Origin of the sequence: Bacillus sp. BF2-3, assembly GCF_008368795.1 — a bacterium.
GTDB classification, from domain to species: Bacteria; Bacillota; Bacilli; order Bacillales; family Bacillaceae_G; genus Bacillus_A; species Bacillus_A cereus.
This window is the reverse complement of sequence record NZ_QOSA01000027.1, coordinates 1-57084: the sequence shown is the minus strand read 5'-3', so window position 1 is coordinate 57084 and position 57084 is coordinate 1. Positions and strand designations below refer to the sequence as shown.

Genomic DNA, 57084 nt, shown 5'->3' with positions numbered 1-57084 from the left:
TCAAACAAATTTCATTTTCTTAAAACTCGGTATACCAGGTAATGAAGCTTTCGAACGATTAATGAAAAAAGGATATATCGTTCGTTCTGGTGCTGCATTTGGTATCGATGATGGTATTCGTATTACTGTCGGTTTGAAGGAAGAAAATGATGAAATTATAGAGTTACTGAAAGAGCTTGTAAATGAGCAAGTACAGAAAGAAGAAACATATTCTTAAGAGATTGTGGAGGCTCCTATTATAGGAGCCTTTTTATCGCATTCAAAATAAAGGTTGAAGACTGCTAATTAAGTTATTCTGTAAACCACGGTTTGTATGGCTTGATAATTAGTGAGAGAAGTTATTTGCACGGTCATAAAAGAAAGCGGTACAATAGAAGATGATGATAAGGTATCGGTGTCATATCCGAACCTTTTGAACAATTAACTACTCTGTAGGAAGAAGTATAAGAAGAAGCATGCTCATTCTAAAGGTTGCGTTCTAACAGTGAGTTGCTTATGATAAATGAACAGAAGAGAATATTTTTTAGAATTAAAGGAGACGTTTATGCAAAAGTTTGAACAAGCTGTTTCATATATTGAAAATGGTGAAGCAGAAAAAGGATTACAATTATTAAAAGAACAATTAAAAATTGCGAATGATGAAGAGAAGTATGATATCGCTCGTTACTATCATACACTTGGATTTACAGATGAGGCATTAGCAATTACTGAAGACTTACGTTTACTGTATCCAGAAGAAAGTGAATTCACTGTATTTTTAGCAGAATTATATATTGATCTAGATAAAGAAGATGAAGCGATTGAAGTGCTTCATGATATTCCAGAAAATGACGATTTATATGTTCAATCGTTATTACTTGTTGCAGATTTATTCCAAATGCAAGGTTTTGATGATGTAGCAGAGCAAAAACTATTAAAGGCGAAAGAAATGATGCCTGATGAACCTGTTATTACGTTTGGGTTAGCAGAATTATATAGTAGTAAAGGTAAAGAACAAAAGGCAATTACTTATTATGAATCGCTATTACCGGAACATAAAGTAATGGGTGGTGTTGTGATCGCACTTCGCCTCGCAGAAACGTTAAGCGCGATCGGAAACTGGGAAGAAGCGATTTCTTATTATGAAGCAGGCCTAGAGGAACAAAAAGATATTCACTCATTATTTGGATATGCCTTCACATTATACCAAGGTGAAGAATATCAGAGAGCAATTGGTGCTTGGCAAGAACTAAAAGAATTAGACCCTGAGTACGCATCACTGTACATGTATTTAGCGAAAAGCTATGAAAAAGAAGGAATGCTTCAAGAAAGCTATGAAACGCTTCATGAAGGAATTAAAGTAGATGAGCTTTCAGTTCCATTTTATGTAGAGTTAGCGAACATTGCGGCGAAATTAGGAAAAATAGTAGAAGCAGAGGAAGTTCTTCAAAAAGCGCTTGAGTTAGATCCAGGGCATTTAGGTGCAACATTAAAATATGCATATATCTTAAAAGAACAAGAAAAGTACGAAGAGTTAATTGCAATTGTAGAGCGTGCTATTGATAGTGGAGAACCAGATACACAACTACTTTGGGATCTTGCGTATGCAAAAAAACAATTAGAAATGTATTCGGATGCATTAAAACACTATGAAAGTGCATATACTTCTTTTAAGAATCATCCAGACTTCTTAGAAGAGTACGGTTATTTCTTATTGGAAGAAGGAAAACGAAAAGAGGCGAAAGAAGTATTTACCCAGTTATTACAACTAGACCCGACACAAATTCATATTGAAGAGTTGTTATATAATTTAGAGGATTTTTCATAAGTTGGAAGGAAACTGAATGCCGCTTCTTGAATCTAAAAAGAAAAGAGAAAGACAGAGGAGGGACTTAATTGCTATGAATACCCCTGTTTCTGTAAACGAGAAGAAGGATTTTGTAAAATGGTTTTTGAATAATTACCAACTGAAACAGCGTGAATGTGTATGGATTCTGAATTATTTAATGAGTCACGACCAATTGATGCATAAAGTCCACTTCGTAGAGCATGCAAAATATTGTCCGCGTGGCTTAGTGATGTCAGCAAATTGTGTGAAAGACACACCGTTTCACTTTTTTAAACAAAATGTTATGACAACAGATGCTGAAAAATCGTTTCATGATATTCGTTTAAATCGAGATGAGGATATTTATATTCAACTCAACTTTAAATCATCGTTTCAAAATGCGAATTATGTAGCTGTATTAGAAGAAAACCCATATCTACCAAAGCATATTGAAGTAAATGAAAAAGATCGTTTACTTGCAGAAAGGTTTTTGGAAGAAAGTGTATTTTCGTTTAGGAGAGAACGCCTTTTGAAACAAATTGATGAAGCGTTAGATAAGCAAGATAAGGAAGCGTTTCATAGATTAACGGCAGAGTTAAAAACTTTATAGAATTTATTTGGATTAATAAATTTTTACAAATTTCAGACTTTCATCAAGAAAAACTACCTATATTGGGTAGTTTTTCTTTTTTTACCTCTTTTAGTATGGTTTAATATATATAAAGTGAAAGTTCTGTCATTTGTAAGTGAAGGAGGGAAGGAATTTGAAGTGGATTGTAAAAGATGTGGAACAGTTTGAGCAAGCAAGAGAGTATGTTGATACAGGAGTAATACCGCTGTTATCAATTTCGGCAGCAAAAGAAATGAAAATGGTTGTAGAACAAGGTGAATTTATCGAATTGTTGAGCACGGAATTGGAAAGAGAGTATAAGGGAAGAGTGCTTTTACTGCCTGCGTTTACGTATTTGGTAGAAAGTCAAAAGAATGAAAAAGGTCGTTTGCAAGAATGGACAAATCATTTACGAAGTGAAGGTTTTAAGCATATTGCTTATGTTACAAGTGATTTTTCATGGAAAGAGGATATGCAAGAGTTACAGGGAGATTTGTTTTGGTTTCCTTCATTAGCATTAGAACAATTTAGTGATCAAGCAAAAAGAGAAGTTATTCATGCACATATAAAAAATATAATGGTGATGTTGGAAGAGAAATGGGGAAACTCACAATAAACAGAAAGTTCTTATTATTATGAGTAGTATGATATTGACCTGTGCATGAGCGTATTATATCATGATAGTGTCCTAGTTTTTATTTTTTATATAATTTATCACGAGGGGACAATTTCTGATAGAGGGGGGAAATTTTCGTGAGCGAGAAAGAACATCGCGTGTCAAGAAGACAATTTTTAAATTACACACTCACAGGGGTAGGAGGCTTTATGGCTGCCGGTATTTTAATGCCGATGACGCGATTTGCGCTTGATCCGGTGTTAAGAAAAGAAGCGGGAACGGATATGGTTGCTGTTGCGCAAGTAAAGGATATTACAACAGAGCCGAAGCGTTTCGATTTTAAAGTGAAGCAGGTTGATGGTTGGTACAAGTCTGAAGAACCAAAATCAGCTTGGGTTCATAAAGATGAAAGCGGAGACATTGTTGCGTTCTCTCCAGTATGTAAACATTTAGGATGTACAGTTAACTGGAATTCGGACAAAGCACATCCGAATCAATTCTTTTGCCCATGTCACGGGGGTCGTTATACAAAAGATGGGATTAACATTAAAGGTACGCCACCCCTTGCTCCGCTTGATGTGTACGAGTCTAAAGTGAAAGATGGAACGCTGTATCTAGGAAAAGCGAAGCCAAGAGGGGGTGCAAAGTAGATGTTAAATAAAATTTATGATTGGGTGGATGAAAGATTAGATATTACACCAATATGGCGTGATATCGCTGATCATGAAGTACCTGAACATGTAAACCCGGCACATCACTTTTCTGCATTCGTCTATTGCTTTGGAGGACTTACCTTTTTCGTTACTGTAATTCAAATTTTATCTGGAATGTTTTTGACGATGTATTATGTGCCTGATATTAAAAATGCTTGGGAATCAGTTTACTATTTACAAAATGAAGTTGCTTATGGGCAAATTGTTCGTGGTATGCACCACTGGGGTGCTAGTCTCGTAATTGTAATGATGTTTTTACATACACTCAGAGTTTTCTTCCAAGGTGCGTATAAAAAGCCCCGTGAGTTAAACTGGATTGTTGGTGTTCTTATTTTCTTTGTTATGTTAGGTCTTGGTTTTACCGGATATTTATTACCGTGGGATATGAAAGCTTTATTTGCTACAAAAGTAGGGATTCAAATTGCAGAGCAAACACCGCTCATTGGTCCTTATATTAAAACATTACTCGCTGGTCATTCCGAAATTGTTGGCGCTCAAACATTAACTCGCTTCTTTGCTATTCACGTCTTCTTCTTACCAGCAGCACTTCTAGGTTTAATGGCCTTCCACTTCATCATGATTCGCAAACAAGGTATTTCCGGTCCACTATAAGAGATTGCTAAATTAAAGGGGAAAGAACTAAAGGAGGGAGATTATGCATCGCGGCAAAGGGATGAAGTTTGTAGGAGATTCTCGGGTACCAGTAGCTCGGAAACCAAATATTCCAAAAGACTATTCTGAATACCCAGGGAAAACAGAAGCATTTTGGCCGAACTTCTTGTTAAAAGAATGGATGGTTGGTGCAGTTTTTTTAATCGGTTATTTATGTTTAACAGTGGCGCATCCGTCGCCGCTTGAGAGAATGGCGGACCCAACAGATGCTGGATATATACCACTTCCAGATTGGTATTTCTTATTCTTGTATCAGTTATTAAAGTATTCGTATGCTTCCGGTTCATTTACTGTAATTGGAGCATTTATTATGCCAGGAATTGCGTTTGGAGCATTACTGTTAGCTCCATTTCTTGATCGAGGTCCAGAAAGACGTCCATTGAAGCGTCCTGTGGCAACTGGATTTATGCTTTTAGCAATTGCATCGATTATCTTTTTAACTTGGGAATCTGTAGCACACCACGACTGGGAAGCTGCAAAAAAACAAGGAGCAATTGTAAAAACAGCGCCAGTTGATAAAAATGATGATGGCTATAAATTAATGCAAAAAAATACTTGTTTAACATGTCATGGTGACAATTTACAAGGCGGGGCAGCAGCACCGGCACTGCAAAACTTAACTTTAAAGCCAGAAGAAATTGCTAAAATTGCGAAAGAGGGAAAAGGTTCAATGCCTAAAGGTGTATTTAAAGGTACGGATGAGGAACTGAAGAAGCTTTCGGAATTCGTTGCAAAGTATAATAAAAAATAATAAAAAAGCTGACTACAAAATTTGTAGTCAGCTTTTCTATTTAGTTGGATGAAGTTTGTTATAATAGAGTAGGATTTAGTGAATGAATTACTTTGCTTGAAAGGTGTTGGACATACGGATTGGTGTACTTGTATGTAATGTTAAGACAACGCTCGGTATTATTATTTTTATTAATTGTTAACTTATTAGGTACAATTTATGGATTTATATGGTACGGAAATCAATTGAAAGAAACGTCACCTATATTTTGGCCGTTTGTACCAGATAGTCCTATGGCGACTCTCTTTTTTGTCTTTGTTTTAATTGCTTTTTTGGCAAAGAGAAACTGGGGATTAATAGAAGCGTTAGCGATTGTAACTTTAATAAAATATGGTATTTGGGCTGTTGTTGTAAACGCGATTATGATTTACGTAAAAGGGCCTATAGGCCTTATGGGCTACATGTTAATGCTTTCGCACTTCGCGATGGCAATACAAGGATTTTTATATGCTCCATTCTATCGTATAAAAAAATGGCATTTTATAGTAGCAGCTGTGTGGACGTTGCATAACGATGCAATTGATTATTTATTTTGGCAAATGCCGCGATATGGAATTATGCATTTGTTTGTAGAGGAAATTGGTTATTTTACGTTTTGGTTAAGTATTGCTGTACTATGTATTACATATTATTGTTGCTTACGTGAGCAAAGAAAACAATTTTCTTTATGATGGTTAGAACATTTAGGGGGAGAACATGGAGAAAAATAAGAGTGGTACAAAAATATTGGATCGATTAATTACTTTAGTTGTTTCATATAGCATAGCATTTTCTATTTTTGCACTCGCAACAACGGCAGTTGTATATGGAAAATGGTTGTATTATTTTGAAATTGATTTTTTAAATATTCCTGATTTAGCGGATATGACGAAGGATGAAATTAAAAGAAATTACGATGTGCTTATTACATATTTATCCCCGTTTTATGACGGAGCATTACATTTGCCCACATTAGATATGTCCACAAATGGCCGTATTCATTTTGTAGATGTTAAAAATATTTTAGTAAAGATTCAATATGTGATGTATGCGACAATTATGATTGCAGTGATAGGCGGAATTTATTTATTAAAAAAGAAAAATGAAAAGTTTTTACTGCACGGATCGATTTTAACAATCATTTTTCCGATAGCGCTTATGTTACCAATTGCTATTAATTTTGAAAAGAGTTTTGTATTATTCCATAAACTTTTATTTAGTAATGATTATTGGGTTTTTGATCCTGAAAAGGATCCAATTATATTAATGTTACCAGAAGAGTTCTTTATGCATGCTGCGTGTGCTATTTTATTATTCATTTTAGGTGGGAGTATACTTTGTTACAGCTTATATAGATATCTCGTAAAAAAGAAAAGGATGTCACAGAAAAAATTCTCTGCTTAAAGAGAATTTTTTTCTTTGTAAAACGATAATATATTTTTCGGTCTAGTTCTGTTCTATTCTTGTCCAAATTAACATATTTTGTACTAGTAGTTAAGGGGGGACCGGGATGAAGAGAACATTAATTGGATTGATAGCATTTCTAATTATAATGTTTCCGTTACGTATATATGCTGAAGAGTGGAATGAGCTAACAGGGTTGTTAGACGACTCGTTACAGTTAGTGAAGCGTAATGAAGATGAAAAAGCGGTACAAGTATTACAACATTTCTCGGAGCAGTTTTTAATAAAGGGGAATGAAAAGAAGCAGGAAGTAACACCAGATCAAGTTAGAGTTATTTCTTTAGCTTACGATAAGGCGCAACAATCGCTCTCTGAAGAAGGTTTAGGTAAGCAAGCTAAAATTGATAATGTGCTGGCATTACAACTTGCTGTTGATGCACAAGTATCGAAATATCAACCACTTTGGATGGAAAGAGAAAGGAAAGTAATGGATGCCTTTTCTCAAATGGAAAAAGCGATGGAAAAAGAAGATGCTGGGCAGTTTCAACAAACGTTAAATACGTTTTTAAATGAATTCAATATTATTTATCCAAGCTTAATGATTGCTTTGCCAGAAAACGAGGTCCAGCGTGTAAATGTTCATTTATCTTATTTAGATGAATTTCGTAACGTTATGTTAAAAACGAAAGGCGGCCAAATGCAATTAGGGATTATTAAAGGGGATTTGCAAAAGATATTTCACACAGTAAAAAAAGATGAAATTGCACCCTCTCTCATTTGGTTTATGACAATTACTGGGGGACTTATTTTATTCACATTAACTTATGTTGGATGGAGAAAGTATAAAGGAGAGAGAGAAAAAAGAAAAAGTAATGTACATTCTAAAAATAGATAATGCAATAAATAAAGATATGGATTGTAAGGTTTATTCATTGACAATAGTGGCAGAAGAAAATAGAATGAGAAGTACTATAATTAAAACTTCAATGGAGGTTCATGATGTTTTATTTAATTTACTTCGCGATCATAATGATCATACCGTTGTATGCACAGTCAAGAGTACGTAGTGCCTATAGCAAGTATTCACAAGTTTATTCAACATCAGGTATGACAGGAGCGGAAGTGGCTCGAAAAATTTTAGATGAAAATGGATTATACAACGTAGCTGTCGAAGAAACACCAGGTCATTTATCAGACCATTATGATCCAACCGCTAAGACGGTTCGATTATCAACAGATAACTATTATGGACATTCAGTTGCTGGTACAGCAGTTGCAGCACACGAAGTAGGACACGCAATTCAAGATGCACAAGATTATAACTTTATGCGTATTCGTCATTCGTTAGTTCCTGTGGCTAATTTTGGATCGAATATATCATGGGTATTTATTATGATTGGTATATTTGCGACAATGTCAAAACTATTGTTATTAGGTATCATTTTAATGGCAGCAGGTGTTGTGTTCCAGCTCGTTACATTGCCAGTTGAGTTTGATGCGTCAAAGCGCGCAATGCAACAAATTGAAGCGTTAGGTATTGTATCAACAGATGAATATGGGCAAGCTCGTAAAGTATTAAATGCGGCAGCATTAACATATGTAGCAGCTGCAGCTGTAGCGGTATTTGAATTATTACGTCTCGTATTAATGTATACTGGTATGCAGCGTAGCGACGACTAAAGACTATCAATTTTGATAGTCTTTTTTTGTTGTGTGGATTGAATTATATAATGTATTGCAAATAGAAATAATAGAAGTAATGCGGAAAGGTGGTGGGGGAAATGAAATATCCAGACCATTTAGTAAAACAAGTACAAGAGCGTAGTGCTCCTTATCAACTAGAAGGTTTTTTAAGTGGACAAGGTCCTGAAAATCCCAAATTTATGTTGTTAGGAGAAGCACCTGGTGAAACAGAAATTCATAATGGGATTCCGTTTAGCGGGAGGGCGGGAAAACAATTAATGGTTTTTTTAGAGCGTATCCACGTTACAAGGGAAGAAGTATATATTACGAGCGCTGTTCGGAGTAGACCTTATAAATGGCGAGAGAAAAAAGAACGAAATGGTGAAATCATACAAAAAAAGTATAATAGAACGCCAAATCAGGGAGAAATAGTTGCCCATGCGCCTTTGTTAGATTATGAATTAGAGAAAATACATCCGAAGCTTATCGTCACGCTTGGAAATATCGGTCTTCAACGTTTAACAGGAAAAAATAAAAAAATCACAGATGTACACGGGCAATTATTAAAACAGCCCATTCAAAAATTAAAGGATATGCAAAGTGCAGAGTTTACATGGTCAGAGAAAGAATATCATGTTTTTCCGACTTTTCATCCAGCTTCCATTTTTTATAATCGGAGTTTATTGGAGCTTATTCATGAGGATTTTGAGAAGCTTAAAAGACTTGTAATAAAAAACTAGAAAAGCTAAGGCGCTTTTCTAGTTATATTTAATTATGTAAAGGGTTTTTATTTTCATCTAACGTAAACCCTTCACCAACTACATCATGTACATCACTTACAGCGACAAAAGCATGAGGATCTACAGAAGTAATGATATTCTTTAATTTCACGATTTCATTTTTAGCAACAACGCAATACAATACATTACGTTCCACTTTTGTATACGATCCAACAGCTTTTAAAAAGGTTGCTCCGCGCTCCATTTCAGATAAAATTTTGGCAGCAATTTCATCGTTTTTCTCTGAGATAATAGTCGCTCCTTTGGCAGCATAAGCTCCTTCTTGCATAAAATCAATGACTTTAGCACCGATAAAAACAGCAACTAGCGTATACATGCCCTCACGGTATGATAAATAGGTAAGAATAGAGACGACGATAACGACAGCATCAAACATAAACATTGTTTTCCCCATACTCCAGCCAACATATTTGTGCGCTAGTCGTGCGATAATATCTACACCGCCAGTAGTCCCGCCATATTTAAATATTATTCCAAGGCCGATACCGATAAATGCCCCGGCGAATAAAGCTGCGAGTGTCATATCATTTTGCAAGTTTAAATGTAAGTTGAGTACTTCGTAACGCTGGAAAATCCATAGAAATAAAGATACGCTAAAGGTTCCAATTAATGTATATAAAAATGTCGTTCTGCCAAGTAACCTCCAGCCAATAAAAAATATAGGGATATTTAAAATTAAGTTTGAGTAGGAAGGATCAAACTTAAATAAAAAATACAATAATAGTGTAATACCAGTAAACCCACCCTCTGCAAGGTGGTTTTCAATATTGATATTGACAATACCGAAAGAAAATATAGCGGAACCAATTAAAATAAAAATAATATTTCGCATCTTCAATTTTGATGTCATATAGAAATCCCCCTAATTATGTAATGATTGCATTGCTCCGCTGAAACGGTAAAACATAATAATAAGTAATTTCTAGTTGCTAGTGAAAATAGTAAGAACCTGATTGATGTGGGCTGATTTTTTGTGAAAAGTGCAAAAGAAAGTTTCACTTTATCCCGCTCTAAAGGCTGATAGGAGATGAAGCAAAGAAGAGGGGCAAACCAGCCGTAGGAACCTGATTGATGTGGGCTGATTTTTTGTGAAAAGTGCAAAAGAAAGTTTCACTTTATCCCGCTCTAAAGGCTGATAGGAGATGAAGCAAAGAAGAGGGGCAAACCAGCCGTAGGAACCCGATTGGTGTGGGCTGATCTTTTGTAAAAATCGCAAAAGAAGTTTCACTTTACCCCGTACCAACGGCTGGTAGGAGATAAACCTCTGAAGAAAGGCAAACCAGCCGTAGGAACCCGATTAGTTCAACTAATCTTTTGCAAAAAAATCACAAAAGAAGTTTCACTTTATTATAGTCTATCCAAAAATGGGTCGCAAATAGGTGTTTGGCGGGGAATAATATTTGTCAAATCGCGATGAATTGGCTAACATGAAAGAGGAAGGATTAGAGGTGAATAGTATGGAAGCAAAAACGATGAAAGATATGCAGAAAGAAGTAGATGCATATATTGGTCAGTTTAAAGAAGGTTATTTCAGTCCGCTTGCAATGATGGCTCGTTTAACGGAAGAAATGGGAGAGCTTGCAAGAGAGGTAAATCATTATTATGGTGAGAAACCGAAGAAAACAACTGAAAAAGAAAGAAGTATTGAAGAAGAGCTTGGAGATGTATTATTTGTTATGATTTGTATGGCAAATAGTTTAAATATTGATTTAGAGACAGCACATAACATTGTAATGAATAAATTTAATACACGTGATAAAGATCGCTGGACACGTATTGATGAGGGAGAGAAAGAATAATGAAAGAAATTAAAGTAATTATCGCCGGACCAAGAGGACGTATGGGACATGAAGCAGTCCTTCTTATGGAAAGAACGGAACATTTTAATTTAGTAGCAGCAGTGGATTATAAGCATGGTGGTGAGAAGATTTCTGATTTACCTGGCATGCCAGCATTACATGCGCCGATTTACGCTGATTTACATACTTGTTTAGATGAAGTAGAAGCAGATGTGTTGTTAGATTTAACAACACCAGAAGTGGGGAAACAACACGTTACACTTGCAGTTGAGCGTGGACTTCGTTCGGTTATTGGTACAACTGGATTTACAGAAGAAGAATTGACACGTTTAACAGAGAATGCAAAAGAAAAAGCAGTAGGAACAATTATTGCTCCAAACTTTGCAATTGGTGCAGTTCTTATGATGAAATTCTCACAAATGGCAGCGAAATATTTCCAAGATGTTGAGGTAATTGAATTACATCATGATCAAAAATTAGACGCACCATCTGGTACAGCTGTAAAAACGGTAGAGTTAATTCGCCAAAATCGTGAATCAAAGCAGCAAGGTCATCCAAATGAAGTAGAGCAACTAGCAGGTGCACGAGGTGCAAATGTAGACGGTATTCACATTCATAGTGTACGTTTGCCAGGGCTTATTGCACACCAAGAAGTAATGTTTGGTGGAGATGGACAAATGTTAACAGTTCGTCATGATTCATTCAATCGTGCATCATTTATGTCAGGTGTAAAACTATCAATTGAGACAGTAATGAACCTTGATCATCTTGTGTACGGTTTAGAAAATATTATCGACTAAAGGGGAGACAACGGATGAAAATTGCCTTAATCGCACATGACAAAAAGAAAAATGATATGGTTTCGTTTGCATACGCATATAAACCAATTTTTGAACAACATGAATTATTTGCAACAGGAACGACAGGGCTTCGCATTATGGAAGCGACTGGATTAGTTGTAACAAGATATCAATCTGGCCCTCTTGGTGGAGATCAAGAAATTGGTGCAATGATTGCAAAGAACGATTTAGATATGGTGATTTTCTTCCGCGATCCATTAACAGCACAGCCGCATGAACCGGATGTGAATGCATTACTTCGTTTATGTGATGTATATGCGATTCCACTTGCAACGAATATGGCAAGTGCTGAAATGTTAATGCACGCATTAGAGCGAGGAGATTTAGATTATCGTAAGTTAAGAAAATGAGGGGAACAATTATGAGTGGATTACATATATTAGCGTTTGGTGCTCATGCCGATGATGTTGAAATCGGCATGGCTGGTACCATCGCTAAATATACAAAGCAAGGGTATGAAGTAGGTATTTGTGATTTAACAGAAGCTGATCTTTCTTCAAATGGAACGATAGAGTTGAGAAAAGAAGAAGCGAAGGTCGCAGCTCGTATAATGGGAGTAAAAACGAGGCTGAATTTAGCGATGCCAGACCGTGGTTTGTATATGAAAGAAGAGTATATACGTGAAATTGTCAAGGTGATCCGTACATATAAACCAAAACTAGTTTTTGCGCCGTACTATGAAGATCGCCATCCAGATCATGCAAATTGTGCAAAGCTTGTGGAAGAGGCTATTTTTTCAGCAGGAATCCGTAAATATATGCCGGAACTTTCACCACATCGTGTGGAGTCTTTTTATAATTATATGATTAATGGTTTTCATAAACCGAATTTTTGTATAGATATAAGTGAGTACCTCTCTATAAAGGTGGAAGCATTAGAAGCGTATGAAAGTCAGTTTTCAACAGGGAGTGATGGTGTTAAGACACCGTTAACAGAAGGTTACGTTGAAACTGTGATTGCTCGTGAGAAGATGTTTGGAAAAGAAGTTGGAGTCTTGTATGCCGAAGGATTTATGAGTAAGAAACCGGTTTTATTACATGCTGATTTATTAGGGGGATGTAAATGAAATTAAAAATAGGTATTACATGTTATCCTTCTGTAGGTGGTTCTGGAGTTGTTGGAACAGAATTAGGAAAGCAATTGGCGGAACGTGGGCATGAAATTCACTTTATTACATCGGGTTTACCATTCCGGTTAAATAAAGTATATCCAAACATTTATTTTCATGAAGTGACGGTAAATCAATACTCTGTATTTCAATATCCACCATACGATTTAGCGTTAGCAAGTAAAATGGCCGAGGTTGCACAAAGAGAAAACTTAGACATTTTACATGTGCATTACGCAATACCACATGCAATTTGTGCATATTTAGCAAAACAAATGATCGGAGAGCGTATTAAAATTGTTACAACCTTACATGGAACAGATATTACTGTGTTAGGTTCCGACCCTTCGTTAAATAATTTAATTCGTTTTGGTATTGAGCAATCGGATGTTGTTACTGCTGTCTCGCATTCATTAATTAACGAAACACATGAGCTTGTAAAACCAAGTAAAGAAATTCAAACGGTATATAACTTTATAGACGAACGTGTATATTTCAAGCGTAATATGTCTCAATTAAAGAAAGAATATGGTATAAGTGAGAGTGAAAAAGTACTTATTCATATTTCGAATTTCCGTAAAGTGAAACGTGTGCAGGATGTTGTTCAGGCATTTGCTAAAATTGTTAAAGAAGTAGATGCGAAGTTGCTTCTTGTTGGAGACGGACCAGAATTCTGTACGATTTTACAGATAGTGAAGAATTTACATATTGAAGATCGCGTTTTATTCCTAGGGAAGCAAGATAATGTTGCAGAACTACTTGCGATGAGTGATTTAATGTTGCTTCTATCAGAGAAGGAAAGTTTTGGTCTTGTTTTATTAGAAGCAATGGCGTGTGGTGTACCTTGTATCGGAACACGGGTTGGAGGTATTCCAGAGGTTATTCAACACGGGGAAACAGGATATTTATGTGAAGTTGGCGATACAACAGGAGTGGCAAATCAAGCTATTCAGCTATTAAAGGACGAGGAACTTCACCGTAATATGGGAGAACGAGCAAGAGAAAGTGTTTATGAGCAATTTCGCTCAGAAAAAATTGTTTCACAATATGAAACGATTTACTATGACGTACTAAGGGATGACAAAAATGGAAAGATTTAAAAAAGCTAGTTCTATTATTGAGACATTAAAGCAACAAGGACATGAGGCTTACTTTGTTGGTGGGAGCGTACGAGATCTTATTATCGATAGGCCGATTGGAGATATTGATATTGCGACATCTGCTCTACCAGAAGAAGTGATGGCTATATTCCCAAGAAATGTTCCTGTTGGTCTTGAGCATGGAACTGTAATTGTTGTAGAAAATGGTGAGCCCTATGAGGTAACTACTTTTCGAACAGAAAGCGAATATGAAGATTTTCGAAGACCTAGTAGTGTTCAATTTGTTCGTTCATTAGAAGAGGATTTAAAACGTCGTGATTTCACGATGAATGCAATTGCTATGACAGAAGAAGGCAAAATGGTCGATTTATTTGCTGGACAGGAAGCCATTCAACAGAGAGAAATTGTGACAGTTGGAAATGCTGCGGATCGTTTTCAAGAAGATGCCCTGCGAATGATGCGTGGTATTCGGTTTGTAAGCACGTTAGGTTTTTCATTAGAAATGAAAACGAAGCAAGCGATTGAAACGTATGGGCATTTGCTAGAACATATAGCAATTGAGCGTATTACAGTAGAGTTTGAGAAACTGTTAACTGGTACATATTGTGTGAAAGGTCTCAAAGAATTAGTAGAGACGAAGCTATTTTCTCATTTGCCATATTTACAAATGTCAGAAGAGAGACTGTTAAAAGCTACGCAGTATAAATGGGATTCTTTCGAAACGGATATTGAGGCGTGGGCATTTTTCTTATATTGTATCGGAGAAGAACATCCATCTGTCTTTTTACGTCAATGGAAGTTTTCGAATAAAAAAATAAAAGATATTGTTGCAGTTTTATTGACAATCCGTACTAGAAAGGAGAAGGATTGGGATACAGTCCTTCTTTATAAAACGGGAATTCATATCGCTGAAATGGCAGAGAGAGTATATGAAGCGATGATTGAACGCTATGACCCTACATCTGTTGAACGAGTACAATCAATGTTTCATGCATTGCCAATCCAGGAGCGTCAAGAAATGAATGTGACTGGTAATGATTTATTAAACTGGGCAAACAAAAAGCCTGGTCCGTGGGTTGCTGAGATGCTTCAGAAAATCGAAGAAGCAATCGTACAAGGAAACGTAGTTAATGAGAAAGAGCGTATAAGGGAGTGGCTACAAGGATGCAATCTACTATAAGAAAGCAGTTATTGCAAGTTTTTTCTGAAGCGGATGGCGAGTTTGTATCCGGCCAAACAATTAGTGATAAACTTGGTTGTTCAAGAACTGCTGTGTGGAAACATATGGAGGATCTGCGGAGTGAGGGATATGAACTTGAAGCTGTGCGTCGATTAGGTTACCGAATTGCAAGTAAGCCAGACAAAGTGACCGCTAATGAAATTCAGTTAGGGCTACAAACGAAGCGGATTGGTAGAACAGTGTATTTTGAAGAAACCGTTGAATCAACGCAGCACATTGCAGCAAAACTTGCTTATGAAGGTGCAGAAGAAGGAACAGTCGTTGTAGCAGAAGAACAAACAGCGGGAAGAGGTCGTTTAAGCAGAAAATGGCATTCACCAAAAGGAACAGGGATTTGGATGAGTATTATTTTACGCCCATCAATCCCAGTTCATCATGCACCGCAACTTACTTTGTTAGCGGCCGTTAGTGTTGCACAGGCAATTGAAAAATGCACGGGTGTAAACGTAGGAATAAAATGGCCAAATGATATTTTAATTCAAGGTAAAAAGGCTGTAGGTATATTAACAGAAATGCAAGCGGATCCTGATAAAATTAATGCTGTCATTATGGGCATCGGTATTAATGCGAATCAAAAGCAAGAACATTTTGATGAAGAAATTCAGCACATTGCTACTTCATTAGCGATTGAATCAGGTAAGCCGATTGTTCGTGCAGAACTTATGCAACAAATCTATTTACAACTAGAAAAATTATATGAAGAGTATTTACAAAATGGTTTCTCTGTCATTAAAATTCTTTGGGAAAGTTACGCTGTGAGCATCGGGAAAGAAATTACCGCTCGAACGATGAGAGAGACAATTACGGGGTTAGCAAAAGGAATCACAGAGGATGGTGTATTACTTCTGGAGGATCATGAGGGGAAAGTACATCATATTCATTCTGCAGATATTGAAATTAAGTAAAAGAAGTTCCTCTTTTGGAACTTCTTTTTATTTCAATAGTTTTGAGTTGAATTTGTAACATGATAATAAATTTTTTTTCATATTTAAAGTTCATTTCAAAATATCTTCCGCCTAGTTGGCAGGGCATGTTATTTGACGATTACTTTGCCTGCCATTCCTTTAAGAAGATGGTATCGACATATTAATTCATATGTACCAGTATTTTTAGGTTTCACGGTAATATGCTTTTCTTTTCCTGACTCGATTACGACGTCAATGCCGAGTTTTTTCACTGTAAAGGTGTGCTCGTTTTTACCTTTATTTTTCAATAGTAATGTTGTTGATCCTTCAAGCGGAATCGTGATAACATTTGGATTAAAGTAATCATCATTTAGTTCAACCTCAATCACTTTCGTTAAATCGGTGGGGGGTGTTACGACAGTAACTGAGGCAAATACATGGGAGGATCCTAAAGACATCCACCATACAATCATTACAAGCAAACTGCTGAATCGAAATAACCACCTGTTCATAGACATCTGCAATTCTCCTTTGTTAAGTACTTTCCTCAATTAACCTGCATCATTAGTTTAAGAGTTATACTATACAGTTAAATGGATTACAGAAAAAATTAACTTGGACTTTTTTAGCATGCGTTGAAAAAACATGTATCTTTTCAGGATTGAATTCTCCATAAAAACTGTATAGCATATATACTCTCGTGTTAAATTTCATATACCGTAATAAGAATAAAAAATTATTTTTTCAAAAAAATGTAGTAATTCCTTTTTGTAGTTTGCTATAATTAGTTCGAATGTGGGCAGTATCAGAGCGAACTGCACCATGATTCGAAGTCATACGAAAAATAATAACTTGGATTCTGCCTTGATCCAATAACGGACTGGGACAGAGGGATGAATAATGCCGACTAACACACAACCCTTCTGCCCTTTTATGGTCAGAGGGGTTTTTCATATGATTTCGGCCATCTCCTCTCTCCTGCATAAAGGAGGAGTAGTTTTTGAAAACAAAAACAGATTTTTTGAAGATGAAAGAGCAAGGTGAGCCGATTACAATGCTAACGGCGTATGATTATCCATCTGCTAAATTAGCAGAAGAAGCTGAAGTTGATATGATTCTAGTTGGAGATTCTCTTGGAATGGTTGTACTCGGATACGATTCAACAGTACCTGTAACAGTAGAGGATATGATTCATCATACGAAAGCTGTACGCCGTGGAGCGAAAGAGACGTTTATTGTAACTGATATGCCATTTATGTCGTATCACGTATCATTACAAGAAACGATGGTGAATGCACGTCGCATCGTTCAAGAGAGCGGGGCACACGCACTGAAGGTAGAAGGTGCTGGAGAAGTTATATCGACGATTCAATATTTGACGAACGCAGGAATTCCTGTTGTAGCGCATTTAGGTTTAACCCCTCAATCTGTAGGAGTGTTGGGTGGATATAAAGTGCAAGGAAAAGATGCGGAGAGTGCAAAAAAATTAATAGAAGATGCAAAGAAATGTGAAGAAGCTGGTGCAATAGCGCTTGTGTTAGAATGTGTACCAATGCAGTTAGCAGAACTTATTTCAGAGCAACTAACAATACCAACAATTGGGATTGGTGCAGGACAAAAAGTAGATGGGCAAGTGCTTGTTTATCATGATCTTATCTCATACGGCGTAAATCGTGTTCCGAAATTTGTGAAGCAATATACGTCTGTTCAAGAGGAGATTGTGCGTGGGATTTCACAATATGTTACTGAAGTAAAGACAAGGCAATTTCCTGAAGAAAAACATTCGTTCACAATGAAAGAGGAAGAATGCTTAGCGTTATACGGAGGAAAACAATAATGAAAATCGTAACTACAGTGCAAGAGATGCAGCAAATTACAAGCGAACTTCGTGCAAGTGGAAAGAGTATTGGTTTTGTTCCAACAATGGGTTATTTACATGAAGGCCATGCTACTTTATTACGTAAGGCAAGAGAAGAAAATGAAATTGTAGTTTTAAGTGTATTTGTAAACCCGCTACAATTCGGCCCAAATGAAGATTTAGATCGATATCCTCGTGATATTGATAGAGATGAAAATGTAGCAAAAGAAAACGGTGTAGATTATTTATTTTATCCGAGTGTAGAAGAAATGTATCCAGCAGAACAAACAACAACAGTAGAAGTTGTGAAGCGCACGGACATATTATGCGGTCAACAAAGACCTGGTCATTTCGCTGGTGTTGCAACTGTACTGATGAAACTATTTAATATTACGGTGCCAACGCGTGCTTATTTCGGTATGAAAGATGCTCAACAAGTTGCAGTAATTGAAGGATTTGTAACTGATTTCAATATTCCAGTTACAATCGTACCAGTTGATATTGTAAGGGAAGAAGATGGTTTAGCGAAAAGTTCTCGTAACGTGTACCTATCACAAGATGAACGTGAAGAAGCTCTTCATTTATACCGCAGCCTATGTATAGCGAAAGAAAGAATTGAGGCAGGTGAACGTAATCCGGAAATCATTACAAATCTTGTGAAAGATTATATTGAGACGCATACGAAAGGCACTGTAGATTATGCGGATTTATATGCATATCCGTCATTAACAATGGTAGAGAAAGTCGAAGGAAGAATCATTTTAGCTATTGCAGTTAAGTTTGAAAATGTAAGATTAATTGACAATATAACATTAACGGTTAAATAAGGGGGAGCATCTATGTTTCGCACAATGATGAGAGCAAAGTTACATCGTGCAACTGTAACGGAGGCAAATTTAAATTATGTAGGTAGTATTACAATTGATGAAGACTTAATGGATGCAGTAAATATTGTAGAAAACGAAAAAGTCCAAATTGTAAATAATAATAATGGTGCTCGCTTAGAGACATACGTTATTAAAGGGGAACGCGGTAGTGGTGTTGTTTGTTTAAACGGTGCGGCGGCAAGACTTGTACAACCAGGGGACAAAGTAATTATTATTTGTTATGGGCTAGTTACGGAAGAAGAGATTCATACACAAGAACCAAAAATTGCAGTACTAGACGATAATAATCAAATTATTGAAATGTTAGGTGCTGAAAAAGCGGGTACGATATTATAAGTAGAAAGGCTATCTCCATTGCGGAGATAGCTTTTTTGTGCATCTTTTCATTAAGATGAGATAAAACGTGGTATAGTAACATTATATAAATTATTGTTGTTTGAAAGGTAAGAAATTGAGGTGTTACATATATGAGTAAGCGTTATGTCGTTGTTGATTTAGAGACGACAGGGAACTCCTGGAAAGATGGGAAGGATAAAATTACCCAAATTGCAGCTGTTGTAGTAGAAGATGGAGAGATATTGGAGATTTTTTCGTCTTTTGTTAATCCAAAGAGAGAGATCCCACCATTTATTACAGAATTAACAGGGATTGATGAAAGTCTTGTAAAACAAGCCCCGTTATTTCAAGATGTAGCCCCGATGATTGTTGAGCTATTACAAGGTGCGGCTTTCGTTGCGCATAATGTTCACTTTGATTGGAATTTTTTAAATGAAGAATTAAGGCAAGCTGGATATACAGAAATACATTGTCCGAAAATCGACACGGTTGAATTGGCTCAAATTCTTTTGCCGACAGCCGATAGTTATAAATTACGTGATTTAGCTAAAAAGCATGAACTAGAGCACGATCAACCACATCGTGCGGATAGTGATGCTCTTGCAACAGCGGAATTATTTTTACAATTTTTAAATGAAATTGAAAAGTTACCACTTGTCACGTTGCAATCGCTTTATGAATTAAGTGATGTGTTCCAAAGCGATATAGCTGATGTGCTTTCTGAAAATATTTTAAAGAAAGTAATGCACGGTAAAGAAGATATAGCGGAGTATGAAATACATCGAAATATTGCGCTGAAAAAGCGGAACTATTCCTTAAACCTTGGAGAAACGTGTTCATCAAAGTTTGATGCTTTCTTGAATAAAACGATGGATAAATTGGAATCACATATGCCAAAGTTTGAAAGAAGAGAAAGTCAACAACTGATGATGAAAGAGATATATACGGCGTTAAGAGATTCTCGTTTTTCACTAATTGAAGCCGGTACAGGAACAGGAAAGACTCTCGCTTATTTGCTTCCTAGTCTTTATTTTGCAAAGAGAAAAGAAGAACCTGTCATTATAAGTACACAAACGGTACAACTCCAACAACAAATATTAGAAAAAGAAATTCCGTTATTACAAAAAATAATGCCATTTTCATTTGAGGTAGCTCTTCTAAAAGGAAGAAAGCATTATTTATGCTTACATAAATTTGAGTATGCTTTGCAAGAGGAAGAAAAAAATTATGATATGGCACTTACAAAGGCGAAGATTTTAGTTTGGCTATTGCAAACTGAAACAGGTGATCGAGACGAATTAAATATTCCTGAGGGCGGAAAGTTACTTTGGAATCGTATTTGTAGCGATGCGTATAGTCCAGGCGGTATGCAAAGTAATTGGTTTAGTCGTTGTTTTTACCAGCGAGCGAAGAATAAAGCTTTATTTGCAGATATCGTTATTACAAATCATGCGTTATTATTTCAAGATTTTTCAAGTGAAGAACCGTTGTTTGCTTCATGCGAACATATTATTTTTGATGAAGCTCACCATATTGAAGAAGCCGCGAGTAGAACATTGGGTGAACAGTTCTCTTGTATGTATTTTCAATTGGTTATATCTCGTCTTGGGACACTAGAAACAGAAGATGTACTCTCCAAAGTATATAAAATGATGAAAAAATCAGAGCAAGCATCTCGTTCAACTTTCCGTATGATAAGTTATAGTTTGAAGGAACTTAAGTTTGATGCGGATGAACTCTTCCAAATGTTACGTACTTTTATATTTAAACAAACAAAGCAAGAGCAAGGAACGAATAATATGCCGCTCATCTATAGGTATAACGCAGAACTAGAAAAAGGTAAGTTGTGGGATAGTATCGTCGAATTAACAAATCGTTTTATATATGAATTAAGAAGGGTAGTAACTGCTCTTGAGAAGCAAGTGGATATATTGCAAAGTAAGTTAGAATGGGAGATGCATGTTGTAACAGGTGAATTTATGCATTTAATTGAGTTGCTGAGAAAGATGGCAGAATCATTACAGTTACTCGTATTAGAAAAGAATTCGTATGTAACTTGGATGGAGACTGAAACGAAAGGGACGATTCATTCAACAGTTCTATATGCACAGCCTGTTCATATTGGTGAAAGATTTGCTGATGAATTTTTAACAGGAAAAAAGAGTGTTATTTTTACATCCGCAACACTAACAGTTAACGATACGTTTGATTATATAAAAGAGGAACTTGGTTTACATGATTTCGCTCCAAATACTTTAAAGGTTCCGTCGCCATTTCGTTATGATGAACAGATGAAATTAATGGTGTCAACGGATGTACCTTTTATTAAGCAAGTAAGTAATGAGCGATATATTGAATCTGTATCGGAACATATTGCAAAGATAGCGAAAGCCACAAAAGGCAGAATGCTCGTTTTATTCACTTCGTATGAAATGTTAAAAGAAGCGTATGCGAATTTAAAAAATAATGATGAATTAGAGGGGTATTTATTACTGACCCAAAGTGTGAATAATAGAAGTCGAAGCCGCTTAATTCGAAAGTTTCAAGAATTCGACAAATCAATTTTATTAGGGACGAGCAGTTTCTGGGAAGGAATAGATATTCCAGGAGATGCCTTAAGTTGTCTTGTTATAGTCCGTCTACCATTTACACCTCCTCATCAGCCGATGATGGAAGCGAAAGGTGAGTGGCTAAAAAATCAAGGTGAAGATGTATTTGCTAAATTAGCGCTTCCACAAGCAATATTACGTTTCAAACAAGGATTCGGCCGCTTAATTCGAACGAATACAGATACAGGAACGGTAGTAGTGTTAGATCGTCGTTTGACGAGTTCTTCCTATGGAAAACGATTTCTACAATCGATTCCTAACGTACCTCTTTATGAAGGGCCATTAGAAGAATTGTTAGTACAATTAGAAGAAACACCAAATGAATAAAAATGGAAGAAAAATACGCCTGAAGTACTTATAAACTTCAGGCGTAAAAAATGTGGGTAGGAGGAATTTTATTTTTCTTACTTCTTGTATACAAAATGTGTTGGTTTTCGACTTGAAACCTTTTTTTGCTGTACATGTCCTGCTATAATAGATGGGTGATGAAGCAGGGGTTGTAAAGAATGTACTCTTATTGTAACCGCATTGCGTTCTTCTATAATTAGAAATTTTTGTGTAACGGAGGAGTTTTTTCATGGAGAAGAAAATCGAAGTACTATCAACGACGCGTATTAAATATTCGTCGGATTTGTATAAAATTGTTGATAGTTTAAATCGTACGTTAAAAGAGCAGGACCTCATGTTCGGACTAGCATTAGACGAAAAAGATAAAGAAACAGCTGTATTTACGATTTACAGAACGTAGTGATACAATGAAAAAGTGGATCTTTGCAATCATTATTGTTATCGTTGCTAGCGGAATATATGGGGCGTATGTTTATAATAAAGCGATGGGAAAGAAAATTCCAAAAGAGTCGAAATTTGTAGAAATTGCTAAAGAAAAAGCAAAGCTTACAAAGGTGAAATCTGTTGATTATTACAACGGAAAATCTGCATATATAGTCGTGCAAGGTACAGATGAAAAGGGAGAACAACTTATCGTTTGGGTGCCTGAGAAAAAAGGGGATACTGTAGTAAGGAAAAAGAGCGAAGGTATTTCTGAAAAAGAGGCTATACAAAGAACAATAGAGCAAGTCGGCAATGAAAGTAAGGAATCAAAAAGTAAGCCGAAAGAGATTATGAAAGTGAAATTAGGCTTTGAAAATGATGTACCACTATGGGAAGTTACATATATTGATGATGACAATCGTTATAGTTATTACTATCTTGAATTTAAAGATGGAAAATTTTTAAGACGATATAGCATTGAAAAATAGATGTAGGGGGAACTACAAATGAAATTAGCAAAGCGAGTAGCTGCTTTAACACCGTCTTCAACTTTAGAAATTACAGCAAAGGCACAAGCATTAAAAGCAGAGGGTCATGATGTAATTGCATTAGGGGCAGGGGAACCTGACTTTAATACACCAGAGCATATTATGGATGCTGCACATAAAGCGATGTTAGAAGGGCATACGAAGTATACACCAACAGGTGGATTACAATCGTTAAAACAAGAAATTGTGAAGAAATTTACTCGCGATCAAGGTATTGCGTATGATCCATCTGAAATTATTGTATGTAATGGTGCAAAGCATGCATTGTATACATTATTCCAAGTATTACTTGATGAGGGAGATGAAGTTATCATCCCAACTCCTTACTGGGTAAGCTATCCAGAGCAAGTAAAGCTTGCTGGCGGTAAGCCGGTTTATGTAGAAGGTTTAGAAGACAATGAGTACAAAATTACAGCAAAGCAGCTGCGTGAGGCAATTACAGAGAAAACGAAAGCAGTTATTATTAATTCACCGAGCAATCCAACAGGAATGATTTATAGCAAAGAAGAATTACAACAGCTTGGAGAAGTATGTTTAGAACATGATATTTTAATCGTTTCTGATGAAATTTATGAAAAATTAATTTATGGTGGCGTAGAATATACTTCAATTGCCCAGCTTTCTAATGCATTAAAAGAACAAACACTTATTATTAATGGTGTATCTAAATCTCATTCTATGACAGGATGGCGTATTGGATATGCTGCAGGAAATAAGCAGCTTATTAAAGCGATGACGAACTTAGCGAGTCATAGTACGTCAAACCCTACTTCAATCGCTCAATACGGCGCAATTGCGGCATATGCAGGCTCACAAGAACCTGTGGAAACAATGCGTCAAGCCTTTGAAGAGAGATTAAACATCATTTATGATAAATTAATTCAAATCCCTGGCTTTACTTGCATTAAACCGCAAGGTGCATTTTACTTATTCCCTAACGTAAAAGAAGCTGTAGCTTTATCAGGATATGCAACAGTTGATGATTGGGCAAAAGCTCTATTAGAAGAGGAAAAAGTGGCTCTTGTACCAGGTACAGGATTTGGTGCTCCAAATAATGTTCGCTTATCATATGCGACATCTCTTGAACAAGTAGAGAAAGCATTAGAGCGTATCCATACATTTATGAAAAGTAAAGTGCAAGCTTAATTTTATATTTCATTCATGTAATATAAAAAACCTCCCCATTAATAGGGAGGTTTTTTTGACGAATTGTGGCAAAAAGAAATAGCTAAAGGTGTGTTATACTAGAGAGCGAGGTGTTTGGTGATGAAAAAGAAAATGATGTTACAGTGGTTTGAGCAGGGAAGCATTGCAATTCCAAAATTACTTATGATGCATTATAAAAAATTAGGTTTAAATGAGACGGAATTTATGGTCGTACTTCATGTACACACATTTTTAGAATCAGGTAATTCGTTTCCGACTCCATCAGAGATTTCTGAACGGATGACGATAACGGAAATGAAATGTATGGAAGTAATTCAAGCATTGATTCAAAAAGGGTTTTTATCACTAGAAGGTGGACAAAGATCAGAAGCGATGATGTGCGAAAGTTATTCTTTACAACCGTTATGGGAAAAAATATTACATTTCTTAATGGATGAATCAATAGAGGAAGAGCAAAAAGAAAAAAAACAGCTGCAAGTAAATTTATATACAGTATTTGAAAAAGAATTTGGAAGACCACTTTCGCCGTTCGAATGTGAAACGTTAGGAATGTGGGAGGACCAAGATCAACATCATCCAAATTTAATTCAAGCGGCTCTTAGAGAAGCTGTAATGAGTGGAAAACTAAATTTCCGATATATTGATCGTATTTTATTTGAGTGGAAAAAGAATGGAATTAAAACGGTAGATCAGGCTCAAAATCAAGGTCAAAAATTTAGAGCGAATCAACAAAGAGCACAACAAATGACAAAACAAGAGACGAAATTTACTGGAAAAGTGCCTTTTTATAATTGGTTGGAGCAGTAATATAGGAGGAAGTATATGTTAAATAAAACGCAAATTCGCTATTGTTTAGACACAATGGCGGATATGTATCCAGAAGCACATTGTGAATTAATTCATGAGAATCCTTTTGAATTAGTAATCGCGGTGGCACTATCTGCACAATGTACAGATGCACTTGTAAATAAAGTGACGAAAAATTTATTTCAAAAATATAAAACACCAGAAGATTATTTAAGTGTATCTTTGGAAGAGTTACAACAAGATATACGTTCTATTGGGTTGTATAGAAATAAAGCAAAAAACATTCAAAAATTGTGTCAGATGTTGCTGGATGATTACAATGGAAAAGTTCCAGAAGACCGTGACGAGTTGACGAAATTACCAGGAGTAGGGAGAAAAACAGCAAATGTAGTTGTTTCGGTAGCGTATGGCATCCCGGCAATTGCTGTTGATACGCATGTAGAAAGAGTGAGTAAACGGTTAGCGATTTGTAGATGGAAAGATTCGGTGTTAGAAGTAGAAAAAACATTAATGAAGAAAGTACCGATGGATGAGTGGGGAGTTACACATCATCGTATGATTTTCTTTGGACGTTATCACTGTAAAGCACAACGACCGCAATGTGAGGAGTGCAGACTGTTAGAAGTATGTCGTGAAGGAAAGAAGCGAATGAAGGTGAAATAAAGGATGGAGCGAGTTATAGAAATACCGAAAGAATTTCACTGTTTACCATTTTTTAAAGAAAGTGTAAATTTAATTAAGTATCATACAGACAATTCTTTTGAAGAGATAATACAAAATACTTACTTTATATTTGATATTGAAAGACAGTATGAGCCGTGGAAGGAAATTGAAAACAGCATTCCAGCGATGTTGAATGTATGGAAAAATAAGCATGAAGACATTGCTATACTGTTTCGAAATAGAAATAAGCAAGAGGCTGAGGGACCAATGATTCTTTTTGCAGCTCACTTGTTATCGGTTGTCTATTGGCTAAATGAACAACCTGTTCATAGTTTGAATGAAATGCAAATAAATACGAATAAATTAAAAGTGCAACCTGTTAATTTTATGGAAAGATATTCATTCATTATAAAGAAACCGAGTAATTATCATTCTTATATTCAATTAGCGCAGTTGTATATCGAAATAGAAAAGCTGTATGTAAAGAAAATGATAACAAAAAAGAAGTCCGCTTCTCGTTAAGAGAAACGGACTTCTTTTTTTTGTATATTAGGACTCTGTTGTAACAACAGCACCGTCTGCGTGAGGTGTATCTCCTCCGGTATTTTGGTGTTGCTGTTCTTGTTGTTTCTTAGCCTCTTCTTCAGCTTTTTTCTTGGCCTCTTCTTCAGCTTTCTTCTTAGCTTCTTCATCAGCTTTTTTCTTAGCTTCTTCTTCAGCTTTTCTTCTAGCTTCCTCATCAGCTTTCTTTTGAGCTTCTTCTTGCTGTTTACGTTGTTGTTCTTGCTGTTGTTCTTGTTGTTTCTTAGCCTCTTCTTCAGCCTTTTTCTTAGCTTCGTCTTGTTTTACTTTATCTTCATTAGCCTTTTTCTGGGCTTCTTCATCAGCTTTTTTCTTAGCTTCTTCATCGGCCTTTTTCTTAGCCTCTTCTTCAGCTTTTTTCGCATCTGGAGTTCCGCCAGGCGCAGTGAAGGATGCACCAACTGCTGGGCTTGTTCCAGTGCCTTTTTTCGCTACTACAGAGAAGCTGTAAGTAACACCTGGTTTAATACCACCAAGAGTAGCTGTCGTACCACTTATTGATAGGCTACCACTTGAACCATCAGTTGCTTTATAGCTGGCTGCATATGCATCGACTTCTGCTGGTCCAGACCAGTTTAGTGTAACTGTGCTAGCGCCATCAAAAGTGACATTCAGACCACTAGGGGCATCTACTTTAATTTGTTTAATTGCATCTTTTTTCGCACCTTTTACGTATAATTCTCCGTTTATTTCTTGTACAGAAGAAGGACGTTCAAAGCGAGATTTATCTGTAGCGAATTTGCTCATCATTACTTGGAACATTTGCTGTGCAATTTTAGTATAACGATCACTAATGTAGTTTTCTGGACCATTCTTTACGTAACCAGTCCATACAGCCATCGTATATTGTGGTGTATATCCAGCGAACCAGCTATCCCTGTTTGCATCAGCTGGAATGCCGTATTTCTTTAAATCTTTTGCATCAAAGTTTTGCGTTCCAGTTTTACCCGCTACGTCAACACCTGAAACATATGCTGTTGGTCCTGTACCACCAGAACCAGGTTTTACTACGTCACGAAGAACGTCAGTTACCATGTAAGCTGTATAGTCTTGCATAGCGCGTTGTTCTTTCGGTTTAAAGCTTTTCTTTTTCCCGTCCGGGAAGGTTACTTCTTTTACGAAGTGTGGTTTATTATAGTTACCACTATTACCGAAGGTTGCATATGCACCTGCTACTGCTAATGGAGAACTATCGTTACTACCAATTGCAGTAGATTCATGTACTCCATTTTCAAATGTCATGCCTAAACCTTCAGCAAACTCTTTTGATTTATTAAGTCCAACTGTTTGAGCTGTCTTTAAAGCCGGGATGTTTAATGACTTCTTCAATGCTTCACGAAGTGAAACGTCACCTTTAAAACTCCCTGTAGCATTTTTAATCTTTGTGCCATCCGAATAAGTATATTCAGAGTCATTTAATTGATGGTAAGTAGACCATTGAAGATTCTCAATCGCTGGACCGTAGTCGAAAATTGGTTTCATTGTTGAACCAACTTGGCGTTTTAAATCAGTTGCCATATTATGACCTTTGAAAGTGGACTTATTTTCTTTACGTCCAGCACCAATTGCTCGAACTTCTCCAGATTGTGTATCCATAAATACGAATGATCCTTGGAATTGATCGTTTGGATACTTAATAAGATTACCATCCATAATTTTTTCAGCGTAATCTTGAGCATCTTGATCAAGTGTTGTATGAATCGTTAAACCATCTGAACCGATATTTACATCAGGATATTCTTTTTCAACTTCTTTTACAACCGCATCTAAAAATGCTTGATACTTCATCTCAGTTACTTCTGAAGACGGTTGAAGGCCCTCAGTTACTGGGATCTTAACGGCGTTATTCATTTCTTCTTTTGTTATATAACCATGTCGATTCATTAATGATAATACGACATTACGACGATTTGTTGCTCGTTCAACATTTTCCTTTTTTGTTGGATCATAAATGTTTGGACCTTGGGGTAAACCAGCGAGCATAGCAGCTTCATGTAATTGCAAGTCTTTTAAATCTTTACCATAATATTTTTGCGCTGCTGTCGCAATACCGTATGAACGGTTACCTAAATTAATCTTATTTAAGTACATTTCTAAAATCTCATGTTTAGAGTATTGTTGCTCTAATTTGTAAGATAAGTACCATTCTTGTACTTTTCTTTTAGCAGTTTTGTCCATCGTTAGAAAGTAGTTTTTAACGACTTGCTGTGTAATCGTACTACCACCTTGGGAACCGAAACCACCAGTGACATTTTCCATAACTGCTTTTGTAGTTCGTTTAAAATCAATTCCATTATGATCATAGAAACGCGAATCCTCAGTTGCAAGGAATGCATTTTCAACTACTTTTGGAATTTGATCATAAGTAACGTGTGTTCGTTTTTCAGCACCGTATTCATAGAAGAAATTCCCGTTTTTATCAAGAAACTTTGTTGATAAAGGATTAACAAGTTTGGCTTTGTCTAATTTTGGAGCATCCTTTACCATAACAAAGAAAGCGGAAACGCCGGCTACAAGTCCAACGATACCAAGAAGTAGACAACCTATAAGAAATTTCTTGAAAAAGGAGCCTTTTTTCTTTGGTTTTTCTTCTTTATGTGTTTTTTTCTCTTGATTTTTCACATGATTTCGTTCTGTACGAGAACGATAATTATCTGACATTATACTTTCTCCTACCTTTCATTCTCTCCCCCAAAAGTCGAAAAAAGAGCCTTAGTGATGACTCTATCACGAAAAATAAACCATGTCTAGTACACGGATATAGTCAATCCGAGGGTGATAACCGCATGATAATAAGGATCCATGCTCTTCTATTTCTTCTTTCGTAATCGACTTGCGTCCACCAGTATTTTGACGATTCCAAAATGCAATAATATGTTTTGCATCTAGTAAATAAAATTCATCAAAAAGTGTAAATTTAATAATAACAAATGCAATTCCATTATGAGCAACCACTTGCTTCATATGTTCAATTTGATGAAGGTGGAAGTTTTGAAGTGGGAAACTAGTTTTATTTTTTGTTTCCTTTGCTTCAAAATCGATGTATTTCCCTTTGTATACACCGTTGTAATCTGTTGTAGAAGGTTGTTTAAAATACGCTTCTTTTACCACTGCAGCACTTCGAGCGGGGTAATCTACTTTTACAATTTGAAGAGGTGTAGGCTTTTTATGTACACATGCAATATTATGGGTTAAGTAATATTGATTTGTTTCATTCAATTCCTCTTCAAGGGACATACCTCTATTACTATAAGTATGTGTTTTTATAGGTGTTTTTTGAGGTTGTGAAGCTTGATTATACCTTTTTCCATTTGGGTAACGAATGGTCATAGTGTGTCCACCCCCAACTTGCTAAGAATTACTTACAAAGGTGATTATATCAAAAAATGAAAAAAGATGTGACCTTTTTGATGAAAGGTATGATGACTTATTTATGTTTACATGGAATGATTATATGAAAATGAAACAAAATCGAGAAAAAAATTTTTGTACAGAGGAAGAAAAAGCAATCATTCACAATATTAAAAAGAAAACAGAAATAGCTAATGTGGACAATATTTCTCGGACACAATCTTATCAAGAATATTATTTAAGAAATAGTGAAATCAGGTGGGCCTTTTTAGCGAGTATGGTTTCGAGAAATGCGGGCTGGAATATGACTGATTTAGAAGGGAGATATTATGCTACTGTTTTACCTAGAACGGTAAAAAAACATTTATTTATTCTGTACGAACAGGCTAATTGGATTATTTTTTTAGATGCATTTCCTCAGCTATTATTGTATGAGGAAAGTAAGAAGAGACGTGCACCTCTCTTTCATTTGTTGCAATATTTCAACGTATCAATTTTTATGGAAAAAGAATGGTTACTTTTCTGGGAAAGAAGAGATATGAATAGGCTTATGACAGCGCTTATTATAAATGAACAAAATAAAATTCAAAAACCAGTCATTGAGAACACATATTTTAAAAAACATGTATTCCATACTGCACTTTTTAAAGTACAAGAAAGACTTCATATTAGTGCAGTTATCTTCCCAACAATTGAAGGGAGAATGTATGGATTTTCGGTTTATCAATTTGAAACGTTACAACAGCGTATAGAACTAGGAAAAAAATTAGCATGGTTATTGTTTCATCCAATTTATAATGGTTCGTTTTATAAGTTTGCATTGCAAACTACACATACTGGGTCTAGAGAAGATTATGAAGTTTACGCAAAGGAAACTCGAAAGTCTTATACGCCAACACTTAGAGATATTTATCCTGTTATTTTACATGAAGAAATAAAAATGAGAGATTGGTTTTGTGCAAATATGAAAATGAATGTGCTATTTGTACCTGAAGAACCTAAAGGGGAAGTTAATATAACAGAATGGTATAGAAGAAAGAGAGAACAAATCTATAGGCTATCTATGGCAAATCGTTTTGCTAAAAGGATGGATGAGTTCATGATATAATAAAAAAGAAGTCCCGTCTTCCATTTTGAAGACGGGACTTCTTAATTTGAAACAATCCTGCTATGTGTGCTACAACTTTAATCTCAAAACGTAATGCTAGTAGGAGATTAAGGGTGACTTGAAATTTAACTGTTCGTAATAAAGTCTCGCTTTATGTAGCAGGGAAGTTTGGACCATCTAGCTTTGGATTGCCAGTCTCGGGTTTATTTTGTTGTTTGTTTTGGTTTTTCTTTTTTTCATTTTTGTTCTTTGCCATTGTAATACACCTCCTTTTTGTATTGTTACCATTTCTATAAATGACATACGAAATGATTTCTTTGACGAATAACAACTAGTTTTGTCATGTGGGCAGGAGTGGTGAATCATTCGGCGAAATTACATGACAAAGGAAAAGCAAAGAAGGAGGCGTTTTGTATATGGCGATGGTTCAGAAGGAAGATGTAATGAAAAAAATGGATCAAATGTTAAGTTCTCTCGATTTGCTGGAAATGAATATAGGGATTAGAATGAATCATGCATTAAAGGATGCGAGTGAAAAAATATGCAATAAGATAGAAATAACAGAAATGCATATTGAACATATGGAAAATAAATTAGTGCATCACGAAGAGAAAGGGAATTGGGTAAAGACATTTCAAAACGTCGTAGTGAGTGCATAATAAGGTGGGAAAGAAATGAAGAATGAAGCATTAATACAGTCTTCAGAAAAACTCATGCAGTATAATAATGAAGCGAATGTAAAAAAGAGAGAACTAACCGAATACGACTTTTATAAGGATATGAAACCGTTTGTAGATATGGTAGATGAGGAATTAAAGAAGTGGAAAGAATTAGCTTATAAGTGGATTAAAGAAGAAAAGCCAAAATATATACATGTACAGCAAATTGATCAAGTATATGATAATTTACAAACGAATGTGTTGCAATGCTTTGTAAATAAAGGTAAAGGTAAACGATTCTTTGAAACACACCAAGCCATTTCGTATACTTTGCAAAATATAGTTGAGCAATGTAAATAACAAGAGGGAGAGCCCTCTTGTTATTTTTATGCTTCTGTCATTGTTGTAGGTTTTGTTGCGCCGTTTATTTCTAATTCTTTTATTAATGTTCGATAATCTGATATGCATATTTTTCCTTCGAGATACCAATGTCTCGCAAAGTCTAATAATTCATTTGCATTCTCTGTGCAATACCCCTTTTTTTGAGAAAACGCTTGTTTTAAATCCCCTAATACCATGTTGATTCCTCCCCCATGAGAATCTTCTTCTTCATTATCATAGCATGGAAGGGTTTTCTTTTTTAATTTTTTAAAAATTTAAACTTCCGACAAAAATAGACAGATACTCCATCACACATATTATTTTATAGGTACATATTATATATGTAGAAACTTATGTGAAGGAGGAGAGAATGCATGTTTCAACAACCTAACTTATATCAGCAAACGAATCCATATGCACAGCAAAATATGTACCAATATAATACGGATACATATTTACGGTATAATATGTATCCTTTCGAGCCTTATTATGGAAATCAAAATTATTATCAACCGTTTGAAGTGTCCTTTATGAATCAAGCTCAACAACCACAACAGCAGCAACCTTATGTGAATCAAGCTCAACAACCACAACAGCAGCAGCAACCTTATGTGAATCAAGCTCAACAATCACAAGCTCAGCAACCATACATGAATCAACCACAGCAGCAGCCTTATATGAATTCGCAATATTATATGCCACCACCATCTCCGTATGCTAATCAACAAGCGATGTTTTATCCACCAAAACAACCGTACCCGACGCAGGGTAAGCAAAAGCAACAACAGCCAAGTCAGTTTTCTAGTTTTGTTTCTCAATTTAAAACATCAGATGGTAACTATGATGTAAATAAAATGATGAATACAGCTGGACAAATGATGAATGCGATGAATCAAGTGACAGGTATTGTAAAGCAAGTTGGAGGCTTTTTTGGTAAGTGATGTTGAAGAATTGTCTATAAAAACAATGTAAATGAAATAAAGGACTAGACAAATTTCCTTGTAATAAATGGGTATATATAACAAACGGCTTTCTCTCTTTTCTCATACTGTAAAGTGTAATCAGATTTTTTTAACGAGAGAGGAGAGAAAAAACTATGCATCATTGTCATCCTTGCTTTGGAGGGCATAAGCCTACAGGACCTATTTGTACGACTGCTCCTGTCATTCATCCGACGAAACAATGCGTAACACACTCTTTTTCAACAACGGTGGTGCCACACATTTTCCCAACACATACAACACATGTACATCATCAACAAATTAAAAACCAAAACTTCTTCCCGCAAACAAATTCAAATGTAAATGTTGTGGACCCAATCGACCCAGGATTCGGTGGCGGATGTGGACCGTGTGGCCATGGTCATCATCATCATCATCACCACGGTCATCAAATATCTCCATTTGGGCCAGGACCGAATGTATCACCGTTTGGACCAGGACCAAATGTATCACCGTTTTTACCAAACAATGTATCACCAGTAGGTCCAAATATCGGACCAAACGTTGGTGGAATATTTAAAAAGTAAATGATATGTTAGAACTAGCGAAATGCTAGTTCTTTTTTTGTAATTGGAGTGTTGATATGAAAGTTATTGCAGTAACAGGATATAAGCCATTTGAACTTGGAATATTTAAAAATGATCATCCAGGAGTGGAGTGTATAAAGAAAGCATTACACCGTAAATTAATCACTTTTGTAGAAGATGGTTTAGAATGGGTTATAATAAGCGGCCAATTAGGTGTAGAATTATGGGCTGCTGAAGTTGTTTTTGAAATGCAAGTAGAATATCCTGATTTAAAATTAGCGGTATTCACTCCGTTTTTAGAACAAGAAGAAAATTGGAAAGAAGATAATCGTGAATATTACGAATTTATTCTTTCTCAAGCAGACCATGTTGATAGTATCACGAAACGGAAGTATGAAAGCCCAGAGCAATTTAAATTAAAAAATCAATTTTTTATTGAAAAAAGTGATGCGCTTTTAGCGGTATACGATGAAGAAAAACCAGGAAGTCCCAAATATATTGTAGAATCAGCAAAGAAAAAAGGAGAAATAGAAAATTATCACAGTTATTTCATTCTTTTTTCTGATTTACAAGATATAATAGAAGAGGAACAGTGGAATAATGCAGAGTAATATGTAATATAGTACTCGTATATATGATTGACAAAAAGCATTGTTTCTGAAAAAATTTAGTTAATGAAAGTTTTGGTAAAAATTTGAGGTGAAGAAAATGATTTCGGATAAAATTAAATTAACAGCGAAAGATATTTTAGAAAAAGAATTTAAAACAGGTATGAGAGGTTATCAGCAAGAAGAAGTAGACAAGTTTCTTGATATGATCATTAAAGACTATGAAGCTTTCCACAAAGAGTTTGAGCAATTAAAGCAACAAAATGCTCGTTTAAAGCGTGAATTAGAGGAACAAAAACTAGCAGTAACGCAAGTTCCACAACAACCTGTACAAACACCAGTTGCACAACCGGTTTATAACAACACGAATACGGATATTTTAAAACGCTTATCTAACTTAGAAAAAGCTGTATTTGGAAGTAAGTTATACGAATGATGTAAGGTGGGAAAAGGTTTAAGCATTTTACATAGAAAAAAACGTTGCAAAATCTTTTTGTTTCCACTATACTAATGGATGTCATAACGTTTGGGTAATCGCTGCAACGCCAACGTTGTAGAGGAAAGTCCATGCTCGCACGGCCTGAGATGGCTGTAGTGTTCGTGCCTAGCCAATTCATAAGCTAGGGTATTCTGGCTGTAAGGCTGGTTTAACGGCAGGGAAAAAACCTAAGTCCTTTCGGATATGGTTTGACTACCTTTAAAGTGCCACAGTGACGAAGTCCTTGAAGAAATGATAGGAGTGGAACGAGGTAAACCCCACGAGCGAGAAACCCAAATAATGGTAGGGGAATCTTTTCCAAGGAAATGAACGACGGGAAAGGACAGGTTTTATAACCTGTAGATAGATGATTGCCACCGGAGTACGAGGCGTGGGCCGTTTGTAGTACAAAGGAACAGAACATGGCTTACAGAACGTTATGAACCAACTATGAAATAACTCAGCTCTCCTTTGTTAGAGGAGGGCTTTTTATTTGTATGAAGTTATAAAGTATGAGTTAAAATGGTTAATGAGAAAATTTTTCGTAAAATGTAATAATTAATAGGACCAATTGCTATTAATTATTGTTTGAATATACATAAGAGGTGAATGCAAATGGGAAAAGTTACTTTAATTGCAACAGCGGCAATGGGTATTGAAGCGTTAGTTGCCCGAGAAGTTCGCGATCTTGGTTATGAATGTCAAGTAGAAAACAGCAAAGTAACATTTGAAGCAGATGAAAAGGCGATTTGTCGTACGAACTTATGGTTACGTACTGCGGACCGTGTAAAAATTAAAGTTGGCGAATTTAAAGCAACGACATTTGATGAGCTATTTGAAAAAACAAAAGCATTAAACTGGGGAGATTATATTCCAGAGAATGGTGAATTCCCTGTTATCGGTAAATCTTTAAAATCTGAATTATTCAGTGTTTCGGATTGCCAACGTATCGTTAAAAAAGCTGTCGTTGAAAAATTAAAAACAACATATAAACGTACAACTTGGTTTGAAGAAGATGGTCCGTTATTCCGTATCGAGATTGCAATGCTCAAGGATATTGCAACATTAACAATTGATGCGAGCGGTGTTGGGCTTCATAAACGTGGATACCGTATGGATCAAGGGGAAGCTCCGTTAAAAGAAACATTAGCTGCGTCTTTAATTAAATTAACAAACTGGAAGCCAGATCGTCCATTTGTTGATCCATTCTGTGGATCAGGTACAATTCCGATTGAAGCAGCATTAATTGGACAAAACATTGCACCAGGATTTAACCGTGGTTTCGCATCTGACGAGTGGGGCTGGGTAGGTAAACAAAACTGGCGTGAAGCTCGTCAAGAAGCTGAAGATTTAGCGAACTATGATCAACGATTACAAATCATTGGATCAGATATTGATCATCGTATGATTCGAGTTGCTCAAGATAACGCAGAAGAAGTAGGCTTAGGCGATTTAATTACATTTAAACAAATGCAAGTAAAAGATTTCACAACAAAAGAGGATTATGGCTACGTTGTAACGAATCCTCCATACGGAGAACGTTTAAGTGAAAAAGCACTCGTTGAACAACTGTATAAAGAAATGGGACAAGTATTCCGCCCATTAGATACATGGTCAGCGTATGTATTAACAAGCTACGAAGCATTTGAGAAGTGTTACGGAAAAGATGCGTCGAAGAAGCGTAAGCTGTTTAACGGATTTATCCGTACAGATTACTACCAATACTTCGGAAAACGTCCACCGCGTAATTCATAGTATAAAACTCCTCTAGCGCGCATATACTGGCTATTATGTAATGCGTAAAGGAGGAAGTCATATGGATAATTTTCAATTATCAATGATTCAAAAAGCTATTCACCGTACGTATGATGAGCTCGGAAAAGAAGTGGATAGTCAAGGTGCGATTGTAGATGAAATACAAAAAGCACAAGAAGAATATTTGTCAGCTCTTTCACATGAAACAGCGATTGATAAACGGTATTTAAAGTCATTAATATAGAAGAAAATTTTCCTTTTTCGAAAGGAAAATTTTTTTTCGTGAATTTCTATGTATTGCAACAGGGGAAAGTGGCTGCACACATATGCGTAGCAGTTGCTATTATCTTTTTATAGAAAAACTTTTTGGTTGGAGGCTAAGGATGTTTACTGAGAAGAGATTACCATTTGAAGTAGGAAAACAAGATAATTTTTATGATAAGTTGAATGAGTGGATTGGAGATGTGTTTTACGACATCCTTCCGGAAAAAGGCTTTGAAGAGCGTGATGAACAAATTTTTATGGCGTTTCAGTTAGAACGCGCTTTCCAAGAAAAGAAAGTTATGTTCGCAGAAGCTGGTGTAGGAACAGGGAAAACAATTGTATATCTTCTATATGCAATTTGTTACGCGCGTTATACTGGGAAACCAGCTATTATTGCTTGTGCAGATGAAACGTTAATTGAGCAGCTTGTGAAAGATGAAGGGGACATCGCTAAGTTATCTGAAGCATTAGGGCTATCTGTTGATGTAAGGCTTGCAAAATCAATGGATAATTATTTATGCTTACGTAAACTTGAAGATGTTATGAGTGGACGAGCTCCAGAAGTAATTGAAGACGTATATTACGAGTTACCACAGTTTGTATTCGATCATGGTACGATGCAAAACTTTACTCACTATGGTGACAGAAAAGAATTTCCACTTTTAAATGACGAAGAATGGTCAAAAGTAAATTGGGATTACTTCCAAGATTGCTTTACTTGTGATTCTCGTCATCGTTGTGGACAAACTCTTTCTCGTGAACATTATCGTAAAGCAGCAGATTTAATTATTTGTTCTCAAGATTTCTATATGGATCATATTTGGACGTACGATGCTCGTAAGCGTGAAGGGCAAATTCCATTATTACCAGAAAGTAGCTGCGTTGTATTCGATGAAGGACATCTTGTAGAATATGCAGCTCAAAAAGCTTTAACATACCGTTTAAAGCAAACGATGATGGAGCAACTATTAACGAGATTGCTACAAAACGATATTCGTGAGGAGTTTGCACATTTAGTAGAAGAAACAATTTGGCAAACTGAACGATTCTTTGATGTGTTACAAGAGAATAAAAAGGAAATTGCCGGTTCTGATCGTCTAGAAATTACTGTGACAGAAAAAGTAACAGCTGAAGCGAAACGACTTTATGCAAAAATCGGTGAAGTTGGAGATGCATTAGTATTCGAAAGTGAAATGCATACAGTAAACACGTATGATTTAAATATTGTTGATGAGCATTTAGATGTATTAGAACATTCACTTCGTCTGTTCATGCACGAGAAAAATGTAATTACTTGGGGTGAAGAAGGTGATGGTGCCTTCACGTTAGTTATTATGCCACGTGCAGTTGAAGAAGTGTTACAAGAGAAAGTATTCTCGAAGAAAATACCGTATATTTTCTCTTCTGCGACATTATCGAACAACGATTCATTCGCTTTCACAGCTAATAGCCTAGGGGTAAAAGATTACTTGTCATTCTCAGTTGCTTCACCGTTTGATTACGAAGAGCAAATGACAGTAAACTTACTATCACATACGAAAGAAAATGAATGGGAAAGAAAGTGTCAATATACACTTGAAAATATACAAAAAACAAATGGACGTACGCTTGTATTATTCCGTACAACGCAAGAGCTTGCAGCGTTCAAAGAGTATGTAAGTAAAGAGCAAATGTCGGTTCCGTTCTTATATGAAGGAGATCAGGAAATTAGCCAGCTCGTTTCTCGTTTCCAAAATGAAGAAGAGACTGTACTTTGTGCGGTTCATTTATGGGAAGGTTTAGATATTCCTGGTTCATCATTATCGCACGTTATTATTTGGTCTTTACCATTCCCTCCAAACGATCCTGTGTTTGAAGCGAAACGTAAGCACGTAAATGATCCATTCTGGGATGTAGATGTACCATATATGATTTTACGACTTCGTCAAGGAATTGGGCGTTTAATTCGTACAAGTGAAGATAAAGGTGCTATATCAATTTTCTTATCTGATTCAGAAGATGAGAAAGTAGTTGCAGCTGTGAAAAATGTACTGCCAGTAGAAGGTAAAGAATTATAAGGAGAAAGCTTGGCGCTTGCCAAGCTTTTTTTCTATTATAAAAGGAATTTATGTTTCTGTGTCGAATTAAATTTGAGGTAGAAAAAGGAGGCTTTTATACGATGACAGTTGCTACATATGAAGTAGAAAAACAATTTTTAACATACGTGAAGAAGATACAAAATTACGGAGAAGCATTAAGTTTAATGTTTTGGGATTTAAGAACAGGTGCACCCAAAAAAGGTGTAGATCAGCGTTCAGAAGTAATTGGTATGCTTTCGTCAGAAGTGTTTGCTATGTCGACTTCAGATGAGATGGGAAACTATTTAACAGAACTTGAAGCTTTAATACGTGAAGATAAACTTTCTGAAACGACAAAGAAAATGGTTGAAGAGTGTCGGAAAGAATATGATAGAAATAAAAAAATTCCACAAGCTGAATATGAGGCTTATGTGAAATTAGAAGCGAAAGCAGAGAGTGTGTGGGAAGAAGCTCGCGAAAAATCTGATTTCGAAATGTTCCGCCCGTACTTAGAAAAAATTGTTGAATTTAAAAAGAAATTTATTACATATTGGGGTTATGAAATATATAAATATAATACATTATTAGACATGTATGAGCCAGGTATTACAGTAGAAGTTTTAGATCACGTATTTGGTCAACTTCGTGAGCGCATCGTGCCGCTTGTAAAAGAAATCTCTGAGTCTAAAAAAGGATTAAAAACAAGTGCTTTATCGGAACAGTTTTCAAAAGAAAAACAAAAGAACTTTACATTAGAACTATTAAAGCAATTGAATTATGACTTTGAAGCAGGTCGTCTTGATGAAACAGTACATCCTTTCGAAATTACATTAAATAGAGGGGATGTTCGTATTACGACACGCTATGATGAAAAAGATTTCCGTATGGCTGTATTTGGAACAATTCATGAATGTGGTCATGCAGTATATGAACAAAACATTGCAGAACAATTTGAAGGTACACCACTTTGCAGTGGTACATCTATGGGTATTCACGAATCACAATCATTATTCTTTGAGAACTTTATCGGCCGTAATAAATCATTCTGGAAGAAAAATTATGATTTATTAAAAGAGTATAGCGATGGTCAATTTGATGATATGTCAGTCGATGAGTTTTATGATGCAATTAACGAATCGAAGCCGTCATTCATTCGTATAGAAGCAGATGAGCTTACATACCCACTTCATGTTATGGTGCGTTATGAATTAGAGAAAGAATTATTTGATGGTACATTACAAGTGAAGGACTTACCAGCAGCTTGGAATGATAAGATGGAAGCATATTTAGGAATTCGTCCGGAAAATGATGCACAAGGTGTATTGCAAGATGTTCACTGGGCTGGTGGCTCATTTGGATACTTCCCATCTTATGCGCTTGGTTACATGTATGCAGCGCAATTTAAGCAAAGAATGTTAAAAGACATTCCGAACTTTGATGCATTATTAGAAGAAGGAAACGTAACACCAATTCGTGAATGGTTAACAGAACATATTCACCAATACGGTAAAACGAAAAAGCCACTTGAAATTTTAGAAGATGTAACAGGTGAAGGCTTAAATGCAAACTACTTAGCCGATTATTTAGAAGCGAAATATAAAGAGATTTATGAGTTGTAAAAAAAGAGCTGCTTAATTGCAGCTCTTTTTTAAAGGGGGATGGGAGAATGGACTATACATATACAGTAATGACGCAAGAAGAAGCAGAAGAAATTGCATACAACTGGCATTATGAAGGGAAATATTCCTTTTACGATATAGAGGCAGATGAAGAAGATTTAGCTGAATTTTTACATGATGAAAGTAGAGGGGATCATACATTTTCTGTGAAGAAAAATGGCACTCTCATTGGTTATTTTACTGTTTGTAAAATAAATGACGGAACGGTTGATATTGGTCTTGGAATGAGACCTAATATGACTGGGAACGGATTTGGTTTACAGTTCTAAAACGCTATACTAGCTTTTAGTAAAGAAAAATATGGATGCAAGTATATAACACTATCAGTAGCTATATTTAATGAGAGAGCGATTAAAGTGTATAAAAGGGCAGGGTTTGAAGTAGTTGGAACGTTTATACAGAAAACAAATGGTAGTTGTTTTGAGTTTTTGAAAATGAATTATATATGTAAAAATGATTAAAAAACAGAAGAATCTCCTTCTGTTTTTTTATGCAGAAATAAATCATACTTTTTGTAATTGGAAGTTTTGAAATTTTGGAAGAGGATGTGTATGATTGAAGTTTAATAGTAAATAGCAAGTTTAGTAAGGAGAGACAGCATGAGTATAATTAAAACGAAAAATGAAATAGAGTTAATTCATAAATCTGGAAAATTACTTGCTTCATGTCATAGAGAAATTGCGAAGATGATGAAACCAGGTATTACTACAAAAGAAATTAATACGTTTGTTGAAGCATATTTAGAACAGCATGGTGCAACGTCTGAGCAGAAAGGGTACAACGGATATCCATATGCGATATGTGCATCTGTAAACGATGAAATGTGTCATGCGTTTCCGGCCGATGTTCCTTTAACTGAGGGTGATATTGTAACAATTGACACGGTAGTAAACTTAAATGGAGGTCTTTCAGATTCTGCTTGGACGTATAGAGTTGGAAAAGTTTCTGATGAAGCAGAAAAGTTGTTGTTAGTAGCTGAGAATGCTTTGTATAAAGGAATTGACCAGGCGGTAATTGGTAATCATGTAGGAGATATTGGCTATGCAATTGAAAGTTATGTAACAAATGAAGGTTTTTCTGTTGCAAGAGACTTTACGGGACATGGAATCGGTAAAGAGATTCATGAAGAACCAGCAATTTTTCATTTTGGGAAACAAGGACAAGGACCTCAGTTACAAGAAGGAATGGTAATTACAATTGAACCGATTGTAAATATAGGTATGCGATATTCTAAAGTAGATTTAAATGGGTGGGCTGCACGAACGATGGACGGGAAATTATCAGCTCAATATGAGCATACAATTGCGATTACAAAAGATGGGCCAATCATTTTAACGAAGTTGTAATTGGAAATGAAAGAGTTTGCAAAACTCGAACAAAAATAGTAGTTTTTAAAAATTTGTACGTGTTTTTTCGATAAATGCTTTTCAAAGCATAAAAAGTACGTTATAATCCTTCTATAAAATAAATAGTTAGCTACACTCATATAATCGCGGGGATATGGCCTGCAAGTTTCTACCGAAGTACCGTAAATACTTTGACTATGAGTGAGGACGAATATAATTGCTTGTTTAGCATTCTTTTTTTGCGAAACTCCAAAAGCGCGTCTCTCACTTGTAACGAGTGGTGGTGGCTTTTGGAGTTTTTTTATTGCATAAGAGGGGGAACAAACATGAAAGTATTACAAGAAAAGATTTTGAACGAAGGAAAGGTTTTATCTGGTGACGTATTAAAGGTAGATGCTTTTTTAAATCATCAAATTGATCCAGTACTTATGCAAGAAATCGGAAAAGAATTTGCTAAACGTTTTAAAGAAGAGAACATTACAAAAATCGTGACGATTGAATCTTCAGGCATTGCACCAGCAGTTATGGCTGCATTAGAGCTTGGTGTAAAAGTAATTTTTGCACGAAAACGTAAATCGTTAACGTTACAAGATAATATGTACGTTGCAAACGTATATTCATTTACAAAACAAGAAACAAATGAAATTTCATTATCTCGAAATCATATCGATGAAAATGATCGTGTATTAATCATCGATGACTTTTTAGCAAACGGTCAGGCTGCTTTAGGTTTAATGAGTTTAGTAGAGCAAGCTGGAGCGAGTATTGCAGGGATTGGAATTGTTATTGAAAAAGCATTTCAAGATGGAGGAAAGAAGCTTCGTGAACAAGGCGTTCGTGTTGAATCACTAGCAGAAATTGCATCACTTGATAACGGCACAGTTACATTTGTACAGCAAAAAACTGCGGAGGTGAAATAAACGATGAAGCAGCATCCATTTAAAATTGCATCGCTTGGTATGCAGCATATGCTTGCAATGTATGCTGGAGCAATTATCGTTCCGCTTATTGTGGGCGGTGGACTTGGTTTAAATCAAAAAGAGTTAACATATTTAGTCTCAATTGATTTATTAATGTGCGGCGTTGCGACAATTTTACAAGCATTATCAAATCGCTTTTTCGGTATAGGACTTCCCGTTGTACTTGGTTGTACATTTACAGCCGTTGGACCGATGATTGCGATTGGAAAACAATACGGTGTGTCTTCAATTTATGGAGCAATTATTGCTGCTGGGTTATTCGTTGTTATTTTTGCGAAATTATTTGGAAAACTTGTAAAACTGTTTCCACCTGTTGTAACAGGATCTGTTGTTACTGTAATTGGAGTTACACTTGTTCCAGCAGCAATTAATGATATGGCTGGAGGAGTAGGAAGTAAGGATTTCGGTAGTCTTGAAAATTTAGCATTAGCATTTGGTGTGTTATTATTTATCATCATTATGTATCGTTTCTTTGATGGATTTATTCGTTCAATCTCTATTTTACTAGGTCTATTGTTCGGTACTATCGTTGCAGCGTTTATGGGGAAAGTAAGTTTGCAAGCGGTTGGAGAGGCGGATTGGTTCCACGGTATTCAACCATTTTACTTTGGTACACCAACATTTGAATTAACACCAATTATTACGATGATTCTCGTTGCTTGTGTAGGGATTGTAGAAGCAACGGGTGTATACTTTGCATTATCTGATATTTGCAATAAAAAAATCGGTGAAAAAGAATTAACAAAAGGCTATCGCGCAGAAGGATTAGCGATGGTGTTAGGTGGTATTTTCAACGCGTTCCCATATACAACATACTCTCAAAACGTAGGACTTGTTCAATTAACTGGAGTAAGAAATCGCGTTATTATTTATACTTGCGGTGGTATGTTAATCGCACTTGGTTTCATTCCTAAAATCGCAGCTATTACAACAATTATTCCGAAATCAGTACTGGGCGGTGCGATGTTAGCGATGTTCGGTATGGTTATGGCATATGGTATTAAAATGTTAAGTAGCGTTGACTTCGGAAGACAAGAAAACTTATTAATCGTTGCATGTTCTGTCGGAATTGGGCTTGGCGTAACAGTCGTTCCTACATTATTTTCACAACTTCCAGAAAGCATTCGTATTTTAACAGATAACGGAATTGTACTTGGAAGTGCTTCAGCAGTACTTTTAAATATCGTATTTAATATGGTGCCGCAGCGCAAAGTGAAAGTAGAAGAAGAGCCAGTATCTATGCAAAATGCAGTAAGAGAAGCGTAAAAAAGCAAGGTCTCGTTATGAGACCTTGCTTTTCTTTTTAAGTGGCATCATTTTCCCGTAAGTACCAAGACGCCAAATGTACTCAAGTGGCCCGTATTGGTAATGTGAAAGCCACCAGCGGCTAATAAAGATTTGTAACGTGTAGAAACTAATGCAGAATATTGGTCCAACCCATAATGGAGCAGGATAATAATTTTTAAGAAATAGACCAAATACAAGTAATGTAACAATTGTATGCGAGATGTAATTTGTTAATGCCATTCGTCCAACGTATTGGAATGGACGTAATAACGTTTGCCATTTTTCTTTTTGTAATAAACGCATTAGTGTGAAAATGTAGAATATGAATAACGTTTTTCCGCTAAACATTGTAAAGACCTGCATATAAATTGGTTCATAAAATGGTTTTGATAAGAAGTAACGAACCATGAAGAACCACATTGGTAATGTAAAAAGGAACATAATAATTTGCCATTTTTTAAGCTTTGGATCTAACTCTTTCGCGCGGCGGAAAATATCCTTTTTGCCGGCGTATAAACCAAGTAAAAACAGCCCAACTGTTTCTGGGAGCATAAGTAAATTTAATCCAATTCCATCAGCGTAAAATGCATGGAAACGATTTTGTATTTGTGACAGCCAGTCTTCTAATGGCATGATAGGTAAGGAAAAACCTAGCTCTTCCTTTGGTACCAATGCAACCGTAATACCAGCCATTAGCATAATGAATTGAAAAATACTCAATAAAACGATAGCCCATATTAAAATAGTACGAGGTTCTCTCTTATAAAATAAAAATAAGAAAAATCCAGCAATCGCATAAGTATGTAAAATGTCTCCGTCCCATAAAAGAACGTAATGTAAGAAACCGAATAATAATAAAATAAGTAAGCGGCGAACAAATAAAATTTTTGGATGATCTGTTTTCGCTTCAGCACGACTCATAAAAATATAAAAACCTAATCCGAATAAAAACGAAAAAATTGTATAAAATTTCGTTTGAATAAACATATCGTAAAATAGGCGAATGTAGCTGTCTATCCCTTCGTAAATTCCTGAAAGATCACGTGAGTCAACCCCGGCGATAACAGGCCAATTCACAAGAAAAATACCTAGTACAGCTATTCCTCTAATAATATCAATGGAGTGTATCCTCTCGCCTTGTGTGAGATTTTGTGTCATTTTTTTCCTCCTTGTTAAGTAATTCCCTTTTATTATACGAAATGTAAGGTGGAGGGGATAGGGGATATTTCCATTTTTTTAAACTGTTAAGTTATGTAGGATGAGATATAATAAGAGTGCACAACAAGTTTTAACCTTTTTCAAAACAGGCAGTAAAGCTCCTTCTTATAAGGAGCTTTCTTTATGAAAAGTGTTGATAATGATTCTCTTTAATGATAAACTGTATTCAAAAGTGATAATCATTATCAAAAAAAGGTTGGTGCGTAAGTATGGTATATGCATTAGTAGCAGGTACAGTCGCTGTATATGCAGTTATTGCGAAGTATGTTTTAAATGGAGTAGGAACAGCAAAATGAGTGATATGACATAAAATCCCTTTCATTTGTAAAAAGAATGAAAGGGATTTTTTATTTTTAATGAGAATATGCTGAAAATTTAGTATGATAGTAAAGTGAAACTGTAATCAATGGGTAGGTGTAACTCTCACTGGTTATGAGCTCGCAAATAGCGGGGAAAAGTATATACATCTTGGATAAAGGGGAACAAGGGGATGACAAACATAGTACAGACAAACGGTATGAAAAAACTTGTTTGTTTTTATGAAGAGTGGCAAAAACACGGCGATGCAGAGAATAGTTTAAAGTTGTTTGAGGTAATTCAAAAATATAAACAAGAACAGCTTATGATAGCGTTCTGCGGTCACTTCTCTGCAGGGAAATCAACGATGATGAATCATCTATATAAAGCGCAGTTGTTACCGACAAGTCCAATTCCGACAAGCGCTAACGTTGTCAAAATTGAAAAAGGAATGGATCGTGTTGTTGTAACGGTTAAATCTGGAGAGCAGTACGAATATGACGGTGCATATTCAGCAGAAGAATTAAAACAAATTTGTAAAGACGGCGATGAAGTAATTGGTGTTCATATTTATCGAAACGACGCGCCGATTCCTGAAGGGGTTATGTTAGTTGATACACCAGGGATTGATTCAACAGATGATGCCCATCAATTAGCGACAGAGTCGACACTTCATCTGGCAGATGTCATTTTTTATATGATGGATTATAATCACGTCCAATCGGAAGTGAATTTACAATTTGTTAAAGAATTGAAACAACGTAATAAAACGGTTTATCTCGTTGTAAATCAAATAGATAAACATAAAGAAAATGAATTATCGTTTGAGAATTATAAAGATAGTGTAAAACAATCATTCTCTAACTGGGATATTGAAGTAGATGGTGTTTATTATACGTCATTACGAATGATGAACCATCCACATAATGAAATTAGAAGCTTAGAAGCGTTAATTACTTCTATTATGAAAGAAAAAGAGCAGTATGTAAGGACTGGAATGGAGCGAGAAACAGAATATTTAATGGGAGAACATTTCTCGTTTATTGTTTCTGAAAATGAAAAAGCTCTCTTGAAATATGAGGAAGAGTTAGCATCACCACTTTCTATTTCAGAGGTAGTTGAAAAGAAGGAAGAGTTAACGGAAGCGAAAAATCGTGAGGCAAGTAAAGAATCTTATGTGAGAAATGAATTTATAAAAGGTTTACAAGCTATATTAGATAACGCATATTTAATGCCGTTTGAAATGAGAGAATTGGCAAATGCATATTTAGAAACGAAATTAACAAAATTTAAGGTCGGTTTGCTATTTGCGAAAGGAAAGACGGAGCAAGAAAAACAAAGACGTGTAGAGGCGTTTTATTCTGCCCTTCAAAAGACTGTTGAAACGCAGCTTGATTTTCATGTGAAGGAATTTATTGTAGCCTTCTTAAAAGAAGAAGGATTGTTCACGGAGGAAATTGGGAAAGACATATATGGGTTAGAAATTGCTTTCGGACCAGAAATGTTGGCTGAAGTAATTAAACAAGGCGCAGGTTTCACAGGTGATTACTTACTTCTTTATACAGCGGATGTAGCGAATGAACTGAAGAAACGTTATTTTATAAAAGCACAGCAAATTTTTGATAAAAGTGCGGTCGTTTTAAAGCAAAAGGTGAGAGAAGCAGTTGCTCGTATTGAAGAAGAGATTGAAACATATACGATGCTGCAAACGGCGAAAGAAACACAATTACAATACAGTAACAATTTGGAGGCATATGAAGACTATTTACGAAATGTTTGGCACGATCATGTTGCTACGCCTGAAGGGCTGCAAATAGATGAGATATTGCAAAGGGAAAAGCAAATTGTTAGTGAGAAATTTACACTACAAGAGCAGGAAATCGTAAGCGATAACGTAGCGGTTCATGAAGAAGAGCTGAAAGGAACGACGGCTTTAAATATTCAGCGGATATTAGAGAAAGTGAAAAAAGCTGAAACGATATTAGAGCCATTGCCAGCGCTGAAACATGTACAGCAAGAGGTAATAGAGAAAAGAAGACGTGTGGAAACAAAACAATTTACAGTAGCGTTATTCGGGGCATTTAGTGCTGGAAAATCATCATTTGCCAATGCCTTACTCGGTGAGAAAGTACTTCCTGTATCACCAAACCCGACGACGGCAACGATTAATCAAATTTTGCCGGTTACAGAGGAAAAACCACACGGAACAGTAATTGTTCAGTTTAAATCAAAGCAAGCGTTATTAGAAGATATGAAAGCTGTTTATAAGCTGTTTCATTATGAGATTGCTACGTTAGATGAAGCGTTAGCACAAATTGATAAAGTTATGAAATATCCTTCACCAACTGGGAAGCAAAAAACAACATTTAGCTTTTTACGAGCGGTACAAAAAGGATATGATGCAGTTTCTACTTATTTAGGAGAACAAGTACAAGTTACATTAGAAGAGTTCTCTGATTATGTAGCGAATGAAGAGAAATCATGCTTCGTTGAGTATATGGAACTTTATTATGATTGTGCTTTAACAAGGCAGGGAGTAGCGCTTGTAGACACACCTGGAGCGGATTCTATTAATGCTCGCCATACGGATGTTGCATTCCAGTATATTAAAAACGCAGATGCTATTTTATTTGTAACATATTATAATCATGTATTCTCTCGTGCTGACCGTGAATTTTTAATTCAGCTTGGTCGTGTAAAGGATACTTTTGCCCTTGATAAAATGTTCTTCTTAATTAATGCGGCGGATTTAGCAGAGTCTGAAGAAGAACTTGAAATGGTAAAAGGTTATATCGCAGATCAGCTGCTGCAATACGGTATTAGAAATCCGCGTTTATTTGCAATTTCAAGTTTATGTGCGCTTGAAGAGAAACAAGGAAAGAATGTTGAAAAAGAGAAGTATGGTATTTTACAAAACTCTGGGATTACGAAGTTTGAGGAATCATTTACGTCCTTTATGATGAGAGATTTAATGCTTGTTTCTGTGCATGCTCTATATGGTGCTTTGCAAGGGGCAGATCAGCTTTTAGTAAACATGATAAAGGGTGCAAAACAGGGGAATGAAGAGAAAGAGAAGCAAACGAAAAAATATGAAGCAGAGCGTGATCAACTACTTCATATCATTTCATCATATAGTGTACTTGCTGAAGAACAGGCGATGCAAAATGAAGTGAAAGAGTTGCTTTATTACGTGCAACAGCGTCTATTCCTGCGCTATAACGATGTGTTTACTGAATTTATTAATCCAGCGTCACTTCGAACGGATGGAAATGTGAAAACACAATTGCAACAGTGTGTTATGGAATTAGTAGCATTTATTCAGCATGATTTATTGCAAGAAATGCGTGCGACATCATTACGCCTTGAAAAATGGATAGACGAAGCGATGAAGCGTGCAAAGGACGAAATTGTAGTGAACTGTAAAGTAGAAAATGAATCAATTTCTATGAATGGAATAGTGGAGTATGAATATAAAGATATTACACATAAAGAACCGTTCCCTTCAGTTGAAATAAAAGATTTCAAAAAAGCACTGGCACATTTTAAAAATGAGAAAAGCTTTTTTGAAAAGAATGACAAAGCTTTTATGCAAGAAGACGCTAAATCTGTATTAGAACCGTTCGTATCAAACTATGTAGCTGATGAAAAAGATTTATTTGTTCATCATTATAAGCAAGAGTGGGATATGAAGTGGAACTTATTCCAAAAAGTGATGCAGCAAGATGTGATGAACTATTATGAAAGTATATTGTTTGCATTGGCTGAAACGATCGATGTATCTCTATATGAACAAAGTAAAGAACAATTGCAAAAGCAGTTAGTAGAGATTGAAAAAGAAATTTATGTTATATAGTCGTTATGAGAAAAAGATTCGTTCAATTTTCTTTTGCAGTACAGTATCTAAAGATTTTACAAATCCAGCAAATTCATCGGTAGAAATCATATGAGTAAGAACGAGTCGTCTGCCATCTGGTGTTTCACCGCATAAGACGAATGAAGAAAATTCATATGTTTTGTTTTCAACTACTAATTTTGGATAGGAATACGTGTCGCTTTTCTTCTTCTTTCCATCAATAGAGATGACGTTGCATTTTTTCTCATTGTTGTCCATGGTGAATCCCTCCTTTCTATTACTTATGGTAGACAAGGAGGGTTTAGAACAATAGAGAAGGGGGAATTTTTTATGTCTGTTGTAATAGAACGTATTCCAAAAGAGGCTATACCGAAGTCTTTATTGCTACTTGCTGATCCAAGTGAACGGCAAATAGCTACATATGTACAAAGAGGATTAACATACGTAGCTAAGCAGGGGAGGAGCGTTATCGGTGTATATGTTCTTTTGGAAACAAGGCCAAAGACGATGGAAATCATGAATATTGCGGTTGCAGAGCATTTACAAGGAAAAGGGATTGGGAAGAAGCTATTAAGGCATGCTGTAGAAACTGCTAAAGGATATGGTATGTCAAAACTTGAAGTTGGTACAGGCAATTCTAGTGTTTCACAACTTGCTTTATATCAAAAATGTGGATTTCGTATTTTTTCTATTGATTTTGATTACTTTTCGAAGCATTATGAAGAAGAGATTATTGAAAATGGGATTGTATGTCGTGATATGATCCGGCTTGCAATGGAATTGAATAAAAACGTATAACTATTTAGGGGGAAGAGAAGATGGAAGTACATAAAGCAATTACAGCACATTCTCGTAAACAAAATGAAAGTGTAAAAGCATGTTTACAATTAGATGCACAGCGTGAAGCAGCTATTGAAGCTGCCGTATCTCTTGCGTCAAATGGGAAAGAATTTTCGGTTGATGTCATTAATGTTGTAACGAAGCAAATTAATGATCTTGCAAAAAATGGTGTTACCTTGCAGCGTAAATATGTTACAGAAGAAATGGTTATGGAGTATGTAAGTCGTTTGAAAGAGAAAGAAGGTCGTTAAAGATGATAGTTACAGTCGAATGGTTACGTGAGCATATAGAAGATGAGAATGTCCGTATAATCGATTGTCGTTTTGATTTAGCGAATCCTAATTGGGGTAGAGAAAAGTATGAAGAAGGACATATTCCTCATGCGTTATATTTTGATTTGAATTTAGATTTATCAAGTCCTATAGCAGAACATGGTGGCCGCCATCCTTTACCAAATATTGAGGAGTTTGCAGACAAGCTTTCGGAGGCTGGTATTGATGAACATACGAAAGTAATTGCGTATGACAGTCAAGCCGGTGCAAATGCTGCTCGTTTATGGTGGTTATGTAACTATGTAGGACATGAGAAAGTATATATATTAGATGGTGGTTTCCCGGCTTGGAAAGAGAATGGACTACCGACAACAACGGAAATTCCTGTTGTTATACGAAAAACATTCAAAACAAACATACAAGATCATATGCTTGTAACGATGGAAACGGTCAGAGAGAATATCCGTGCAGGTGCGGATGTTACATTAATTGATTCTAGAGAGCCAAAGCGTTATGCTGGTGTCGAGGAACTTGTCGATCATAAAGCAGGTCATATTCCGACAGCGGTAAACCATTTTTGGAAGGATGGAATGTTGCAATCAGGACAATTTAAGAATGGAGCTGGGCAACAAGAACGCTTCCAAAATCTTTCGAAAGATAAGGAAACCATTGTATATTGTGGTTCTGGTGTTACGGCATGTCCAAATATCGTTGCATTAAAATTGGCTGGATTCCAAAATGTAAAATTGTATGCAGGTAGCTGGAGTGATTGGATTTCTTATCCAGAAAATCAAATTGCAAAAGAAGAAGATTAATCACTTGCATGCAAAAATAATTTGTATTAAAATAAGGTCACAAGCAAGAGATTGCTCGAAAAACTTTGTATTTTACACATTAGAAACAATGTGATAATATAACGACAAGTAAATAATACATCCTGCGGTGTGCGTAACTTATTTATGTCTAAAACCGATGTTAGTTATACGGAAGCTCAATATTTAGCGACCATCATCAAGCCTTCCTTGTGGAGGAAGATGTACGGTAACTGTGAGGGCATCCACCTGCGAGTAGCGGGTTTTTGGACATTTACGAGGAGCGGCACGTGCGGGGGTCTTATTTCAACTAACCTTATATAAAATTCCTACGGTGTACGTAGCTTATGCATGTCTTAAACCAATAAGTTTAATATGGAAGTTCAATATTTAAATGTAGCTAACATGCCATCTTTTTAAGAAGGAAGTTACAAACATTTGTGAGAGCATCCACCTGTGAGAGCAGGTTTATGGACATCTAGAGAGAACGGCATATGTGGGGCTATATAAAAACCTTACGTTTTATACGTAAGGTTTTTTTGTTGCATAGATATATCAATATTATCTTGATTCACCTGTGAAGTTTCCGTAATAAATGTAGCACTTTCTGTCTTCATCAATCTCTCTTGAATCTAAGGAGAACTCCATAGACATGCCGTCTCGCTGAATATATATAATATCTGAATGAAGAGATGGTAAAATTTCTTCATAGTTCCATACATCTTGACTATCTACTATGTTTGAACTCGTTTCACTTAGTTCTCTAATTTCAAAACCGATGTAGGAGTATGTAGGGTCTGAAGGGTCATTTGCGAAAACTTCTTTTTGAATATAAATAACTGCTGTTCCGTCTGGATCAACCGAAGTTGCAGTAACAACATAAGTATTTTTCTCTTTAATAAAATATTCACAAGTCATGCGTGCGATAATTTCAGAATTAGAAATATTGGCGTAGTTCCATAAAGCAGGATACCCTTTCGTTTCATCATTAAGTCGATATTCTAAGCGCATTTAATCCCTCTTCTTCCTTTTTCTTCTACTTTATCATGCCATCCTATATAATAGGAATAGAATTTAAAAAGGGGAGTGCGAAGGTGACAAAAACGAAATGGCTAGTAGGTGGTGTCGTAACGTCTTTAATGACTGGCACTTTATTTGGTTGCGCACAAGATCTTCCCCCAAAACCAAATGATAATAGTTGTTCTGATTGGGATTGGGATGATGAACTTGGGGTATGGCAGTGTGATGATAGTAGTTCAGGTTATCGTGGGCATTATTTCTATGGTGGGCGATACTATCAAAATAAATCCACTTTTAAAAATTCATCGGCGTTTAAATCGTATCAATCGTCTGCTGAATTTAAAGGTGGAATTGGAAGCGGTTCAAAGGGAGGATTTGGGGGCTAAAATATGTCGCAATACATAAGGGATCGAAAAGAATTTTATTTAAAATATCCGGATTTTTGGTCGGATTTATATGAATGTGAGTATAGTTTGTTTCATGTTTTTTCTATAACAAATCAGACTTTGGACCAATTACACTTAGCGACTGAACGAATGGGGAAAATATTTTTTAAGACTGCTAGACTGCTGCGTAATTTAAGTGACGAACAGCTTCTAGATCTTGGCTTTCCATCCGCGAGTTTATCTTTCATTAGAATGAAAGGGCTCTATCCTGAATCTGTAATTTCGCGATTTGATTTTGCTGTAACAGAGGATAACAAAATCAAAATGCTTGAGTTTAATAGTGATACACCAACTTTTATTGTGGAATGTTTTCAAATGAATGGGAAAGTATGTGGAAATCTAGGCTATGATGATCCAAACTCGGATCAAGAACGATTGCTATCTTCTGGTGTAACGAAAGCAGTAATGGAAGCGACAAAGGGATTAGATAATCCAAATGTTGTTTTTTCAGCACATCATGAACATATCGAGGATTGGAATACCACTATGTATTTAAGTCAGCTATGCCATGTTGAAAATAAAGTATTGCCAATGTCAGAACTTAGAATTACAAAGGATGCTCTAGTCGATAAAGATGGGGCGAAGATTGATGTTTTATATCGCCAAACATATCCGATAGAAGATTTAATTGAGGATCAAGATCCTGAAACAGGAGATTTGGTAGGTGTGGAATTGTTACAACTTGTAAAAGCCGGAAAGCTTTTTATAATAAATCCTTTGTCAGCATTTTTACTTCAGCCAAAATCAATTCAGTGTCTTATTTGGGGGTTAGCAGAAGAAGAGGCCTTTTATACAAATGAGGAACAACAGTGGATTAAAGAATATATGTTACCTACATATTTAGAACCAGATTTATTTTTAGGAAAAGGTTCTTTCGTTCAAAAACCTTCATTTGGGAGAGAAGGAGATACAATTACGATTCGCGATAAAGACGAAAATATTATGCTTCAAAATGCACACCAAACATATAAAGCGTCACTGCCGATATTTCAAAAGTATATCGAACTGCCAGTCGTATCCTTGGAAACAGAAAAAGGGATCGAGAAACTGTCATATGTGTTTGGTTCGTTTTTAATTGCTGGAAAAGCGAGTAGTATCGGTATTCGTGCGGGAGAAAAGATTACAGGAAATGAATCGTACTATTTACCGGTAGGTATAAAAAGGAGGGGAAAAAATGATTAATTTTTTATTATATTTAGTAGTAACACTCGGCCTTTTATGTATAGGTCTGTTCTTGATGGAAGTGACAACGAAAGTAAAGGAATTTAAGTTAATGGCTCAAGGAAATAAGGCGGTAAGCTATGTGCTTGGAGGACGATTACTTGGGTTAGCTGTTGTTTTATATTCGACAGCAGCTAATTCAATTTCACTTCTTGATATGATTTCGTGGGGAGCAGTTGGGATTTTGGCTCAAATTATCGTCTTTTATTTAGCTGAGTGGCTTACACCACGCTTTAATATAAACAAAAGTCTCGAAGAAGATAATCAAGCAGTCGGTCTTTTTCTTATGTTTTTATCAATTTCAATTGGGATTGTAATTGCTGGTTGTATAACTTATTAAAAACTTTACGTTTAAACGTAAAGTTTTTTATTTTATCCCGTAAAAGCCCGATTGGTGAGGGCTAATAATCAGTGGGGGATGAACAAAACCTCCACTGATTAAAGTTACACTTTATATATGTTAGTTTGCCATACCTTTTGAAAAAATTGTAGGCTACGGTTGACATCTATTTTAAATAAGAGTAACATTTTCAATGTAATGAAAATAAGTCTCTGTTAGGTGAGGCTCCTGTATAGAGAAATGCTACTGCCCAAAAATGTCGAGAGACGCCAATGGGTCAACAGGAATGATCGAATTAAGGTTTTTCTTAACGTAGCTGGTAATGTACCTATGCTATACAGTGCTAAAACTCGGTGAGGGAGAGGTCCGTAGATTTCTAATTATATTAGAAATCGTTTATTTGTGTATGTAATGGCCGCTACTCTCTTAAGGGTAGGGGCCTTTTTTGTTACCAAGCTATGAGTAATTTCATAGTATAAACTATAAAATTAAACGAGGAGGTGAGGAGCATGTCAAATTCTGACTCGGTTCCGTTACCCATATACTTCAAATCAAAAATATATGATGTAGGCAGGAAACGATTTGTTCCTCCCTCTATATTTATCATAATGTAGCGTTTATAAAACGCGAGACACTTTCACAGTAAAGTGGATAAATTGAGAAACAAAGCGTTTCTTCCTATGTTGTAAAGGAGGAGACGATAATATGTTATATGCAAACAAAACTGTGGGTAACACGTCATATAAACTAAGTAAAAAATCAATAAAAGAACAAACAATGCTCCAAAAAAATAAAGATTTATTAATTGAAATTGCAACAAGAGATGTAAAATCTGTATTTGCATATTTTAAAACAACAAGAGACGGACTATCAATGAAAGAGGCGCAAAAACGTATTCAAGTATATGGCCGAAATGAACTAACTTCAAAAAGAGCACTTCTCGCAGAAGTAATGATGAAGCTTGGTGGCATGATTCCAGGTTTTTCAAAACAACGTGTGTGTGATGAATTACAACGTGAAACGATTACTGTATCTAGAGTAGAATGTTCTAGTAGTACAGGGTTAAATAGTGAACTGAAAATGATGGAGATACCAGTGCAAGAACTTGTACCTGGAGATATGATTTTTCTTTCGGCTGGAGATGCTGTGCCAGCTGATGTACGTATTATTTATGCAGATGATTTATTAGTGAATGAGTCTGTGTTAACGGGAAACGAAGCGAATATAGAGAAGTTTGAGAGCTGCTATCATCTTGAACGTAAACGATTTATTCCATTAAAACGGATGAAAGATTATAATCCACTTGAGCTTGAAAATGTATGTTTTAAAGGTTCGCATATCGTTAGTGGAAATGCAAAAGCTATCGTTGTTTCTACTGGAAAAAATACGTATTCAGGCATATTGCATACTTGTTGTAGTAGAACGTCTTAATGTGTTAATGGTGCTAAATATACAAAAACAATGTATAATAGACAAAGTTGAGCAAAAACGTAGAATGGTAATCTATTTATATAACCTTACGTGATAACGTGAGGTTATTATTTTTTTAATAGGAGAGGAATTATGAAAAAAGTATTATTAGTTGATGGTATGGCACTATTATTTCGTGCTTTTTACGCAACAAGTGTCTACGGACAATTTATGAAACGACAAGATGGAACCCCTACGAACGGGATTCATGGTTATATGAAACACTTGTTAACAGCTACGCAAGCGATCGAACCAACACATATCGTTACATGCTGGGATATGGGAAGTACGACATTTAGAACAGAATCGTTCTCGAATTATAAAGCAAATCGTGCAGCGCCACCAGAAGAATTAATTCCTCAATTTGATTTAGTGCAAGAAATGACTGCGAAATTATCCATTCCAGTTATCGGTATGAAAGGCTACGAAGCGGACGATTGTATCGGTACGCTTGCAAAACAATATTGCAATGAAGCTGAAGTTTATATTTTAACTGGTGATACAGATTTACTTCAACTTGTTGATAAGAACGTTACAGTTATGCTTCTGCGTAAAGGAATTGGAAATTACGAATATTACACACCGGAGAAAATCATGGAAGAAAAAGGTGTAGAGCCGTGGCAAATCGTCCATGCAAAAGCTTTCATGGGAGATACAAGTGATAATTATCCAGGGGTAAAAGGTATCGGTGAAAAAACAGCGTATAAGCTTATTCAAGAGCACGGAACAGTATCCGCTGTACTAGAAAATGTAGAGTCATTAACAAAAGCGCAGCGTACGAAGATTGAAAGTGATTTAGAGAACTTAAATATTTCGTTACAATTAGCCCAAATTCACTGTGAAGTTCCAATTTCATGTTCACTAGAAGAAGGATTACACACAATGGATGAAGAAAAACTTAGATTTGTTTGTGAAGAAATGAATTGGGGAAGACCTGAAATATTAATAAATATGCTATAAATAGTTTGGGAAGAGGGATGTTGCATAAGTCGAACTTTGACTTGGTGACACCTTCTTTTTGTTTTTGTAAACAGTATGATAATAAATAAAATTATGTCGAACTCAATTTTAAATATATAAATATTTCGACAAGATATAATGATAAAAGTTGATGAAAATAATAACTTTTATCATGAAGTGAATTAATTTCAACATAGTTTTAGATAATCATTTTTTCGTGTTCACAAAGTTGTCAGAAAATAAACGGAATTTTCATATGAAGTTCAAATAGAATTCACAACAATCAATTATTATAAGAACACACAGATAATTCTTTATCTTTTATATAAACCATCCCCCAAGGAGGACAATGAAAATGAGAAAAAAAGTGAGAAAATCTTTTAAACAATTATTAATTGAAAATAAACAATCACTATTAAATAATAAAGAAAATATGAAAGAAATTGAAGAGAGAATTGAGAAACGACATGTAGCATATAGTGGTGCCAGTAATTAAATAAAATAAAAAAGATAGCCTATGTAGGCTATCTTTTTTATTTT

General features: G+C 35.7%; 62 protein-coding genes, 3 other RNA genes, 1 pseudogene and 2 riboswitches (1 of these 68 only partly in view). Of the genes and pseudogenes, 57 read left to right on the top strand and 9 right to left on the bottom strand.

From position 1 onward, the window contains the following. From hisC to DN401_RS20340, 12 genes are all read left to right on the top strand, one after another. A protein-coding gene (gene hisC, locus DN401_RS20395; RefSeq protein ID WP_001264019.1) for a histidinol-phosphate transaminase crosses the window boundary here: on the top strand, positions 1 to 217 show its 3' portion. The gene continues 896 nt to the left of window position 1, outside the view; only the last 217 of its 1113 coding nucleotides appear in the window; its start codon lies off the left edge, out of view; it ends in the stop codon at positions 215 to 217. A gap of 327 nt (positions 218 to 544) precedes the next feature. Beyond that, positions 545 to 1807, top strand: coding sequence for a tetratricopeptide repeat protein (locus DN401_RS20390; RefSeq protein WP_098212749.1), 1263 nt, complete (start codon positions 545 to 547; stop codon positions 1805 to 1807). Between the two features lie 73 nt (positions 1808 to 1880). After that, positions 1881 to 2417 (top strand): ReoY family proteolytic degradation factor, encoded by a 537-nt coding sequence (locus tag DN401_RS20385; protein WP_001095925.1) that lies wholly within the window; start codon positions 1881 to 1883, stop codon positions 2415 to 2417. Between the two features lie 154 nt (positions 2418 to 2571). Next, on the top strand, positions 2572 to 3033 hold the full coding sequence (locus DN401_RS20380; protein WP_000871314.1) for a YpiF family protein: 462 nt from the start codon (positions 2572 to 2574) through the stop codon (positions 3031 to 3033). Between the two features lie 137 nt (positions 3034 to 3170). Continuing rightward, positions 3171 to 3683 (top strand): menaquinol-cytochrome c reductase iron-sulfur subunit, encoded by a 513-nt coding sequence (gene qcrA, locus DN401_RS20375; protein ID WP_001290418.1) that lies wholly within the window; start codon positions 3171 to 3173, stop codon positions 3681 to 3683. After that, positions 3684 to 4358 carry a menaquinol-cytochrome c reductase cytochrome b subunit gene (qcrB, locus tag DN401_RS20370; protein ID WP_000932700.1) on the top strand — a complete coding sequence of 225 codons (675 nt, stop codon included), beginning with the start codon at positions 3684 to 3686 and terminating at the stop codon, positions 4356 to 4358. A gap of 43 nt (positions 4359 to 4401) precedes the next feature. Further along, the gene (gene qcrC / locus DN401_RS20365; protein ID WP_000554603.1) at positions 4402 to 5169 is read left to right on the top strand and encodes a menaquinol-cytochrome c reductase cytochrome b/c subunit; all 768 of its coding nucleotides are present in this window, start codon (positions 4402 to 4404) and stop codon (positions 5167 to 5169) included. A gap of 119 nt (positions 5170 to 5288) precedes the next feature. After that, a complete protein-coding gene (lhaT, locus tag DN401_RS20360; protein ID WP_149287913.1) occupies positions 5289 to 5879 on the top strand; it encodes a lipoprotein heptaprenylglyceryl N-acetyltransferase LhaT in 591 nt (196 codons plus the stop codon). Between the two features lie 25 nt (positions 5880 to 5904). After that, the gene (gene lit, locus DN401_RS20355) at positions 5905 to 6591 is read left to right on the top strand and encodes a lipoprotein intramolecular transacylase Lit (protein WP_000414378.1); all 687 of its coding nucleotides are present in this window, start codon (positions 5905 to 5907) and stop codon (positions 6589 to 6591) included. 106 nt (positions 6592 to 6697) lie between these two features. After that, positions 6698 to 7486 carry a sporulation protein YpjB gene (gene ypjB / locus DN401_RS20350; protein WP_000831584.1) on the top strand — a complete coding sequence of 263 codons (789 nt, stop codon included), beginning with the start codon at positions 6698 to 6700 and terminating at the stop codon, positions 7484 to 7486. A gap of 101 nt (positions 7487 to 7587) precedes the next feature. Further along, positions 7588 to 8271: a zinc metallopeptidase gene (locus DN401_RS20345; protein ID WP_011109966.1), complete on the top strand. Its 684-nt coding sequence runs from the start codon at positions 7588 to 7590 to the stop codon at positions 8269 to 8271. 101 nt (positions 8272 to 8372) lie between these two features. Further along, positions 8373 to 9014: a uracil-DNA glycosylase gene (locus tag DN401_RS20340; RefSeq protein ID WP_000876873.1), complete on the top strand. Its 642-nt coding sequence runs from the start codon at positions 8373 to 8375 to the stop codon at positions 9012 to 9014. 28 nt (positions 9015 to 9042) lie between these two features. Here the strand turns inward: DN401_RS20340 and DN401_RS20335 are convergent, their stop codons facing one another. Next, positions 9043 to 9924: a YitT family protein gene (locus DN401_RS20335; protein ID WP_000202121.1), complete on the bottom strand. Its 882-nt coding sequence runs from the start codon at positions 9922 to 9924 to the stop codon at positions 9043 to 9045. Between the two features lie 607 nt (positions 9925 to 10531). On the opposite strand from DN401_RS20335, the gene DN401_RS20325 reads away from it, so the two are divergent. From DN401_RS20325 to DN401_RS20295, 7 genes are read left to right on the top strand one after another with little or no spacing between them, the layout of a single operon-like run. Beyond that, positions 10532 to 10873, top strand: coding sequence for a nucleotide pyrophosphohydrolase (locus tag DN401_RS20325; RefSeq protein WP_002108639.1), 342 nt, complete (start codon positions 10532 to 10534; stop codon positions 10871 to 10873). Then, entirely contained in the window at positions 10873 to 11673 is an 801-nt protein-coding gene (dapB, locus tag DN401_RS20320) for a dihydrodipicolinate reductase (RefSeq protein ID WP_000658813.1), read from the top strand. Before DN401_RS20325 ends, dapB begins: the two co-directional genes overlap by 1 nt. Before the next feature lie 14 nt (positions 11674 to 11687). Further along, positions 11688 to 12083, top strand: a complete 396-nt coding sequence (mgsA, locus tag DN401_RS20315) for a methylglyoxal synthase (protein WP_000684765.1) — start codon at positions 11688 to 11690, stop codon at positions 12081 to 12083. An 11-nt stretch (positions 12084 to 12094) separates the two neighbouring features. Continuing rightward, on the top strand, positions 12095 to 12799 hold the full coding sequence (bshB1, locus tag DN401_RS20310) for a bacillithiol biosynthesis deacetylase BshB1 (RefSeq protein ID WP_000015673.1): 705 nt from the start codon (positions 12095 to 12097) through the stop codon (positions 12797 to 12799). Beyond that, entirely contained in the window at positions 12796 to 13941 is a 1146-nt protein-coding gene (bshA, locus tag DN401_RS20305) for an N-acetyl-alpha-D-glucosaminyl L-malate synthase BshA (RefSeq protein WP_000768305.1), read from the top strand. Before bshB1 ends, bshA begins: the two co-directional genes overlap by 4 nt. Next, positions 13928 to 15121: a CCA tRNA nucleotidyltransferase gene (locus DN401_RS20300; RefSeq protein ID WP_000439321.1), complete on the top strand. Its 1194-nt coding sequence runs from the start codon at positions 13928 to 13930 to the stop codon at positions 15119 to 15121. The genes bshA and DN401_RS20300 overlap by 14 nt, the downstream gene beginning before the upstream one ends. Further along, positions 15106 to 16086 (top strand): biotin--[acetyl-CoA-carboxylase] ligase, encoded by a 981-nt coding sequence (locus DN401_RS20295; protein ID WP_001192063.1) that lies wholly within the window; start codon positions 15106 to 15108, stop codon positions 16084 to 16086. The genes DN401_RS20300 and DN401_RS20295 overlap by 16 nt, the downstream gene beginning before the upstream one ends. Before the next feature lie 128 nt (positions 16087 to 16214). On the opposite strand, the gene DN401_RS20290 is transcribed toward DN401_RS20295, so the two are convergent. Further along, on the bottom strand, positions 16215 to 16604 hold the full coding sequence (locus tag DN401_RS20290; protein WP_065212122.1) for a cupredoxin domain-containing protein: 390 nt from the start codon (positions 16602 to 16604) through the stop codon (positions 16215 to 16217). A 482-nt stretch (positions 16605 to 17086) separates the two neighbouring features. Here DN401_RS20290 and panB point away from each other — a divergent pair, with 482 nt between their 5' ends. From panB to DN401_RS20240, 10 genes are all read left to right on the top strand, one after another. After that, positions 17087 to 17923 (top strand): 3-methyl-2-oxobutanoate hydroxymethyltransferase, encoded by an 837-nt coding sequence (gene panB / locus DN401_RS20285; protein WP_000851108.1) that lies wholly within the window; start codon positions 17087 to 17089, stop codon positions 17921 to 17923. Further along, the gene (gene panC / locus DN401_RS20280; protein WP_149287912.1) at positions 17923 to 18771 is read left to right on the top strand and encodes a pantoate--beta-alanine ligase; all 849 of its coding nucleotides are present in this window, start codon (positions 17923 to 17925) and stop codon (positions 18769 to 18771) included. Before panB ends, panC begins: the two co-directional genes overlap by 1 nt. A 12-nt stretch (positions 18772 to 18783) precedes the next feature. Continuing rightward, complete coding sequence (gene panD / locus DN401_RS20275; protein ID WP_000490184.1) at positions 18784 to 19167, top strand: aspartate 1-decarboxylase; 384 nt, start codon at positions 18784 to 18786, stop codon at positions 19165 to 19167. Positions 19168 to 19298: 131 nt separating this feature from the next. Further along, positions 19299 to 22103 (top strand): ATP-dependent DNA helicase DinG, encoded by a 2805-nt coding sequence (gene dinG, locus DN401_RS20270; protein ID WP_098212748.1) that lies wholly within the window; start codon positions 19299 to 19301, stop codon positions 22101 to 22103. A 250-nt stretch (positions 22104 to 22353) separates the two neighbouring features. Continuing rightward, a complete protein-coding gene (locus tag DN401_RS20265; protein WP_000412179.1) occupies positions 22354 to 22524 on the top strand; it encodes a YpmA family protein in 171 nt (56 codons plus the stop codon). Positions 22525 to 22531: 7 nt separating this feature from the next. Beyond that, on the top strand, positions 22532 to 23035 hold the full coding sequence (locus DN401_RS20260; protein ID WP_000758739.1) for a cell wall elongation regulator TseB-like domain-containing protein: 504 nt from the start codon (positions 22532 to 22534) through the stop codon (positions 23033 to 23035). An 18-nt stretch (positions 23036 to 23053) separates the two neighbouring features. Continuing rightward, positions 23054 to 24241, top strand: coding sequence for an aspartate transaminase AspB (aspB, locus tag DN401_RS20255; RefSeq protein WP_000761560.1), 1188 nt, complete (start codon positions 23054 to 23056; stop codon positions 24239 to 24241). Positions 24242 to 24361: 120 nt separating this feature from the next. Continuing rightward, entirely contained in the window at positions 24362 to 25069 is a 708-nt protein-coding gene (gene dnaD / locus DN401_RS20250) for a DNA replication protein DnaD (RefSeq protein WP_000728542.1), read from the top strand. A 15-nt stretch (positions 25070 to 25084) separates the two neighbouring features. After that, the gene (gene nth / locus DN401_RS20245; RefSeq protein ID WP_000933030.1) at positions 25085 to 25732 is read left to right on the top strand and encodes an endonuclease III; all 648 of its coding nucleotides are present in this window, start codon (positions 25085 to 25087) and stop codon (positions 25730 to 25732) included. Positions 25733 to 25735: 3 nt separating this feature from the next. Continuing rightward, entirely contained in the window at positions 25736 to 26254 is a 519-nt protein-coding gene (locus tag DN401_RS20240) for a YpoC family protein (protein ID WP_000442650.1), read from the top strand. 27 nt (positions 26255 to 26281) lie between these two features. Here DN401_RS20240 and DN401_RS20235 read toward each other — a convergent pair whose 3' ends face one another. Continuing rightward, on the bottom strand, positions 26282 to 28975 hold the full coding sequence (locus DN401_RS20235; protein ID WP_001283090.1) for a PBP1A family penicillin-binding protein: 2694 nt from the start codon (positions 28973 to 28975) through the stop codon (positions 26282 to 26284). A gap of 66 nt (positions 28976 to 29041) precedes the next feature. Continuing rightward, a complete protein-coding gene (gene recU, locus DN401_RS20230) occupies positions 29042 to 29644 on the bottom strand; it encodes a Holliday junction resolvase RecU (RefSeq protein ID WP_000155598.1) in 603 nt (200 codons plus the stop codon). Between the two features lie 103 nt (positions 29645 to 29747). Between recU and DN401_RS20225 the strand changes: the two genes are divergently transcribed. Beyond that, positions 29748 to 30773 (top strand): DUF2515 domain-containing protein, encoded by a 1026-nt coding sequence (locus DN401_RS20225; RefSeq protein WP_000495659.1) that lies wholly within the window; start codon positions 29748 to 29750, stop codon positions 30771 to 30773. A 151-nt stretch (positions 30774 to 30924) separates the two neighbouring features. On the opposite strand, the gene DN401_RS30485 is transcribed toward DN401_RS20225, so the two are convergent. Continuing rightward, complete coding sequence (locus tag DN401_RS30485) at positions 30925 to 31104, bottom strand: hypothetical protein (RefSeq protein WP_001987054.1); 180 nt, start codon at positions 31102 to 31104, stop codon at positions 30925 to 30927. Positions 31105 to 31189: 85 nt separating this feature from the next. Here DN401_RS30485 and DN401_RS20220 point away from each other — a divergent pair, with 85 nt between their 5' ends. After that, a complete protein-coding gene (locus tag DN401_RS20220) occupies positions 31190 to 31432 on the top strand; it encodes a hypothetical protein (protein WP_001252036.1) in 243 nt (80 codons plus the stop codon). A 15-nt stretch (positions 31433 to 31447) separates the two neighbouring features. Beyond that, positions 31448 to 31792 (top strand): YppE family protein, encoded by a 345-nt coding sequence (locus DN401_RS20215; protein WP_000786939.1) that lies wholly within the window; start codon positions 31448 to 31450, stop codon positions 31790 to 31792. Positions 31793 to 31818: 26 nt separating this feature from the next. On the opposite strand, the gene DN401_RS20210 is transcribed toward DN401_RS20215, so the two are convergent. Continuing rightward, positions 31819 to 32010: a YppF family protein gene (locus tag DN401_RS20210; protein ID WP_000242652.1), complete on the bottom strand. Its 192-nt coding sequence runs from the start codon at positions 32008 to 32010 to the stop codon at positions 31819 to 31821. Positions 32011 to 32187: 177 nt separating this feature from the next. On the opposite strand from DN401_RS20210, the gene DN401_RS20205 reads away from it, so the two are divergent. The 13 genes and pseudogenes from DN401_RS20205 to pbuX all read left to right on the top strand — a co-directional run bounded on the left by DN401_RS20205 (position 32188) and on the right by pbuX (position 43774). After that, positions 32188 to 32754: a YppG family protein gene (locus tag DN401_RS20205; protein WP_000487608.1), complete on the top strand. Its 567-nt coding sequence runs from the start codon at positions 32188 to 32190 to the stop codon at positions 32752 to 32754. A 155-nt stretch (positions 32755 to 32909) separates the two neighbouring features. Beyond that, positions 32910 to 33341: a CotD family spore coat protein gene (locus DN401_RS20200; protein ID WP_000546272.1), complete on the top strand. Its 432-nt coding sequence runs from the start codon at positions 32910 to 32912 to the stop codon at positions 33339 to 33341. A 56-nt stretch (positions 33342 to 33397) separates the two neighbouring features. Beyond that, complete coding sequence (locus tag DN401_RS20195; RefSeq protein WP_000862908.1) at positions 33398 to 33952, top strand: SLOG family protein; 555 nt, start codon at positions 33398 to 33400, stop codon at positions 33950 to 33952. Positions 33953 to 34049: 97 nt separating this feature from the next. Continuing rightward, positions 34050 to 34385, top strand: coding sequence for a cell division regulator GpsB (gene gpsB, locus DN401_RS20190; RefSeq protein ID WP_000622431.1), 336 nt, complete (start codon positions 34050 to 34052; stop codon positions 34383 to 34385). An 86-nt stretch (positions 34386 to 34471) separates the two neighbouring features. After that, positions 34472 to 34862: RNase P RNA component class B (gene rnpB, locus DN401_RS20185), an RNA gene on the top strand. 180 nt (positions 34863 to 35042) lie between these two features. Beyond that, positions 35043 to 36182, top strand: a complete 1140-nt coding sequence (locus DN401_RS20180) for a THUMP domain-containing class I SAM-dependent RNA methyltransferase (protein WP_000521224.1) — start codon at positions 35043 to 35045, stop codon at positions 36180 to 36182. A 61-nt stretch (positions 36183 to 36243) separates the two neighbouring features. Further along, complete coding sequence (locus tag DN401_RS20175; protein ID WP_000368570.1) at positions 36244 to 36426, top strand: DUF3921 domain-containing protein; 183 nt, start codon at positions 36244 to 36246, stop codon at positions 36424 to 36426. A gap of 139 nt (positions 36427 to 36565) precedes the next feature. Next, positions 36566 to 38503: an ATP-dependent DNA helicase gene (locus tag DN401_RS20170; protein ID WP_149287911.1), complete on the top strand. Its 1938-nt coding sequence runs from the start codon at positions 36566 to 36568 to the stop codon at positions 38501 to 38503. 101 nt (positions 38504 to 38604) lie between these two features. Then, positions 38605 to 40122: a carboxypeptidase gene (gene ypwA, locus DN401_RS20165; RefSeq protein WP_121868165.1), complete on the top strand. Its 1518-nt coding sequence runs from the start codon at positions 38605 to 38607 to the stop codon at positions 40120 to 40122. Positions 40123 to 40169: 47 nt separating this feature from the next. Beyond that, positions 40170 to 40643, top strand: a pseudogene (locus DN401_RS20160) (GNAT family N-acetyltransferase). Between the two features lie 138 nt (positions 40644 to 40781). Next, complete coding sequence (locus tag DN401_RS20155; protein WP_121868166.1) at positions 40782 to 41528, top strand: type I methionyl aminopeptidase; 747 nt, start codon at positions 40782 to 40784, stop codon at positions 41526 to 41528. A 116-nt stretch (positions 41529 to 41644) separates the two neighbouring features. Continuing rightward, a riboswitch (purine riboswitch) is annotated at positions 41645 to 41746 on the top strand. Positions 41747 to 41854: 108 nt separating this feature from the next. Continuing rightward, on the top strand, positions 41855 to 42448 hold the full coding sequence (locus DN401_RS20145; RefSeq protein ID WP_017657090.1) for a xanthine phosphoribosyltransferase: 594 nt from the start codon (positions 41855 to 41857) through the stop codon (positions 42446 to 42448). Positions 42449 to 42451: 3 nt separating this feature from the next. Beyond that, positions 42452 to 43774 (top strand): xanthine permease PbuX, encoded by a 1323-nt coding sequence (pbuX, locus tag DN401_RS20140; RefSeq protein ID WP_048538184.1) that lies wholly within the window; start codon positions 42452 to 42454, stop codon positions 43772 to 43774. A 15-nt stretch (positions 43775 to 43789) separates the two neighbouring features. Here pbuX and DN401_RS20135 read toward each other — a convergent pair whose 3' ends face one another. Continuing rightward, positions 43790 to 44953: a DUF418 domain-containing protein gene (locus DN401_RS20135; RefSeq protein WP_000193190.1), complete on the bottom strand. Its 1164-nt coding sequence runs from the start codon at positions 44951 to 44953 to the stop codon at positions 43790 to 43792. 550 nt (positions 44954 to 45503) lie between these two features. On the opposite strand from DN401_RS20135, the gene DN401_RS20130 reads away from it, so the two are divergent. Beyond that, complete coding sequence (locus tag DN401_RS20130) at positions 45504 to 49163, top strand: dynamin family protein (RefSeq protein WP_149287910.1); 3660 nt, start codon at positions 45504 to 45506, stop codon at positions 49161 to 49163. A 3-nt stretch (positions 49164 to 49166) separates the two neighbouring features. On the opposite strand, the gene DN401_RS20125 is transcribed toward DN401_RS20130, so the two are convergent. Further along, positions 49167 to 49421 carry a DUF3931 domain-containing protein gene (locus DN401_RS20125; protein ID WP_000369740.1) on the bottom strand — a complete coding sequence of 85 codons (255 nt, stop codon included), beginning with the start codon at positions 49419 to 49421 and terminating at the stop codon, positions 49167 to 49169. A 72-nt stretch (positions 49422 to 49493) separates the two neighbouring features. On the opposite strand from DN401_RS20125, the gene DN401_RS20120 reads away from it, so the two are divergent. From DN401_RS20120 to ssrS (DN401_RS20100), 5 genes are all read left to right on the top strand, one after another. Next, a complete protein-coding gene (locus DN401_RS20120) occupies positions 49494 to 49961 on the top strand; it encodes a GNAT family N-acetyltransferase (protein WP_000117692.1) in 468 nt (155 codons plus the stop codon). A 20-nt stretch (positions 49962 to 49981) separates the two neighbouring features. Then, positions 49982 to 50254 carry a YpbS family protein gene (locus DN401_RS20115; protein WP_000451818.1) on the top strand — a complete coding sequence of 91 codons (273 nt, stop codon included), beginning with the start codon at positions 49982 to 49984 and terminating at the stop codon, positions 50252 to 50254. A 2-nt stretch (positions 50255 to 50256) separates the two neighbouring features. Then, the gene (locus DN401_RS20110) at positions 50257 to 51090 is read left to right on the top strand and encodes a sulfurtransferase (RefSeq protein ID WP_071740361.1); all 834 of its coding nucleotides are present in this window, start codon (positions 50257 to 50259) and stop codon (positions 51088 to 51090) included. A gap of 116 nt (positions 51091 to 51206) precedes the next feature. Further along, positions 51207 to 51389, top strand: a non-coding RNA gene (ssrS, locus tag DN401_RS20105) — 6S RNA. Positions 51390 to 51410: 21 nt separating this feature from the next. Next, a non-coding RNA gene (gene ssrS / locus DN401_RS20100) (6S RNA) lies at positions 51411 to 51594 on the top strand. 54 nt (positions 51595 to 51648) lie between these two features. Here ssrS (DN401_RS20100) and DN401_RS20095 read toward each other — a convergent pair. Then, entirely contained in the window at positions 51649 to 52098 is a 450-nt protein-coding gene (locus DN401_RS20095; protein ID WP_001235523.1) for a hypothetical protein, read from the bottom strand. 83 nt (positions 52099 to 52181) lie between these two features. Here DN401_RS20095 and DN401_RS20090 point away from each other — a divergent pair, with 83 nt between their 5' ends. The 6 genes from DN401_RS20090 to DN401_RS20065 all read left to right on the top strand — a co-directional run bounded on the left by DN401_RS20090 (position 52182) and on the right by DN401_RS20065 (position 57040). Beyond that, a complete protein-coding gene (locus DN401_RS20090; protein ID WP_000169030.1) occupies positions 52182 to 52493 on the top strand; it encodes a hypothetical protein in 312 nt (103 codons plus the stop codon). A gap of 3 nt (positions 52494 to 52496) precedes the next feature. Next, on the top strand, positions 52497 to 53735 hold the full coding sequence (locus DN401_RS20085) for a glutathionylspermidine synthase family protein (protein ID WP_149287909.1): 1239 nt from the start codon (positions 52497 to 52499) through the stop codon (positions 53733 to 53735). Further along, positions 53728 to 54114, top strand: a complete 387-nt coding sequence (locus DN401_RS20080; protein ID WP_000606868.1) for a DUF350 domain-containing protein — start codon at positions 53728 to 53730, stop codon at positions 54112 to 54114. The genes DN401_RS20085 and DN401_RS20080 overlap by 8 nt, the downstream gene beginning before the upstream one ends. A gap of 204 nt (positions 54115 to 54318) precedes the next feature. Beyond that, a riboswitch (M-box (ykoK) riboswitch) is annotated at positions 54319 to 54484 on the top strand. A 335-nt stretch (positions 54485 to 54819) separates the two neighbouring features. Continuing rightward, positions 54820 to 55545: a P-type ATPase actuator domain-containing protein gene (locus DN401_RS20075; protein WP_000964949.1), complete on the top strand. Its 726-nt coding sequence runs from the start codon at positions 54820 to 54822 to the stop codon at positions 55543 to 55545. A gap of 132 nt (positions 55546 to 55677) precedes the next feature. After that, the gene (locus tag DN401_RS20070; protein WP_000757072.1) at positions 55678 to 56544 is read left to right on the top strand and encodes a 5'-3' exonuclease; all 867 of its coding nucleotides are present in this window, start codon (positions 55678 to 55680) and stop codon (positions 56542 to 56544) included. Between the two features lie 355 nt (positions 56545 to 56899). After that, the gene (locus tag DN401_RS20065; protein WP_001228048.1) at positions 56900 to 57040 is read left to right on the top strand and encodes an FbpB family small basic protein; all 141 of its coding nucleotides are present in this window, start codon (positions 56900 to 56902) and stop codon (positions 57038 to 57040) included. The last annotated feature ends 44 nt before the right edge of the window (positions 57041 to 57084 follow it).

Excerpts from the sequence above, each read along its gene's own strand:
- DN401_RS20070 (WP_000757072.1), top strand. The coding sequence starts at position 55,678 with ATGAAAAAAGTATTATTAGTTGATGGTATGGCACTATTATTTCGTGCT.
- DN401_RS20110 (WP_071740361.1), top strand. The coding sequence starts at position 50,257 with ATGATAGTTACAGTCGAATGGTTACGTGAGCATATAGAAGATGAGAAT.
- DN401_RS20155 (WP_121868166.1), top strand. The coding sequence starts at position 40,782 with ATGAGTATAATTAAAACGAAAAATGAAATAGAGTTAATTCATAAATCT.
- qcrB (WP_000932700.1), top strand. The coding sequence starts at position 3,684 with ATGTTAAATAAAATTTATGATTGGGTGGATGAAAGATTAGATATTACA.
- DN401_RS20095 (WP_001235523.1), bottom strand. The coding sequence starts at position 52,098 with ATGCGCTTAGAATATCGACTTAATGATGAAACGAAAGGGTATCCTGCT.
- dinG (WP_098212748.1), top strand. The coding sequence starts at position 19,299 with ATGAGTAAGCGTTATGTCGTTGTTGATTTAGAGACGACAGGGAACTCC.
- bshA (WP_000768305.1), top strand. The coding sequence starts at position 12,796 with ATGAAATTAAAAATAGGTATTACATGTTATCCTTCTGTAGGTGGTTCT.
- DN401_RS20345 (WP_011109966.1), top strand. The coding sequence starts at position 7,588 with ATGATGTTTTATTTAATTTACTTCGCGATCATAATGATCATACCGTTG.
- ypwA (WP_121868165.1), top strand. The coding sequence starts at position 38,605 with ATGACAGTTGCTACATATGAAGTAGAAAAACAATTTTTAACATACGTG.
- DN401_RS20215 (WP_000786939.1), top strand. The coding sequence starts at position 31,448 with ATGAAGAATGAAGCATTAATACAGTCTTCAGAAAAACTCATGCAGTAT.
- DN401_RS20340 (WP_000876873.1), top strand. The coding sequence starts at position 8,373 with ATGAAATATCCAGACCATTTAGTAAAACAAGTACAAGAGCGTAGTGCT.
- DN401_RS20115 (WP_000451818.1), top strand. The coding sequence starts at position 49,982 with ATGGAAGTACATAAAGCAATTACAGCACATTCTCGTAAACAAAATGAA.
- DN401_RS20200 (WP_000546272.1), top strand. The coding sequence starts at position 32,910 with ATGCATCATTGTCATCCTTGCTTTGGAGGGCATAAGCCTACAGGACCT.
- DN401_RS20170 (WP_149287911.1), top strand. The coding sequence starts at position 36,566 with ATGTTTACTGAGAAGAGATTACCATTTGAAGTAGGAAAACAAGATAAT.
- DN401_RS20065 (WP_001228048.1), top strand. The coding sequence starts at position 56,900 with ATGAGAAAAAAAGTGAGAAAATCTTTTAAACAATTATTAATTGAAAAT.
- gpsB (WP_000622431.1), top strand. The coding sequence starts at position 34,050 with ATGATTTCGGATAAAATTAAATTAACAGCGAAAGATATTTTAGAAAAA.
- panD (WP_000490184.1), top strand. The coding sequence starts at position 18,784 with ATGTTTCGCACAATGATGAGAGCAAAGTTACATCGTGCAACTGTAACG.
- DN401_RS20080 (WP_000606868.1), top strand. The coding sequence starts at position 53,728 with ATGATTAATTTTTTATTATATTTAGTAGTAACACTCGGCCTTTTATGT.
- panC (WP_149287912.1), top strand. The coding sequence starts at position 17,923 with ATGAAAATCGTAACTACAGTGCAAGAGATGCAGCAAATTACAAGCGAA.
- DN401_RS20390 (WP_098212749.1), top strand. The coding sequence starts at position 545 with ATGCAAAAGTTTGAACAAGCTGTTTCATATATTGAAAATGGTGAAGCA.
- DN401_RS20175 (WP_000368570.1), top strand. The coding sequence starts at position 36,244 with ATGGATAATTTTCAATTATCAATGATTCAAAAAGCTATTCACCGTACG.
- DN401_RS20335 (WP_000202121.1), bottom strand. The coding sequence starts at position 9,924 with ATGACATCAAAATTGAAGATGCGAAATATTATTTTTATTTTAATTGGT.
- DN401_RS20220 (WP_001252036.1), top strand. The coding sequence starts at position 31,190 with ATGGCGATGGTTCAGAAGGAAGATGTAATGAAAAAAATGGATCAAATG.
- DN401_RS20195 (WP_000862908.1), top strand. The coding sequence starts at position 33,398 with ATGAAAGTTATTGCAGTAACAGGATATAAGCCATTTGAACTTGGAATA.
- DN401_RS20210 (WP_000242652.1), bottom strand. The coding sequence starts at position 32,010 with ATGGTATTAGGGGATTTAAAACAAGCGTTTTCTCAAAAAAAGGGGTAT.
- mgsA (WP_000684765.1), top strand. The coding sequence starts at position 11,688 with ATGAAAATTGCCTTAATCGCACATGACAAAAAGAAAAATGATATGGTT.
- DN401_RS20235 (WP_001283090.1), bottom strand. The coding sequence starts at position 28,975 with ATGTCAGATAATTATCGTTCTCGTACAGAACGAAATCATGTGAAAAAT.
- recU (WP_000155598.1), bottom strand. The coding sequence starts at position 29,644 with ATGACCATTCGTTACCCAAATGGAAAAAGGTATAATCAAGCTTCACAA.
- DN401_RS20120 (WP_000117692.1), top strand. The coding sequence starts at position 49,494 with ATGTCTGTTGTAATAGAACGTATTCCAAAAGAGGCTATACCGAAGTCT.
- bshB1 (WP_000015673.1), top strand. The coding sequence starts at position 12,095 with ATGAGTGGATTACATATATTAGCGTTTGGTGCTCATGCCGATGATGTT.
- DN401_RS20225 (WP_000495659.1), top strand. The coding sequence starts at position 29,748 with ATGTTTACATGGAATGATTATATGAAAATGAAACAAAATCGAGAAAAA.
- DN401_RS20085 (WP_149287909.1), top strand. The coding sequence starts at position 52,497 with ATGTCGCAATACATAAGGGATCGAAAAGAATTTTATTTAAAATATCCG.
- DN401_RS20075 (WP_000964949.1), top strand. The coding sequence starts at position 54,820 with ATGTTATATGCAAACAAAACTGTGGGTAACACGTCATATAAACTAAGT.
- DN401_RS20125 (WP_000369740.1), bottom strand. The coding sequence starts at position 49,421 with ATGGACAACAATGAGAAAAAATGCAACGTCATCTCTATTGATGGAAAG.
- DN401_RS20260 (WP_000758739.1), top strand. The coding sequence starts at position 22,532 with ATGAAAAAGTGGATCTTTGCAATCATTATTGTTATCGTTGCTAGCGGA.
- DN401_RS20265 (WP_000412179.1), top strand. The coding sequence starts at position 22,354 with ATGGAGAAGAAAATCGAAGTACTATCAACGACGCGTATTAAATATTCG.
- aspB (WP_000761560.1), top strand. The coding sequence starts at position 23,054 with ATGAAATTAGCAAAGCGAGTAGCTGCTTTAACACCGTCTTCAACTTTA.
- DN401_RS20385 (WP_001095925.1), top strand. The coding sequence starts at position 1,881 with ATGAATACCCCTGTTTCTGTAAACGAGAAGAAGGATTTTGTAAAATGG.
- DN401_RS20300 (WP_000439321.1), top strand. The coding sequence starts at position 13,928 with ATGGAAAGATTTAAAAAAGCTAGTTCTATTATTGAGACATTAAAGCAA.
- DN401_RS20290 (WP_065212122.1), bottom strand. The coding sequence starts at position 16,604 with ATGTCTATGAACAGGTGGTTATTTCGATTCAGCAGTTTGCTTGTAATG.
- DN401_RS20295 (WP_001192063.1), top strand. The coding sequence starts at position 15,106 with ATGCAATCTACTATAAGAAAGCAGTTATTGCAAGTTTTTTCTGAAGCG.
- DN401_RS20325 (WP_002108639.1), top strand. The coding sequence starts at position 10,532 with ATGGAAGCAAAAACGATGAAAGATATGCAGAAAGAAGTAGATGCATAT.
- nth (WP_000933030.1), top strand. The coding sequence starts at position 25,085 with ATGTTAAATAAAACGCAAATTCGCTATTGTTTAGACACAATGGCGGAT.
- pbuX (WP_048538184.1), top strand. The coding sequence starts at position 42,452 with ATGAAGCAGCATCCATTTAAAATTGCATCGCTTGGTATGCAGCATATG.
- DN401_RS20180 (WP_000521224.1), top strand. The coding sequence starts at position 35,043 with ATGGGAAAAGTTACTTTAATTGCAACAGCGGCAATGGGTATTGAAGCG.
- DN401_RS20135 (WP_000193190.1), bottom strand. The coding sequence starts at position 44,953 with ATGACACAAAATCTCACACAAGGCGAGAGGATACACTCCATTGATATT.
- ypjB (WP_000831584.1), top strand. The coding sequence starts at position 6,698 with ATGAAGAGAACATTAATTGGATTGATAGCATTTCTAATTATAATGTTT.
- DN401_RS20205 (WP_000487608.1), top strand. The coding sequence starts at position 32,188 with ATGTTTCAACAACCTAACTTATATCAGCAAACGAATCCATATGCACAG.
- DN401_RS20130 (WP_149287910.1), top strand. The coding sequence starts at position 45,504 with ATGACAAACATAGTACAGACAAACGGTATGAAAAAACTTGTTTGTTTT.
- lit (WP_000414378.1), top strand. The coding sequence starts at position 5,905 with ATGGAGAAAAATAAGAGTGGTACAAAAATATTGGATCGATTAATTACT.
- qcrC (WP_000554603.1), top strand. The coding sequence starts at position 4,402 with ATGCATCGCGGCAAAGGGATGAAGTTTGTAGGAGATTCTCGGGTACCA.
- DN401_RS20240 (WP_000442650.1), top strand. The coding sequence starts at position 25,736 with ATGGAGCGAGTTATAGAAATACCGAAAGAATTTCACTGTTTACCATTT.
- dnaD (WP_000728542.1), top strand. The coding sequence starts at position 24,362 with ATGAAAAAGAAAATGATGTTACAGTGGTTTGAGCAGGGAAGCATTGCA.
- dapB (WP_000658813.1), top strand. The coding sequence starts at position 10,873 with ATGAAAGAAATTAAAGTAATTATCGCCGGACCAAGAGGACGTATGGGA.
- DN401_RS20145 (WP_017657090.1), top strand. The coding sequence starts at position 41,855 with ATGAAAGTATTACAAGAAAAGATTTTGAACGAAGGAAAGGTTTTATCT.